General features: G+C 34.8%; 49 protein-coding genes, 1 tRNA gene and 4 pseudogenes (2 of these 54 cut by a window edge). 40 read left to right on the forward strand and 14 right to left on the reverse strand.

Features of this window, described 5'->3' with window-relative positions:
- The 7 genes in view from pcrA to F5ESL0237_RS01945 are tightly spaced (at most 42 nt apart) and all read left to right on the forward strand, a layout consistent with a single transcriptional unit that may run on beyond the window.
- Positions 1 to 1,607: the 3' portion of a DNA helicase PcrA gene (pcrA, locus tag F5ESL0237_RS01915; RefSeq protein ID WP_122024476.1), read on the forward strand. Its footprint begins 634 nt before the window's first position; 1,607 of the gene's 2,241 nt are visible here — the last part of the coding sequence; the start codon falls outside the window, past its left edge; its stop codon occupies positions 1,605 to 1,607.
- A 42-nt stretch (positions 1,608 to 1,649) separates the two neighbouring features.
- Positions 1,650 to 3,656, forward strand: a complete 2,007-nt coding sequence (gene ligA, locus F5ESL0237_RS01920) for an NAD-dependent DNA ligase LigA (RefSeq protein WP_122024477.1) — start codon at positions 1,650 to 1,652, stop codon at positions 3,654 to 3,656.
- Between the two features lie 13 nt (positions 3,657 to 3,669).
- Complete coding sequence (locus F5ESL0237_RS01925) at positions 3,670 to 4,809, forward strand: CamS family sex pheromone protein (protein ID WP_122024595.1); 1,140 nt, start codon at positions 3,670 to 3,672, stop codon at positions 4,807 to 4,809.
- An 11-nt stretch (positions 4,810 to 4,820) separates the two neighbouring features.
- Complete coding sequence (gene gatC, locus F5ESL0237_RS01930; protein WP_122021383.1) at positions 4,821 to 5,123, forward strand: Asp-tRNA(Asn)/Glu-tRNA(Gln) amidotransferase subunit GatC; 303 nt, start codon at positions 4,821 to 4,823, stop codon at positions 5,121 to 5,123.
- A complete protein-coding gene (gene gatA / locus F5ESL0237_RS01935; RefSeq protein WP_122024478.1) occupies positions 5,123 to 6,562 on the forward strand; it encodes an Asp-tRNA(Asn)/Glu-tRNA(Gln) amidotransferase subunit GatA in 1,440 nt (479 codons plus the stop codon). The genes gatC and gatA overlap by 1 nt, the downstream gene beginning before the upstream one ends.
- 3 nt (positions 6,563 to 6,565) lie before the next feature.
- Positions 6,566 to 7,996 carry an Asp-tRNA(Asn)/Glu-tRNA(Gln) amidotransferase subunit GatB gene (gene gatB / locus F5ESL0237_RS01940; RefSeq protein ID WP_122024479.1) on the forward strand — a complete coding sequence of 477 codons (1,431 nt, stop codon included), beginning with the start codon at positions 6,566 to 6,568 and terminating at the stop codon, positions 7,994 to 7,996.
- A gap of 41 nt (positions 7,997 to 8,037) precedes the next feature.
- Positions 8,038 to 8,958, forward strand: coding sequence for a diacylglycerol kinase family lipid kinase (locus F5ESL0237_RS01945; RefSeq protein ID WP_090093470.1), 921 nt, complete (start codon positions 8,038 to 8,040; stop codon positions 8,956 to 8,958).
- Between the two features lie 588 nt (positions 8,959 to 9,546).
- Here F5ESL0237_RS01945 and F5ESL0237_RS01950 read toward each other — a convergent pair.
- Together F5ESL0237_RS01950 and F5ESL0237_RS01955 are read right to left on the reverse strand one after the other, a co-directional pair.
- Complete coding sequence (locus tag F5ESL0237_RS01950; protein ID WP_122021385.1) at positions 9,547 to 10,557, reverse strand: choloylglycine hydrolase family protein; 1,011 nt, start codon at positions 10,555 to 10,557, stop codon at positions 9,547 to 9,549.
- A 175-nt stretch (positions 10,558 to 10,732) separates the two neighbouring features.
- On the reverse strand, positions 10,733 to 11,443 hold the full coding sequence (locus tag F5ESL0237_RS01955) for a Bax inhibitor-1/YccA family protein (RefSeq protein WP_122024480.1): 711 nt from the start codon (positions 11,441 to 11,443) through the stop codon (positions 10,733 to 10,735).
- A gap of 176 nt (positions 11,444 to 11,619) precedes the next feature.
- Between F5ESL0237_RS01955 and rlmD the strand changes: the two genes are divergently transcribed.
- Positions 11,620 to 12,972 (forward strand): 23S rRNA (uracil(1939)-C(5))-methyltransferase RlmD, encoded by a 1,353-nt coding sequence (gene rlmD, locus F5ESL0237_RS01960; protein WP_122024481.1) that lies wholly within the window; start codon positions 11,620 to 11,622, stop codon positions 12,970 to 12,972.
- A gap of 147 nt (positions 12,973 to 13,119) precedes the next feature.
- On the opposite strand, the gene F5ESL0237_RS01965 is transcribed toward rlmD, so the two are convergent.
- Positions 13,120 to 13,479, reverse strand: a complete 360-nt coding sequence (locus F5ESL0237_RS01965) for a type II toxin-antitoxin system RelE/ParE family toxin (RefSeq protein ID WP_122024482.1) — start codon at positions 13,477 to 13,479, stop codon at positions 13,120 to 13,122.
- A 354-nt stretch (positions 13,480 to 13,833) separates the two neighbouring features.
- On the opposite strand from F5ESL0237_RS01965, the gene F5ESL0237_RS01970 reads away from it, so the two are divergent.
- From F5ESL0237_RS01970 to F5ESL0237_RS02050, 17 genes and pseudogenes are all read left to right on the forward strand, one after another.
- Complete coding sequence (locus F5ESL0237_RS01970) at positions 13,834 to 15,054, forward strand: ABC-three component system protein (RefSeq protein WP_122024483.1); 1,221 nt, start codon at positions 13,834 to 13,836, stop codon at positions 15,052 to 15,054.
- Positions 15,044 to 15,271, forward strand: coding sequence for an ABC-three component system middle component 7 (locus F5ESL0237_RS01975; protein WP_122024597.1), 228 nt, complete (start codon positions 15,044 to 15,046; stop codon positions 15,269 to 15,271). The genes F5ESL0237_RS01970 and F5ESL0237_RS01975 overlap by 11 nt, the downstream gene beginning before the upstream one ends.
- On the forward strand, positions 15,255 to 16,286 hold the full coding sequence (locus F5ESL0237_RS01980; protein WP_122024484.1) for an ATPase: 1,032 nt from the start codon (positions 15,255 to 15,257) through the stop codon (positions 16,284 to 16,286). The genes F5ESL0237_RS01975 and F5ESL0237_RS01980 overlap by 17 nt, the downstream gene beginning before the upstream one ends.
- Before the next feature lie 95 nt (positions 16,287 to 16,381).
- Positions 16,382 to 16,909 carry a DUF2326 domain-containing protein gene (locus F5ESL0237_RS08445; RefSeq protein ID WP_233551844.1) on the forward strand — a complete coding sequence of 176 codons (528 nt, stop codon included), beginning with the start codon at positions 16,382 to 16,384 and terminating at the stop codon, positions 16,907 to 16,909.
- Entirely contained in the window at positions 16,890 to 17,138 is a 249-nt protein-coding gene (locus tag F5ESL0237_RS01990) for a helix-turn-helix transcriptional regulator (protein WP_122024485.1), read from the forward strand. Before F5ESL0237_RS08445 ends, F5ESL0237_RS01990 begins: the two co-directional genes overlap by 20 nt.
- A 3-nt stretch (positions 17,139 to 17,141) precedes the next feature.
- Entirely contained in the window at positions 17,142 to 19,121 is a 1,980-nt protein-coding gene (locus F5ESL0237_RS01995) for a site-specific DNA-methyltransferase (RefSeq protein ID WP_122024486.1), read from the forward strand.
- A 4-nt stretch (positions 19,122 to 19,125) separates the two neighbouring features.
- Positions 19,126 to 22,101: pseudogene (locus F5ESL0237_RS02000) on the forward strand (type III restriction-modification system endonuclease).
- Position 22,102: 1 nt separating this feature from the next.
- Positions 22,103 to 23,395 (forward strand): hypothetical protein, encoded by a 1,293-nt coding sequence (locus tag F5ESL0237_RS02005; RefSeq protein ID WP_122024487.1) that lies wholly within the window; start codon positions 22,103 to 22,105, stop codon positions 23,393 to 23,395.
- Positions 23,376 to 25,268: a DEAD/DEAH box helicase gene (locus tag F5ESL0237_RS02010; RefSeq protein WP_122024488.1), complete on the forward strand. Its 1,893-nt coding sequence runs from the start codon at positions 23,376 to 23,378 to the stop codon at positions 25,266 to 25,268. The genes F5ESL0237_RS02005 and F5ESL0237_RS02010 overlap by 20 nt, the downstream gene beginning before the upstream one ends.
- Before the next feature lie 601 nt (positions 25,269 to 25,869).
- Positions 25,870 to 26,757: a restriction endonuclease gene (locus F5ESL0237_RS02015; RefSeq protein WP_122024489.1), complete on the forward strand. Its 888-nt coding sequence runs from the start codon at positions 25,870 to 25,872 to the stop codon at positions 26,755 to 26,757.
- A gap of 414 nt (positions 26,758 to 27,171) precedes the next feature.
- A complete protein-coding gene (locus tag F5ESL0237_RS02020; protein ID WP_122024490.1) occupies positions 27,172 to 28,704 on the forward strand; it encodes a class I SAM-dependent DNA methyltransferase in 1,533 nt (510 codons plus the stop codon).
- Positions 28,694 to 29,830 (forward strand): restriction endonuclease subunit S, encoded by a 1,137-nt coding sequence (locus F5ESL0237_RS08385; RefSeq protein WP_158592376.1) that lies wholly within the window; start codon positions 28,694 to 28,696, stop codon positions 29,828 to 29,830. The genes F5ESL0237_RS02020 and F5ESL0237_RS08385 overlap by 11 nt, the downstream gene beginning before the upstream one ends.
- A 795-nt stretch (positions 29,831 to 30,625) precedes the next feature.
- Positions 30,626 to 31,810: an amidohydrolase family protein gene (locus F5ESL0237_RS02030; protein WP_122021402.1), complete on the forward strand. Its 1,185-nt coding sequence runs from the start codon at positions 30,626 to 30,628 to the stop codon at positions 31,808 to 31,810.
- A 48-nt stretch (positions 31,811 to 31,858) separates the two neighbouring features.
- Positions 31,859 to 32,860 (forward strand): NAD(P)-dependent oxidoreductase, encoded by a 1,002-nt coding sequence (locus tag F5ESL0237_RS02035; protein WP_122024491.1) that lies wholly within the window; start codon positions 31,859 to 31,861, stop codon positions 32,858 to 32,860.
- 177 nt (positions 32,861 to 33,037) lie between these two features.
- Entirely contained in the window at positions 33,038 to 34,267 is a 1,230-nt protein-coding gene (locus F5ESL0237_RS02040) for a DEAD/DEAH box helicase (RefSeq protein WP_122024492.1), read from the forward strand.
- Positions 34,264 to 35,592, forward strand: a complete 1,329-nt coding sequence (locus F5ESL0237_RS02045) for a PTS sugar transporter subunit IIC (protein ID WP_122021405.1) — start codon at positions 34,264 to 34,266, stop codon at positions 35,590 to 35,592. Before F5ESL0237_RS02040 ends, F5ESL0237_RS02045 begins: the two co-directional genes overlap by 4 nt.
- A 52-nt stretch (positions 35,593 to 35,644) precedes the next feature.
- Positions 35,645 to 35,717, forward strand: a tRNA-Arg gene (locus F5ESL0237_RS02050).
- A 181-nt stretch (positions 35,718 to 35,898) separates the two neighbouring features.
- On the opposite strand, the gene F5ESL0237_RS02055 is transcribed toward F5ESL0237_RS02050, so the two are convergent.
- On the reverse strand, positions 35,899 to 36,135 hold the full coding sequence (locus F5ESL0237_RS02055) for a DUF2188 domain-containing protein (protein WP_090092965.1): 237 nt from the start codon (positions 36,133 to 36,135) through the stop codon (positions 35,899 to 35,901).
- A 367-nt stretch (positions 36,136 to 36,502) separates the two neighbouring features.
- On the opposite strand from F5ESL0237_RS02055, the gene wecB reads away from it, so the two are divergent.
- Complete coding sequence (wecB, locus tag F5ESL0237_RS02065; protein WP_122021406.1) at positions 36,503 to 37,645, forward strand: non-hydrolyzing UDP-N-acetylglucosamine 2-epimerase; 1,143 nt, start codon at positions 36,503 to 36,505, stop codon at positions 37,643 to 37,645.
- 34 nt (positions 37,646 to 37,679) lie between these two features.
- On the opposite strand, the gene F5ESL0237_RS02070 is transcribed toward wecB, so the two are convergent.
- Both F5ESL0237_RS02070 and F5ESL0237_RS02075 read right to left on the reverse strand, forming a co-directional pair.
- On the reverse strand, positions 37,680 to 38,207 hold the full coding sequence (locus F5ESL0237_RS02070; RefSeq protein ID WP_090092970.1) for a GtrA family protein: 528 nt from the start codon (positions 38,205 to 38,207) through the stop codon (positions 37,680 to 37,682).
- The gene (locus F5ESL0237_RS02075) at positions 38,200 to 38,646 is read right to left on the reverse strand and encodes a flavodoxin (protein ID WP_122021407.1); all 447 of its coding nucleotides are present in this window, start codon (positions 38,644 to 38,646) and stop codon (positions 38,200 to 38,202) included. The genes F5ESL0237_RS02070 and F5ESL0237_RS02075 overlap by 8 nt, the downstream gene beginning before the upstream one ends.
- 136 nt (positions 38,647 to 38,782) lie before the next feature.
- Here F5ESL0237_RS02075 and map point away from each other — a divergent pair, with 136 nt between their 5' ends.
- From map to F5ESL0237_RS02105, 6 genes are all read left to right on the forward strand, one after another.
- Positions 38,783 to 39,610, forward strand: a complete 828-nt coding sequence (gene map, locus F5ESL0237_RS02080) for a type I methionyl aminopeptidase (RefSeq protein WP_122024494.1) — start codon at positions 38,783 to 38,785, stop codon at positions 39,608 to 39,610.
- A 5-nt stretch (positions 39,611 to 39,615) separates the two neighbouring features.
- On the forward strand, positions 39,616 to 40,533 hold the full coding sequence (locus tag F5ESL0237_RS02085; RefSeq protein WP_122024495.1) for a YihY/virulence factor BrkB family protein: 918 nt from the start codon (positions 39,616 to 39,618) through the stop codon (positions 40,531 to 40,533).
- Positions 40,534 to 40,602: 69 nt separating this feature from the next.
- On the forward strand, positions 40,603 to 41,502 hold the full coding sequence (gene galU / locus F5ESL0237_RS02090) for a UTP--glucose-1-phosphate uridylyltransferase GalU (protein WP_122024496.1): 900 nt from the start codon (positions 40,603 to 40,605) through the stop codon (positions 41,500 to 41,502).
- Between the two features lie 140 nt (positions 41,503 to 41,642).
- Positions 41,643 to 42,794: a thiolase family protein gene (locus F5ESL0237_RS02095; RefSeq protein WP_122024497.1), complete on the forward strand. Its 1,152-nt coding sequence runs from the start codon at positions 41,643 to 41,645 to the stop codon at positions 42,792 to 42,794.
- Positions 42,795 to 44,006 carry a hydroxymethylglutaryl-CoA reductase gene (locus F5ESL0237_RS02100; protein ID WP_122024498.1) on the forward strand — a complete coding sequence of 404 codons (1,212 nt, stop codon included), beginning with the start codon at positions 42,795 to 42,797 and terminating at the stop codon, positions 44,004 to 44,006.
- Positions 44,006 to 45,169: a hydroxymethylglutaryl-CoA synthase gene (locus tag F5ESL0237_RS02105; protein WP_122021413.1), complete on the forward strand. Its 1,164-nt coding sequence runs from the start codon at positions 44,006 to 44,008 to the stop codon at positions 45,167 to 45,169. The genes F5ESL0237_RS02100 and F5ESL0237_RS02105 overlap by 1 nt, the downstream gene beginning before the upstream one ends.
- Before the next feature lie 94 nt (positions 45,170 to 45,263).
- On the opposite strand, the gene F5ESL0237_RS02110 is transcribed toward F5ESL0237_RS02105, so the two are convergent.
- Positions 45,264 to 45,548: a hypothetical protein gene (locus F5ESL0237_RS02110; RefSeq protein ID WP_122021414.1), complete on the reverse strand. Its 285-nt coding sequence runs from the start codon at positions 45,546 to 45,548 to the stop codon at positions 45,264 to 45,266.
- A 69-nt stretch (positions 45,549 to 45,617) separates the two neighbouring features.
- Here F5ESL0237_RS02110 and F5ESL0237_RS02115 point away from each other — a divergent pair, with 69 nt between their 5' ends.
- Entirely contained in the window at positions 45,618 to 46,574 is a 957-nt protein-coding gene (locus F5ESL0237_RS02115; protein ID WP_233551635.1) for an alpha/beta hydrolase, read from the forward strand.
- A gap of 1,065 nt (positions 46,575 to 47,639) precedes the next feature.
- Here the strand turns inward: F5ESL0237_RS02115 and F5ESL0237_RS02125 are convergent.
- Both F5ESL0237_RS02125 and F5ESL0237_RS02130 read right to left on the reverse strand, forming a co-directional pair.
- Positions 47,640 to 48,119: a hypothetical protein gene (locus F5ESL0237_RS02125; protein ID WP_122024500.1), complete on the reverse strand. Its 480-nt coding sequence runs from the start codon at positions 48,117 to 48,119 to the stop codon at positions 47,640 to 47,642.
- Positions 48,120 to 48,472: 353 nt separating this feature from the next.
- On the reverse strand, positions 48,473 to 49,099 hold the full coding sequence (locus tag F5ESL0237_RS02130) for a hypothetical protein (RefSeq protein WP_147440972.1): 627 nt from the start codon (positions 49,097 to 49,099) through the stop codon (positions 48,473 to 48,475).
- A gap of 81 nt (positions 49,100 to 49,180) precedes the next feature.
- Here F5ESL0237_RS02130 and F5ESL0237_RS02135 point away from each other — a divergent pair, with 81 nt between their 5' ends.
- The gene (locus F5ESL0237_RS02135; RefSeq protein ID WP_122024502.1) at positions 49,181 to 49,645 is read left to right on the forward strand and encodes a thioredoxin family protein; all 465 of its coding nucleotides are present in this window, start codon (positions 49,181 to 49,183) and stop codon (positions 49,643 to 49,645) included.
- On the opposite strand, the gene F5ESL0237_RS02140 is transcribed toward F5ESL0237_RS02135, so the two are convergent.
- Positions 49,642 to 49,827 carry a hypothetical protein gene (locus F5ESL0237_RS02140; protein ID WP_122024503.1) on the reverse strand — a complete coding sequence of 62 codons (186 nt, stop codon included), beginning with the start codon at positions 49,825 to 49,827 and terminating at the stop codon, positions 49,642 to 49,644. The genes F5ESL0237_RS02135 and F5ESL0237_RS02140 overlap by 4 nt on opposite strands.
- A gap of 297 nt (positions 49,828 to 50,124) precedes the next feature.
- On the opposite strand from F5ESL0237_RS02140, the pseudogene F5ESL0237_RS02145 reads away from it, so the two are divergent.
- The 6 genes and pseudogenes from F5ESL0237_RS02145 to F5ESL0237_RS08605 form a co-directional block, all read left to right on the forward strand.
- Positions 50,125 to 50,301 (forward strand): annotated as a pseudogene (locus tag F5ESL0237_RS02145) (type II toxin-antitoxin system RelE/ParE family toxin); the annotation flags it as partial.
- Positions 50,294 to 50,575, forward strand: a pseudogene (locus tag F5ESL0237_RS02150) (helix-turn-helix domain-containing protein). The pseudogenes F5ESL0237_RS02145 and F5ESL0237_RS02150, both read left to right, overlap by 8 nt.
- A 317-nt stretch (positions 50,576 to 50,892) precedes the next feature.
- A complete protein-coding gene (locus tag F5ESL0237_RS02155) occupies positions 50,893 to 51,156 on the forward strand; it encodes a lactococcin 972 family bacteriocin (RefSeq protein ID WP_122024505.1) in 264 nt (87 codons plus the stop codon).
- Positions 51,157 to 51,160: 4 nt separating this feature from the next.
- A complete protein-coding gene (locus tag F5ESL0237_RS02160) occupies positions 51,161 to 53,311 on the forward strand; it encodes a hypothetical protein (RefSeq protein ID WP_122024506.1) in 2,151 nt (716 codons plus the stop codon).
- Positions 53,312 to 53,941, forward strand: a complete 630-nt coding sequence (locus F5ESL0237_RS02165; RefSeq protein ID WP_122024507.1) for an ABC transporter ATP-binding protein — start codon at positions 53,312 to 53,314, stop codon at positions 53,939 to 53,941.
- Between the two features lie 88 nt (positions 53,942 to 54,029).
- A pseudogene (locus F5ESL0237_RS08605) lies at positions 54,030 to 54,095 on the forward strand (hypothetical protein); the annotation flags it as partial.
- A gap of 173 nt (positions 54,096 to 54,268) precedes the next feature.
- Here the strand turns inward: F5ESL0237_RS08605 and F5ESL0237_RS02170 are convergent.
- From F5ESL0237_RS02170 to F5ESL0237_RS02185, 4 genes are all read right to left on the reverse strand, one after another.
- On the reverse strand, positions 54,269 to 54,583 hold the full coding sequence (locus tag F5ESL0237_RS02170; protein WP_122024508.1) for a YxeA family protein: 315 nt from the start codon (positions 54,581 to 54,583) through the stop codon (positions 54,269 to 54,271).
- Positions 54,580 to 55,245 (reverse strand): ATP-binding cassette domain-containing protein, encoded by a 666-nt coding sequence (locus F5ESL0237_RS02175; protein ID WP_122024509.1) that lies wholly within the window; start codon positions 55,243 to 55,245, stop codon positions 54,580 to 54,582. The genes F5ESL0237_RS02170 and F5ESL0237_RS02175 overlap by 4 nt, the downstream gene beginning before the upstream one ends.
- Before the next feature lie 10 nt (positions 55,246 to 55,255).
- Positions 55,256 to 57,286 (reverse strand): hypothetical protein, encoded by a 2,031-nt coding sequence (locus tag F5ESL0237_RS02180; protein WP_122024510.1) that lies wholly within the window; start codon positions 57,284 to 57,286, stop codon positions 55,256 to 55,258.
- A 72-nt stretch (positions 57,287 to 57,358) separates the two neighbouring features.
- On the reverse strand, positions 57,359 to 57,671 hold the 3' portion of the coding sequence (locus F5ESL0237_RS02185; protein WP_233551847.1) for a lactococcin 972 family bacteriocin. 47 nt of this gene lie beyond the right edge of the window; 313 of the gene's 360 nt are visible here — the last part of the coding sequence; its start codon lies beyond the right edge, outside the window — the gene reads right to left on this strand; it ends in the stop codon at positions 57,359 to 57,361.

Genomic DNA, 57,671 nt, shown 5'->3' on the forward strand with positions numbered 1-57,671 from the left:
AAGCTAAGTTTCATTATTTATTAGTTGATGAATATCAAGATACCAACCAAGCGCAATACGAATTGTGCCATCAACTAGCAGCTCAGCATAAGAATATTTGTGTAGTTGGAGACGCAGATCAATCTATTTATGGTTGGCGTGGTGCAAATTTGGAAAATATCATGAACTTTGAACATGATTACCAAAATGATGGCGTACAAACTATTAAATTAGAACAAAATTATCGCTCGACTGGTCATATATTGGCAGCAGCTAACGCAGTTATCAAAAATAATCGTAACCGTAAAGCTAAAAAGTTATGGACGGATCAAGGAGAGGGTGAAAAAATTACATATTATCGAGCTCAAAGTGGCGAAGATGAAGCACATTTTATTATCAGCAAAATTCAAGAAGAAGTTGAAAATAAAAATCGTTCTTATCGTGACTTTGCCATTTTGTATCGAACTAATGCCCAGTCGCGAACCGTTGAAGAGGCTTTTGTTAAATCAAACATTCCCTATCAAATAGTTGGTGGTCATAAATTTTATGATCGAAAAGAAATTATGGATGTCATGGCTTACTTAAAGCTGGTATCTAACCCAAGTGACACTATGAGTTTTAATCGAATTGTTAATACGCCAAAGCGGGGCATTGGTAATGTAAGTATTGAAAAATTTACTAATTTTGCTCAAACTAGTAATTTGTCCTTACTTGAATCCTTTAATCATGTAGGTATGTCAGGTCTTTCTGTTAGAATAGCTGCTAAATTGAGTGATTTTGGTGCAAAACTTAAAGATGCTATTGAGTATTCTCGCAATCATAGCGTTACCGGTCTTACTGAAAAAATTTTGCAAGATTTCGGGTACATTGAAGCTCTTAAAGCAGAACATACAATTGAAGCTGAAACCAGATTAGAAAACTTAGACGAATTTTTATCAGTAACTAAACGGTTTGATGATCAATATGACCAAGATAATCAATCTGAAATCTTAAGTGACTTTTTAGCAGAAGTTTCATTATTGAGTGATCAAGATGACTTAGCAAATAATGATCAGCAAGTTGCTTTAATGACACTACATGCTGCTAAAGGTTTGGAATTTCCAGTTGTTTTTTTAGTTGGAATGGAAGATGGGCTATTCCCATTATCAAGAGCATTGTTAGAAGATGATCAGTTAGAAGAAGAGCGCCGGTTAGCCTATGTTGGCATTACTAGAGCAAGACAGCAACTGTATTTAACTAATGCATACTCACGAACGATGTTTGGCAGAACCCAAAATAATCAACCATCTAGATTTTTAGATGAAATTGATGAAGCTGATCTTAAAATTGAAGGGGCAAGTTTTCCTACTTTGGGCTCAGATTCTTTTCAAACCCAGGCTGCTCCGTTTGCGAATGTGGCTGAACGTGCTCGGGCTCAAGTTTATACACCTAAGATTAAACCAGCTGGAGCTGTGGGAGCTGAGAAAAAGGGCTGGAATGTTGGTGATCAAGTAAAACATAAGGCTTGGGGCCTAGGAGTAGTTGTTAAAGTCAATGGCTCTGGTGAGGATATGGAACTAGATATTGCTTTTAAAGAGAAGGGGATTAAACGACTTTTGGCAGCCTTTGCACCTATTAAAAAGGTATAATGAATTAAGTTAAAGTTATTATTTTGATCAGGGGGGTAGGAAATGGCTGATCTAACTCTAAATGAAGCCAAAAAAGAAGCAGCTTCTTTAAGAAAACAATTAAAGGAGTGGGCGCAAGCATATTATGCAAAAGATGCTCCACAAGTTGAAGATTATGTATATGACCAAAATTATAATCGGTTATTGGAATTAGAGCAGCAGTTCCCACAAATTGTTACGCCAGATTCGATTACTCAACAAGTTGGTGGAGAAATTGATAGTGAATTTACAAAAGTTGTTCATGAAGTTCCCATGCTTTCAATGGGGGATGTTTTTTCTAAAGAAGAGTTGACCGAATTTGATGCTCGTATTCAGCGCCAAGTTGGCCATGCAGTAGCCTATAATGTTGAATTAAAAATTGATGGTCTATCACTTAATCTTGAATATGTTGATGGGGAGCTTAAGCGTGCTTCTACACGAGGAAATGGATTGGTTGGTGAAGATGTGACCGCTAATGCTCGTTATATTGCCGATATTCCACAAAAGCTACCAGAAAAATTAACCATTGAAGTTCGTGGCGAGTGCTATATGGATAAAGGAGCTTTTGCGCAATTAAATCAAGAGCGAGATGAAAAAGGTGAAACAACGTTTGCTAATCCACGAAATGCGGCCGCCGGATCATTACGTCAGTTAGATGCTAAAGTTACCAAACAGCGAAATTTAAGTACATTTATTTATACTTGGGTGAACCCGCCAGCTAATATTACTAGTCAGCATCAAGCAATTACTAAATTAGATGAGCTGGGCTTTCATACAAATCAAACTGGACGCAAGCTGGATAATTTGGACCAGGTTTTTGCCTTTATTGATGAATATACGTCAAAAAGGGATAATTTGCTATATGGCATTGACGGCCTTGTTATTAAAGTCGATGATTTGAACTTACAAAATGAACTGGGAGCTACAGTTAAAATACCGCGTTGGGAGATTGCCTATAAATTTCCACCGGAAGAGCAGGAAACAGTTGTTCATGAAATTAAGTGGACAGTTGGTCGAACAGGGGTAGTAACCCCGACAGCAATTATGGATCCGGTACAGATAGCCGGGACAACAGTTTCTCATGCTGTATTACATAATGTTGATTTGCTTAAACAAAAAGATGTACGAATTGGTGATACCGTCATGTTGCATAAGGCAGGCGATATTATTCCTGAAATATCACAAGTTGTATTAGCTAAAAGACCCAAAGATGCTGTCCTATACGAAATTCCAACTAAATGTCCATCATGTAAAGAAGATTTAATTCATTTACCAGATGAGGTTGCCCTTAGGTGCGTCAACCCTTCCTGCCCAGCGCAAATTGAAGAAGGAATAACTCACTTTGCTTCACGACCAGCTATGAATATTGATGGGTTAGGCCCCAAAATTGTTGCACAATTAATTACTAATGGTTTAGTTCATAACGTAGCTGATTTGTATCATTTGCAAGCAGCTGATTTGGCTAAGCTAGACCATTTTAAAGACAAGGCGATTAGTAATTTGCTAGCAGCAATTAATAATTCTAAACATAATTCTGTAGAATTACTATTAACTGGACTAGGAATAGACCATGTTGGAGCTAAAGCTGCACGGCTAATAGCGCAAAAGTTTAAAAATATGGCAAAGATTATGCAAGCAGACGTGCAAGAGGTAGCTACAATCGATACAATAGGCATGACAATTGCTGAATCCTTAACAACATATTTTGCTCAAGAAGAAGTTAAAGAATTAGTTACTGAGCTTGAGCAAAGTGGGGTCAATATGAATTACTTAGGTCAGACAGGACCAAGTAATATTCCTGACAACTTTTTTAAGAATAGAACTGTTGTTTTGACTGGTACTTTAGTGCAATATACCCGTAGCAAATTTACTCAAAAGTTACAAGCACTTGGAGCTAAGGTAACTAGTTCAGTATCAGGTAAAACAGACTATGTTATCTATGGTAAAGATGCTGGATCAAAATACGATAAAGCACAGAAACTGGGCGTCAAATTATTGACTGAAGAAGAAGCAATTGCTCAAGTTAAATAAAGGAATAATTAAATTGAAAAAATATTTACATGCTTTAACAATTCTTGGGCTATCCCTGACTCTAACTGCTTGTGGGAATTTAAAAAACTCCAATCTAGCTAATAATGCTAAAACTGCATCCAATTCCAGTACCAAAACCTATCAGACAACAGATACAGGAAATAATGGTTATACAGTTTTATTAAAAAATGGTCGTTATGTGACAAGCCCAATCTCTGGATTAACGGCAACAGATAATGATAATTCAGTTGACACTAGAGAACTCGAACGGGGACTCGTTCAGATTTCTAAAAAAGTTTATTCAACTAATTCTTATGTTTTTCAAGAAGGGCAATATATTACTACTACAGATGCAAATGAATGGCTATCGCGTAAATCCAAAGATAATAAATTAGGACTTAATCCTGCTGAAGGTAGTAAAAAGAATTATAATCCTTATTATTTAGAAGAAATTATTGAGCAGAACTATTTAACTGGCTCGGGCTCAAACTATCATATTGGCGGTATAAGCATTGGTCTGGCCATTAATTCAATTGATTATTATCAGAAGGTTAAAGATGGACCACAATATCAAGCTACAATTTCACGGGCTAAGCAAAAAGAATTTGGTCAACATGCTGCCGAACAAATAGTGCAACGTTTACGTAAACGAAAAAATTTAAAAACTATTCCAATAACGGTTGGTCTTTTTGCTAAAGAAAGTATGGATTCACTCGTTCCAGGAAGTTACTTTTTGAGCGGGACAGTCGCTGCTAATAGTAGTAAAATAGTTAAATGGGAAAACATTACTACTCAGTCTGAGGTATTACCAACGATTGGTAATAAAAAGGCAATTAACAGTAGTGATGCATCAAGCTTTAATAGTTTTAAAGAATCAATTCAAAACTATTTTCCTAATATTAGTGGGGTAACCGCAACTTTGCGTTATGAAGATGGCAAGTTGGTACAAGAAAACATATCAATTACGACCCAGTTTTATGGTTACGAGCAGATTCAAAGTTTCACCCGCTTAGTTTTATCAACCGCAAAAAAATATTTGGCAAATGATGTTCCAATTGAAATAAAAATTGGTTCGGTAAATGATATTCAGGCACTGGTTGCTAAAGAAACGGGAGATAATAGTTATCAAGTTCATATTTATGGTGGCGAATAGGAGGTATTAGTATGAAAATTACAGAAGAGACAATTAAGCATGTCGCAGTTTTATCGCGGCTGGAAATTAATAAAAATGATATTAGTCAGGTTACTGAACAAATGAGTTCAATTATCAATATGGCTGATCAATTATCAGAAGTTAACACTGAGGGTGTTGAAGAAACTGTCCAAGTAGTTGATCGTGATACAGTATTTAGAGAAGACAAGCCTGAACACTGGCAAAGTCGCGAAGAATTAATGAGGAATGTTCCTGAACAAGCTAATGGCTTTATCAAGGTTCCAGTGATTATTAATAAGGATGAGGACGAGTAATGAATTACTTAAATGAAGATATTGACTCATTAAATGAAAAATTGGCTCAGGGGACTTTATCAGCTGATCAATTAGCACAAGATACAGTCGCCAATATTAAGCAGACCGATGATAAGTTAAATGCTTGGATTACGGTTCAGGAGGATGCTAAACCTGCTGCTGATTTAGATTTTAGCAAGAATAAGTTAGCTGGAATTCCAATTGCAATTAAAGATAATATTCTTACTAAAGATGTTAAAACGACAGCTGCTAGTCATATTTTGGATAACTACATTCCAGTCTATGATGCAACAGTTATTGAACGTTTAAAAGCTGCCCAGGCTACTTTTGTAGGGAAAACAAATATGGACGAATTTGCGATGGGTTCATCGACTGAACATTCATACTTTGGTATAACACATAACCCTTGGAATTTAGACAAAGTTCCAGGTGGTTCTTCTGGTGGTTCCGCGGTTGCTGTTGCTTCAGGACAAGTTGTTGCTGCCCTTGGATCTGATACGGGTGGTTCAATCCGGCAACCAGCTGCATTTAACGGTGTTTTTGGTATTAAACCAACTTATGGGCGTGTTTCACGTTGGGGCTTAATTGCTTTCGCATCTTCACTTGATGAAATTGGAGTAATGAGCAAGCGGGCCAAAACATCAGCCCAAGTACTTAATGTTATTGCAGGAGCTGATGAACATGACTCTACCCTTTCAACTAGAGCAGTTCCTGACTTCACTAAGTACATCGGTAAAGACATCAAAGGCATGCGGGTAGCGGTTGTTAAAGAGTACATGGATGCTGTTGATGGTGAGATGCGTGAAGTAATTCAAGAGCAGATTACTGTTTTAGAAAATGCCGGAGCAGTCGTTAATGAGGTTTCCTTACCATTAACTAAATATGTAGTTCCTGATTATTATATTATTGCTTCTAGTGAAGCTTCATCAAATCTACAAAGATTTGATGGTATTCGTTATGGCTATCGGGCAGAGGATACAAAAGATCTACTGGATGTTTATGTAAAATCACGTTCAGAAGGTTTTGGTGAAGAAGTTAAGCGCCGAATTATGCTGGGCTCATTTGCTTTATCAGCAGGTTCATATGACCGTTTCTTTAGACAGGCAGCAAAGGTTAGGACCATGATTTGTCAAGATTTTGACCGTATCTTTGCGGAAAATGATGTAATTGTTGGTCCAACAACTACTACACCGGCCTTCACTATTGGTAGTGAAATTTCTGATCCAATTAAGATGTATAACAATGACATTTTGACCATTTCGGCTAACTTAGCAGGTATTCCATCTGCTAGTGTACCAGCTGGTATGGTAGATGGAATGCCTGTTGGGTTACAAGTAATGGCTAAGCGATTTGATGAGGGAAGTATTTTCCAAGTAGCTGACTTTATTGAACAAACTAACAAGTTTTATGAAAAGACACCAACTGGAATGGGGGATTAACAGATGAATTTTAAATCAACAATTGGGTTCGAAGTACACTTCGAATTAAAAACTAATAGTAAGATTTTCTCACCTTCACCGGTTAGTTATGGTGCTAAGCCTAATACTGAAACAAATGTAATTGATTGGGCAATGCCTGGAGTTTTACCCTACGTAAATAAGGATGTTTATCGCTTAGGGATTATGGTTGCTTTAGCAACGCGCTCACATATTTTGCCAAATACTCATTTTGATCGAAAGAATTATTATTACCCTGACAGTCCCAAAGCTTACCAGATTACTCAATTTTACCAACCTTTAGCTCGTGACGGCTATGTTGAAATTGAGGTACACGGTAAAAAGAAACGGATTGGGATTCATGAAATGCATATTGAAGAAGATGCTGGTAAAAATACGCATGGGACTAATGGCTTTTCTTATGTTGATTTAAATCGGCAAGGTGTTCCGCTACTGGAAGTTGTTTCTGAACCAGAAATTGCAGATCCTGATGAAGGCTATGCTTACCTTGAAAAATTACGTAAGATTGTCCAGTTTACAGGTGCTTCTGATGTTAAGATGGAAGAAGGTTCAATGCGAGTTGATACCAATATTTCTATTCGTCCCGCTGGACAAAAAGAACTTGGAACCAAGGTTGAAATGAAGAACCTGAACTCTTTTGAACATGTACGTAAATCTTTGGCATATGAAGAAAAACGGCAAGCACAGGTCTTATTGGCAGGAGGTCGAGTACAATTATCGACACGCCGGTTTGATGAAGCAACAGGTAAGACTGTTCTGGAACGGGTTAAAGAAGGCGATGCCGATTATCGCTATTTCCCAGAACCAGATTTAGCCCCTGATCATATTAGTCAAGAGTGGATTGATGAAATTGCAGCGACATTACCACGCTCGGCCGAAGAACGTTACAGCCAATATGTCAATGAATTTGGCTTAAAGGATTACGACGCCCAAGTTCTTTTGCAAACTAAAGAAAGTTCTGATTTTTATGATAAGACAGTTGCAGCTGGGGCAGATCCACAGTTAGCTGCTAACTGGATGAATACCCAAGTAAATGGTTATTTAAATGATAATCGTGTATCTTTAGCTGATATTAAGTTAACACCTGAGAACTTGGCAGCAATGATTGAACTAATTAAGAACGGTACAATCTCTTCAAAAATTGCTAAAAAAGTTTTTGCCGAGACAATTGCTAATGGAACTGATCCTAAGAAGTACGTTGAAGACCAGGGCATGGTTCAATTATCTGATACTAGTGTGCTTGAACCAATGGTTAAAGCAGTAGTGGACAGTAATCCGCAATCAGTTGAAGACTTTAAAAATGGTAAAGATCGGGCAATTGGATACTTGGTTGGTCAAATCATGAAAAAGACACGTGGTAAGGCTAATCCTAAGGTTATCAATCAGCTTTTGAATCAAGAATTACAAAAGCGTTAAAGAGAATTTTAAAGTAATTTGAGTAATTAAGGTAGTAATTTATGACTAAAAAAGCAAGATTGATTTATAATCCTGTATCAGGTCACGAGCAGATGCCTAAAAATGTTGCTGACATTTTAAATGTATTGGAACAAGCAGGTTATGAAGCAAGCGCATTTCGAACAACACGCCAAAAGCAAAGTGCGCAAAAAGAAGCTACTCGAGCTGCAAATGCAGGCTTTGACTTAATTGTAGCGGCTGGTGGGGATGGAACAATCAATGAAGTTGTCAATGGGATTGCCTTTCTGGAAAAAAGACCACAAATGGCCATTATCCCTGCTGGCACGACTAATGACTATGCTAGAGCCTTACATATTCCGCGTGAAAGTATTAAAGATGCGGTTAAAGTAATCCTTAAACAAAAAACACGTAAAATGGATATTGGTCAGGCAACATTTGCAAATCATACTCAATATTTTGTTAATATTGCAGCCTGTGGATCATTAACTGAATTAACCTATGGTGTACCATCAGAAGTTAAGTCGGCATTAGGTTATACAGCATATTTGATAAAGGGAGCCGAGATGTTACCTCATTTGACTACAAATGAATTGCGCTTAACATATGACGATGGCGTATATGAAGGTAAACTTTCGATGCTGTTATTAGGGATGACTAATACAATCGGCGGTTTTGAGCAAATAATGCCAGATGCAGAATTAGGTGATGGATTTTTCCAATTAATTGTGGTAAAACCATCTGATCCAGTTAAATTATTAAGACTAATGGCCCTTGCCTTAAACGGTAAGCATGTAGATGATCCTGATATCATTTATACAAAAACACGAAGTTTAAAAATTGAGTTGTTTGGTCAAAGTATAGGTAAAGAACTTCCTGTTAATCTGGATGGAGAAATTGGTGCCTATTGTCCAGTTACTTTTAAAAATTTACAGAGGCGAATTGAATTTTTCGTTGGTGAATAATAATAGTTTAGTTGTTAATTATACTGATAGTTGAAAATTAAAATACACATAGCAAATTAGATATTTTAGTCTAATTGTTATGTGTATTTTTATTTTAATCGTAAAAGTTAAGCTTAGAAATTTAGTAGTTTACTAATATGTGGCGAAGAAAAATTATTTTTGTCTAGTAGAATACAGAGCAAAAAGCCTGAAATTGAAAGGTTTTAGTTGATGCAATTCCCAAATTAACTATATATATTATTTTTATTCGTATAATCAGCAGCTATTGTTTTAGAAGATGCCGCAAATGAAGCTAGGATTAAAGAAGCTAGTCTAAAGTGAATAGTCGCTTGTTACACAAGTTATTAAAAAAGTAGTCATTGTCATTGCATAACAGTTAAAGCAAGCTGCCACTACTGATATAGATGATGAAATCAAGCAAATGTAGGAGCAATACAAAAAAGAACTTAAAAATATTGTAGGTGAATAAAATTATATTTTTGTTGATAATTATCAGTAAGTTTTATATTTAAGTAATTAAGAATATAATTTTTGTAATTAAAAAACTATCGCTTCTTATAATTGAAACGATAGTTTTTTTGTCAATTTTTAATTTGCATAATCAATATCTTCTATTGGATTAACTTTGAATTCATGGTATTCAGTTTCTTTTTCCAGCTCTGGTGTCAATTTGACACATCTAATACGTTGGTTGCCGTAAGTTGAGTAATAGTAACTTTTAGATTCAGCACACATGTAAGCTGAATAACAAGTATAGTCAAAAGTATTCTCAGGGGTAACAACGATTCCGCGTGGAATACTGACAGCTTCTAATATATGGTGAGCTAAACTTACAGCAGTTAATTCATCCTTGGGTTGTTCAACATTATTTTTCATAAAGGCTGTTCTAATAAAACGTGATGGTGGTGTATAGTCACCAGGTAAGCCAAAGGTACCTGAGCCTTGACTAAACGGCTTTAATGTTTTACCCAAAAATTCAATATCTTTATGTTGTTTTGGTCTAACAGAAAGGTAATTACGTAAATTAGTTTCGTGCCAGTGATAATCGGGACTATTGGTCATCACGCCAACTGAATCTCGGATAATATGTGTACCATCTTCTTGTGTTTCAACGATAACACTTTCCCCAGTAGTATCAGAAAAGATATAGTGTAAAGGTGGGATAACCTTTAAAGCGGGGCTAGCTTCATTAACAATTGAAATTTTATTGGTAAATAATTCGGCCACGTCAGCTAATGAACTAGCTTGAGATAAAATTACAGAAATTACTTTATCGGGTGATACACCCCAAGTATTAGGCTCAGCCTGTTGTTTGTAGCTAGCATATCCTGGGAAATATAAAACAGCTCCGGTTAATCCGGCATCATTAATACCATCGCAAGTAACTGGAGAATTATCAATATCATATTGAATACTACCCATGCCAATAAATGAATGCTTACTAGTAACTTGATCTGTCGTATTATATGAAACGGCGAAAGTTTTGTCTTTAGGAACAAAAATAACTTGTTCAGCCATTTCCATCATAAAGTCCATTGTTCTAGATAAAAAATGTTTTTTATCCTTAGTTTCTAATGTAAAACTGCTACAACCTATCATGCTGTAACCTCCATTTGATTTTAAAAATATTATAAATTAACTATAATGAAAAGTATAAGAGGATGGATGACTATATTCAAGTGTTTTAAATTTAAATCGTAATGATGTAAGCTATTACTTACTATAATCTAATTATAAAAAAAGGTGCCGATCATTGCGACCAGCACCTTTTTTATTAATTGCGCCTATTACCATTACCACCAAAGATTTCTAATAAAAACATAAAAATATTAATAAAGTCAAGGTAAAGTTGCAAAGCTCCCAATATTGCTAGACCATTACTTGACAATTGGTCGCCATAATTATTGTAAATAGCTTTCATTTTATTGGCATCACTAGCAACTAAACCAGTAAAAATTATTACACCGATAAAGGAAAATAGGTAAGTGACAGCTGGATTACGTAAGAAAAGATTGACTAGCCAAGCTACCATAAAACCAAATAAAGCAGCGCTTAAATAGGAATTCCAATTAGATAAATCACGCTTAGTAAAAGTTCCAAATATAGCCATGGCAATAAAAACTGCTGCGGCAGAGATAAAGGCTGAAGTGATTTGGGTGCCGGTATAAAAGCCAGCAATTAAGGCAAATTCAAAGCCATAAATTGCAGCTAAAAAGATAAGCATAACTAAAGCTGCTGCTGGATTGCGATTAGCTTTAAAACTAATTCCTAGAGATAGACCTAAGGGAACTAATAAAATTAACCAGATGATAGTAGCAGGCAGATTCATTAGTGCAGTACTAAAAACATTCATAGTCAAATAGGCTACTAAGGCGGAAATCATAACTGCGCCGCCCATCAGGGCATACATTTTAGTCAAAAAACGATTAGTTTCTGCGATAGTATGAATTTGTCGGCGATCTGAATTAGTATCAAAAATATTCATAAAAATGTCCTTTCTGTGGCTCAAATTAGTACTAAAACTAACACATTTTAAATTTGGTGTGAAGATAATTAAGCGAAGTTAAAGCAAAGTTAAAGAATAAGTTAGCATGTTACTTTTATTCAAATTTTTAGTAAAATAGAATAGTTAACCAATTGTTTGTAAAAAAGGACAAGAACATGGAAAAAAATCAAATTATTGACTTAGAAATCACTGACTTATCGTATGAAGCGATGGGGGTAGCGCATTATGAAGGAATGACGGTCTTTGTGACCAATGCAATTCCTGGTGAAATAGTCAGAGCTAAAATATTAAAAGTTAAGAAGACCTTTGCTTTTGCCAAAATTGAAGAGCTTATTAAAGAGAGCCCTGATCGAGTAAAGATTGAACTTAATCAATGGGTGCAAACTGGGCTTGCCTCACTGGCACATATTAAATATGACAAGCAGCTCGAATTCAAGCGTAACCAAGTGGTCAATTTATTGAAAAAAGCCCATCTTGATGATGTGCAAGTTGGTTCTACTTTACCTAGTCCGGAGGAGACGGGTTACCGCAACAAAGCTCAGGTACCTGTCCGAGAAGTTGCTGGTCAACTCGAAATCGGTTTCTTTAGACGGCACTCACATGATTTGGTGCCGTTAACCAACTTTTTGACAACTGATCCTGAAATTGACCGTGTCTTAGTGGCAGTGCGTGATATTCTTCGCCAATATCGCGTTCCGGCTTATGATGAAATTCATAATCAAGGTGAAGTTAGATATCTAGATGTCCGTCGTAGTAAGGCAACAGGTGAAATGATGGTAATTCTAGTATGTTTGCATAAAGACTTTGCTCAATTACCCAAAGTTGCGACTGATATCAAAAAAATTCCTGGTGTGACTAGTTTAGTTTTAAACTATAACCCAAAGAAAACTAATGTTATTTTAGGTAAGGTGGACTACCTGATTTTTGGCAAACCTCAACTTACTGATCAAATTGGTGACGTCAAGTTTAGAATTTCACCGGAAAGTTTCTTCCAAATCAATTCATTGCAAACACCGCGGCTTTATGATTTAGCAATTAAAAAGGCTAACTTACAATCAGAAGATGCGGTTGTTGATGCTTATTCAGGGATTGGCACTATTGGCTTGACCGTAGCGAAACATGTGCGTTCGGTGCGTGGTATTGAGAGCGTCAGAGATGCAGTCAAGGATGCCAATAATAATGCAAAACTTAATGATATCCGAAATGCCAAGTATGTTACTGGTAAGGCTGAAGAAATTATGCCTAAATGGGCAGAAAAAGGAATGCAAGTTGACATTATTTTCGTTGACCCACCAAGAAAAGGCTTAACCCCAGAGTTTATTGAAGCTGCCGCTAAGACTAACCCCAAAAAAATTGTTTATATTTCGTGCAATCCAGCAACGCTAGTACGTGATCTGCAAGAATTTCAGCAGTTAGGCTATACTTTTGACCAGATTGATCCGGTGGATATGTTCCCACAAACGCCCCATGTCGAAGCAGTAACGGTGCTGGAACGAAATAAAGCCTAAAATATAAAATTACGGAATCTATCAATCAAAATTAAAAGCATACCGTTAAATCGGCTTATTTAAGTCAAGGTATGCTTTTTTGATGTTAAATAAATTAACATTATTAAAGAAAAGATAGTATATCATAGAATTTATAGTAATTAATTCTTATTTTCTTTTGTAAATATCATTTCTTTTGCGAATCTTTAGAATGCTAATCTTAGCAATGTCATCCTTAATATCAGCAATTAACCGATATTTACCAACTCGATAACGCCATAAATTATTTAACTCACCTTTTAAAGCTTTTCCCAAAAGTCTAGGATTACCAATTCCATCGATGTGTGAATCTAACCAGTTAATGATTCTATTTTGTGTTGGCTTATCAAGTTTCTTTTTAAAATCTTTGTCTGCTTTTTGATCAAAAGACCAAGTGTATTTGACTATTCTTGACTTATTTTCATAAGAATGATTAAAGGAAATGTTTTTATCGATCTTCTTATTTTTTTCTTTATTAACTTTTTTCATTAATAAAACCTTCTTTTCAGAGTTACCGAAACGAAGGTTATGGATAGCAAGAGTCATGTGTGAAACAGTCCAAAACTCAATCGTTTCGGAACTGCAGCAAACTTCCAGTAGCTGGTTGCAGTAAAAATTATTCAATTATCAAGCACGCTGGAACATCGTTAGCTTGACGATACATGCTGAATTAGAGAGATAAAATTCACAGTCGCTTAATTAATATTGATAACCGATATACTTAAATTGTGAATTGAATTACTATCTTTAATTCACGATTAGTATATTAGAAACAAAAATTTGATCTCGGACAGTTTGAGACAAAATCAGGCATTTTTTGTCCGAAAGTAGAGTGTGATTGATATGGAATTTTATGATTTTTTTGACATCATGTGGAGTTATATAGCTAATCCAGAAAATGAAGAGAGTAATAAGCAATGTCGCCCTGAATTTCTTATAAGTTTGTTTGATTTAATGATTCGTACTCCGCAAACGGAAGTTGAAGATCAAATGTCGGAGGACGGAAAACTTAATCCATTAAGTAATAAGGAATTGGATACAATTAATAAGTACTGTTCTGGAACTAGGAAAATCCCTAAAAAAGATGCAAAGAATATTTTGAAAAGAATTAATAGCGGCAAATCTTTTATTGATAGAATTGAATTTACTGCACCTGGAGCAAAGAAAAGTATTAGAAATGAACTTAGAAACAAGGGGTTTAATGTAACTTCTGCTTCTTTAGGTGAAGTATGTTTTGAAATCTTGAAAACCTTTTTGAATAAATTTAAGGATGGGGAGAACTCGGTTGCCCCCTCGGATTTATGGGACAATCAAAATACTATTACTCGGCTACAATTAGTTCAGGATGTTAACCTTAAATGCCCATTGTGCGGTCAAGAGTTGACAAAAGCTGGGGAGTATAAAGCAATTTCCAACTATGATATTGTTCATATTTTTCCTGATAACTTAGCAATAAAGGACAAATCGAAATTTTTCAAAATAAAAAGCGCACCCAAAGATTCAGATGCGTTGGATAATAAAATTCCATTGTGCTTAAATTGTGCCAATCTTTATCTAGAAAATCCGACAGTAGAGGACTATCAAAGTTTAGTTAATACAAAAAGGCGTATTAGCATTGAGAGCCATCTAGCAAAAGGCCTTAATCAGTTAACTTTAGAAGAAAATCTAACCAAAGTGATTAAGGGATTAAAGAATATCAAGCCTGATATGAATGTCATGCCCATTTCTTATGATGCACACAAAGTAGAAGAAAAAATCAGTAGTGATTATTCATTACAAGGAACTGTCAACTTCTATGTTATGGGGTATTACAACAAAATAAGAGATGAATTTTCTAATATGGCAGGAGATTCATTTTATTTTGATGATTTGGCAACAACAATGAAATTAGCGTATGTAAAATTCAAGCGTGAGAAATTAGATCAAGAAGAAATTTTTGAGCAGTTGGCTAACTGGATTCTCAAGAAAGCGAATTTAGAAAAAGAATATTCGATAGCAGTACGAATAATAGTCGCTTTCTTTGTTCAAAATTGTGAGGTGTTTGAAGTTGAAAATGCCAAGTAAAGTGACAGATTATAGGGAAAGTACGTTAGCAAATCTACCTAAGTTATTAAAGAGATTAAACAAGCGGGCTATGAATCCACAGCAACTTTTCAATGCAACAAGAAGAAACTTTGATGATGTGGGTGAGTTCGTTGAATCTTTAGATTGTTTGTTTATTTTGGGTAAGATTTATTTGGATAAAGAAACAGGTGTGATACACGGTGCTAAAACAGATTAGTTGTGACCAATTTATTGTTAATGGACGAGTTCGTGAGCCTATAAATTTTCATAATGGGTTAAATGTCGTATTAGGTGGTAAGAATGGAACTAATTCTATAGGTAAATCCACCTTCTTGATGATTTTAGATTTTGTCTTTGGCGGCGAAGACTACGTAAAAAAGGATAAGGACGTTCAAAAGAATGTTGGCCAGCATACGATAAATTTCGTTTTTGAGTTTAACGAAAAAAATTATTACTTTTCCAGATCTACTAAAGATTTCCAAAATGTTAATGTCTGTAATGAAAGTTTTGAACCATTAGCTGATAAAAAAATGACAATTAAGGAGTATCAAAAATTTTTGGCTAAGAATTATAGCTTAGATTTACCAGGTTTAACTTTTAGAAGTGCCGTTAGTCGTTTTATTCGAGTTTATAATCGGAAGACTGTCAATGAAAAAAGGCCGCTGCAAATGTTTGAGCAAGAACAAGGAAAGCAGCAAGTTTACGGTTTATTGAAATTATTTGATAAGTATTCTCCAATTAATAAAAGAGAAGAAGCAGCGGAAAAAGCTGAAGAAGCTTATACAGTATTTAAAAATGCCGGGACATATAAATATGTGCCAATAGTGGATACCAAAAAGCAATATAAAGAAAATATTAAAAGAATCGATGACCTAAAGTTACAGCTCACAAATCTAGAATCAAAAAATAAAGAAGGTACTTTGAATTTAGATGAAATGCAAGCTGAGCGTCTTAGAGATATTCGGAATAGCTTGTCTCAACTAAGAGATTTAAAAAATAGATATACGAGCAGGCTAAATGTTGTTAAAGCTAATGAACAAGCAGGTCCTAATAAGTTTAGAAGTAACTATCGAGAATTGAAGCAATTTTTCCCAGAGGTTGACCTTGATAAGATTGAGAAAATAGATAATTTCCATCATCAGGTCACCAAGTTTTTAAAGGAAGAGTTTGAAAAAAAAAGGATGCTCTTGAAGACAATATTTCAGACGTTAGTCATCGCATTAGTGAATTAGTTGCTGAAGCTAGAGAGATTAAGAATGAGCAGGCGCCTAATGTTAAAACTGCCATTCTTAACGATTATGCGGATAAAAAGGCTGACCTTAAACGATTGGAAGAGGAGAATAAGAACTACGAGACGAGAAATGAGTTAAATCAAGCTAAAAAAGATCAGAAAGAAGCATTACAAGCGACTGTAAATACACAAGTAGCTGAGGTTCAACACACGTTGAATAAAAAAATGGCTGAACTTAATGAGGAGATTTGTGGAACAGATGCATTTCAGCCACCGCATATTGAATTAAAGGCTAACAATTATTCCTTTGAAACGATTAATGATCAAGGGACTGGTACATCATTCAAGGGTCTCATTCTTTTTGACCAAGCGTGTTTAGATTTAACGAGATTACCGTTTTTTATTCATGATTCTTTGATGTTTTCAAATATTGAAGTAGATCGTAAAAATAAAATCATTGAAATGTATGGGAAAGAAACTAAGCAAGTTTTCATTTCTATTGATACCATCGATCTTCTTTCAGTAGAAGCAAGAAAGGTGATTACAGATAATACAGTTCTAAAATTAGAACGTGGTGGTAAAGAACTATTCGGGAGATCTTGGAATGAACAACAATCAAACTAAATTAAAAATTATCTATAAGATGAGTTACAAAAAATTATGGAAATTACTCATTGACAGAGGTATGCAGAAAAAGGATTTGCAAAAGCAATGCGATATTAGCGCTGCATCCATTGCTAAGCTTGGTAAGAATGCCAATGTTACTACAGATCTTTTAATGAAGATATGTTCAGGGTTAAATTGTAACCTTGCTGATATTTGTGAGACGGAACGTATCAATATAGGAGAATAAGAAATGCAAACAGATAATGAAAAATATAATGACACTGTTCAGCCCAACACTGCTTTTCTTAATGAATTAAAGGAAAAGCTGCCTGAATTCTTTACAAAAGATGGTTCTTTCGACTTAGATAAGTTTAGGAACCAACTAAAGGATAAGAACGTTAATGAGCTGAGTGAGGGTTATCAGCTAGATTTTATTGGTAAGGACTATGCGCGCCGGCAAGCTGGCGAGATGCCTCACACGGTAATTGTGCCTAATGAGAAGCAGAATCAAGGTGAAGGTAAGAACAGTAAGAACTTGTTCTTTACGGGAGATAATTTGGAAGTACTGCGACATTTGCAAACATCTTATCAAAACAAGATTGATGTGATTTACATTGATCCGCCATATAACACTGGAAGTGACGGTTTTGTTTATCCTGATTCTTTTGAATATTCCGATGATAAGTTGAAAGAGATGTTTGGCCTAGATGATGATCAAGTAGAACGTTTGAAGAGTATTCAGGGTAATTCAAGTCATTCGGCATGGTTGACATTTATGTATCCAAGATTAGTATTGGCGAAAAGATTACTTTCAGATAAAGGCATAATATTTGTATCCATAGACGATAATGAAAGTGCTGATGTAACTATGCTAATGAATTCTATTTTTGGTGAGCAGCAATTTAAGGTTCAATTTATCTGGACAAAAACGGAAACTCCTCCAGCATTATCTAATTATTCTAGAAGAACAACAGAGTATGTTTTATCATTTGAAAAAAATAGCTATGGCGAAAAGTATTACGGATCAAAATTAGAAAACTCTGATGTTCCACTTATTAATGGAAGAAATGCAGAACGTAAAGTTATTTTTCCAACTGATAGCTGTATCTTTTATAAGTATAATGATGCAACTATAACTTCTCAGCAATTTAGCAAAATAGAACTTTTAGATACTATTCAAATAGAAAAAGGAAGAAATATAGCACCTTTTACTGTCAAAGGGAGTATCAGATGGACTCAAGAGACTGTTAATGATGAGGCTAATAAGGGTACTGTATTTTTATTTAAGTCAACTGATTTAAATCCCCGCTTTTTACGAAAAGATGCAAATGGTAAGTATAGAACGCCAAACACGAATTTGAATAAAGAGCTGGGAATATTGACCAATGAGGATGGTGTTAAACGTCTAAATGAATTAAATCTCAAAAATATGTTTACTAATCCTAAACCTACAAGTTTAGTTAAATATTTAATTAATATAGTGGGGCATGAGCATCCTTATATTACTGTAATGGATTTTTTTGCTGGTTCTTCTACTACTGCTGATGCCGTGATGCAACTAAATGCCGAAGATGGTGGTCACCGAAAGTTTATTATGGTTCAACTGCCCGAAAAACCCTATCACACTAACAAAGATGGTAATGAGATACCAACCAAGGGAGGAAAAGAAGCATATGATGCTGGTTTTAAATCCATTGACCAAATTTCCCGGGAACGCATTCGTCGTGCGGCTAAAAAGATTCGCGAAGACAATGAATTAACCCTACCTGAAGATTTCGATGGCAGTTTCAAACATTATCGAGTTGTTAAACCTGTTAAGCAAACCCTTGAAGAAATTGAAGATTTTGATCCAGACAATACTAACCTCTTTACTAATATGGTGGATGGTTTCTCTAGCCAAGTATTAAATATAGATGGAGATGCTACTGGAGAAGAGACAATCTTAACTACTTGGTTAGCCAAAGATGGTTATTCTTTTGATACCAATGTTGAAGAAATTAAGTTTGGTAATTACTCAGCTCATCAAGTTGGGGATAATCGTCTCTACCTAATTAATGAAGGCTGGGGAGCAGATCAAACTAGAGAACTATTGAATCAACTGGGTACTCATCAACTGGAAGTTCAGAGTGTGGTTATCTTTGGTTATTCCTTTAACGTCGCTGAATTACGCGAACTAGAAAATGGTCTGAAGCAGTTAAACAGTAAAGTCACTTTAATCAAGAGGTACTAATGCCATGAAGATTAAACTTGAAACTTTACAACACCAAACAGACGCGCTTGCAGCAATAGATAAGGCTTTTCCTGGTATGGATACGATGAGTGCTAATCCAGATGCTAATTATATTTATGCTAATCCTTTAATTAGATATCGTTACAACGACAAAGCTAATATTGATATCAAAATGGAAACGGGTACTGGTAAGACATACGTTTATACCCGAATGATGTATGAATTACATCAAAAGTACGGTTTATTTAAGTTTGTTATCGCTGTGCCAAGTCCGAGTATTAAAGAGGGAACTCGTAACTTTATCGAAAGTGACTATACCAAGCAGCATTTTAGCGAATTTTATGAAAATACTCGCATTCAATTAAACGTCATTAATGCAGGGGATTTTAGTGCGCGTTCAGGACGACGGAACTTCCCGGCTCAGCTATCAGAGTTTGTCGAAGCAACTAGGCAGAATGCTAACCAAATTGAAGTTTTGCTGGTTAACCAGGGGATGCTGCACTCTAAGTCCATGCACCGTGATGACTATGATCAGACTTTGCTTGGGGGAGAAACTTCGCCAATTAAAGCCATTGCAGCAACGAGACCAGTTGTAATTATTGACGAGCCACAACGTTTCCCACGGGGCAAGAAGTTTTACGAAGATATTGAAGCTATGAGCCCCCAGCTGATTGTTCGTTTTGGGGCCACTTTCCCAGAAACGACCAGTGGTCGTAGTAAAAATAAAGTTACTAAGATTGATTACTATCGTGGTGAGCCCCAGTTTAACCTTGACGCAGTTGACAGCTTTAACCAAGGATTAGTCAAGGGAATTGATATTGACTATCCTGATATACCAGAAGAACAGGCTAACAATTTATATAAGGTGAAGCAAGCTAAGGCAAAGGAACTAATTATTACTAAAGGCAAGAAGGAATACTCACTTAATGTCGGAGAAAATTTAGTGGATGTTGATTCGGGGTTTGAAGGTAACATTACTTATGTTGGTGGAACAGATTGTGAATTATCTAATGGCTTAGCTCTTTCAAAGGATATGAAGTTAATTCCTGGTACTTTTGCCCAAAACTATCAGGACGAAATTATCTCACAAGCCTTGGATTGTCACTTTAAAGCCGAAGAGGAAAACTTCTTGCGCCCAAATTCAGGAGACAATGCTCCTAAAATTAAAACATTATCTTTATTCTTCATTGATAGTATTTCAAGCTTTCGTGGGGAAGCTAATGGTAAAGGCTGGTTGGTTCGTGATTTTGAAACAATTTTGATCAAGAAACTGAAAAAGTTAATTGCCCGTTATGAACTAGCGATGGATGATCGTGAAAAAGAATATCATTCATTCTTACAAGCTACCTTAAGGAGCATTCAGTCCAAGCATCAGGACGTATATGCTGGATACTTTAGTGAAGATCGTGGTAGTTCGGATGCTGACATTCAAGCCGAGGTCGAAGATATTTTGAGTAATAAGGAAAAGTTACTTAGTTTTAAGGATGAGGATGGAAACTGGTTGACTCGTCGTTTTCTGTTTTCCAAATGGACGCTCCGTGAAGGATGGGATAATCCGAATGTTTTTACGATTGCTAAGCTAAGGACTTCTGGTTCAGAGATTAGTAAGATTCAAGAAGTTGGTCGTGGATTACGCTTACCGGTTGATGAAACTGGACACCGCTTAAACCAAGATGAATGGCAAAGTCGGCTTTCATTCTTGATTGGTTATGATGAACGCGATTTCGCTCAGAAATTAGTTGGTGAAATTAACGATGATTCGCCGATTAAACTAAACCAAGAGGAACTTACGGATGACATGATTAAGCTGATTGTGCAAGTCAGACAAAAGACTGCTCCTCAATTTAATGAAGACCAGTTACTTGATGATTTAGATGAGCATAACGTAATTACCCGCTCTAATAAATTTAAAGATGATGTGAAACTCGATGGGCAAACTATGTCTGGCTACGATGCTTTGTGTCAACTTTATCCTGAACTTGAACAACAAACTAAGGTTGCTAAGGGCAAGGTTCGTGATAAGAATTCTAAGGACAATACTGTAGTTAGGCTGCGTAAGCAAAATTGGCAACAGTTGAAGAATTTATGGCTGCAGCTAGGTAAGCGGCAGATGATTAAGTTTGACCCATCAGTTAATTAGGATGCCGAAATCGTTGCTCGCAATGTTTTTAATGACAGTGACAATAAGATTTTTGTTTTACAACGCCCACAAATGGTTCATCAGGAAGTTATCACTGATAAAAATGCAGCATTTATAAGAGAAACACAGGCTGATTATAATACAGATTACCTGACCATGAACTACGGTAAGTTTCTCAAAATATTAGCTCAACAAACAGATCTCTCAGTCAATTTGCTAAATAATTTGATGATTAAGGCCATCAAGCGTCTGAGGAACAATACGAATTACATTAATGAAAAGACACTAGAGAATCTAATTCGGACTTTTAATAATCAGTTCAATAAACGTATCAAGACTTCATACAGCTATGAACCATTAAACTTTTCCGCATCAACTTCGATTTACAATGCGAAGGAACAAGAATTTGTAGATTCAGTACCAGCTAGTTTGTTAGGTGTATACCAGTCAAATTCGACTTCTGATGAGAAGTACTTGTATGATCGACCACCACTTTACTATGATAGTGCCGATCCAGAATTAAAAATTTTGAAGCGATCATATGGTCCTAGGATTAGTGTTTTTGGCAAGTTACCAAAGAAAGCTATCAAGATTCCACGATTTGATAACGGAACAACTACACCTGACTTTATTTTTAAAATTGAACATGGTTATAAGCCAATCTATTTGGTTATTGAAACCAAAGCTGAAAACATGCGTCTAGGTGATGAAGAAATTCATATTATTCAACAGAAGTACTTTGACCAGTTGAAAGAATCAGGAGTTTATTACCGAATGGCTACTAGTGAACAAGAAGTACACGATTTGATTAATAAATTAGAAAATGGGGAGCTGAGTTAGGATGATATCGCTAATTCATTTAGCTAAAGAAGGTAAATTAGAAAAAACGGGTGCCAAACCTAAACTGCCAATTAAAGTTGATGGTGTAAGCTCAGAGACTCTTGATGTCTATAAAATTCCTTTGGAGTACCTTTACTATAATGATAAAAATGGCCGAATTGCGACTGGTATTTCACAATATCAGGACGAATTGCATCCGGCAAATGATCAAGAGGATCCACAATACAACAATTTTGTTGCTAAGTTGATTGAACAAGACAATTCATCAGCACTGAAACGGACAGAAAAATCGATTCAAGAGTCAGGCCAACAGGTATATGGCTATGTCCTTGATGATGGGCGGATTATTGATGGGAATCGTCGTTTTACGGCTCTACGTGATATTCATCAATCAACCGGAAGAACAGTATATTTTGAGGCAGTTGTTTTACCATTTTCATATGACAATACTACTGAGCGGGCTAAGATTAAAAAACTAGAATTGGCCATTCAAATGGGAGTTGAGGAACGGCAAAATTATGATCCGGTTGATCTAGCGGTGGACATCTATCAAACTACTAGTGGCAATGATCCAATTATGACTCGAGCCGACTATGCAGCCGACTCTCATATGCGACTTACTGAAGTTAAGAAATACTATGATGGAGCAGTATATATGAAGAGGTTCCTGGAGTTTATTGGTGCACCTGAAAATAATTTCAATATCATCAAAGAAAGTAAAGTTTGGTCACTTTTTTATGAAATGGGTAAATCCCTTTCCAAAAACTTTGGTGATGAACCAGAATCACAGGTTCGTAAGAATGAAACCATGAATTCATATTTTGGCGTGATTCTTTATCAAATTCATGTCGGAGTTAGTGGTAATACTGCCCGTACTCATATTCGTGAATATAGTAAGAACATTGTGAATAGTGTAGATAATGAAGATTTCAACGATGATGTTGCCGATATGGTAGATGATTTATCAGATTCACTTCAAGATGAAGAGATTTGTTCGACATCGGATTTAATGCAAAGTTTAACTGACGAAAACGAAACAGTTGAGGCCCTGGGTGATACTTTTGATACTTATATGCGGAATGCCCGTAACAGTGAATCTGTCGATAAGTTTATCCGTAATATCAAGCAAAATGTTAAATACTATCATGATTTAAATGAGGATGGTGGCTTAATTGGAAGTTTGCGTTATAACGAAGTGAGTGAAGATCAGTTAAAAGAATTACAAAAGTATATGCGTGATTTAAATCAATTAAGTAAGGAGCTTTTTAGTAAGTATGGTGATGAAATCAGATAGTCCAATTATCATCAAAAATGATGAAGACCTGTTTCAATTAATAGATGATACTCACCGTACTCTAGAAACCAAGACGGCTCAGCGTGGGTTAGCAATTTTTGCTCCTTATTTTAAAGATCCTAATCAACGAACCTTTAAAAAAGATTTGACTTACGTCCAGCTGCTGGAGTTAGTAAAGAAACTTAATCGACGTTTGCAACGTAAAGGATTGCCAGAGGTTAAAACTAGTAATAAGTTCGATCAATTTGTACAACAGCGCCAGTACTATATTAAAGAACAAGGTCAGGCAGGCTTAACTATTAAAGATGATGATCCTCGTTGGCTGCATGAGTTCGAAAACTTCAAAAAAGTAGTTAACCAGGAAATTACGCGGCCACTAAAGCTAGAGCAAGAAAAAGCTAGTTTCTTCATGACCATCATGAAACGAGCGGCTAATTTTTCAGTACCTGGTGCTGGTAAAACCGCTATGATGTATGGAACTTTTGCTTATTTGTCTAGTCCTCAAGTAAATGAAGTCGATAAGCTCCTAGTAGTATCTCCTTTAAATGCCTTCGCGGCTTGGCGGACAGAATTTCAAGAAGTTTTTGGGCCTAAGCGAGAACTTCACTATTTTAATATGCGGGATAAAAAGTATAATAATAATCTCGGCGCAATTAAGCATGATTGGATTCAGGCTGATGTGATTGCCATCAATTATGAATCATTGCAAAGTAAGTTAAACATTATTAATGACTTATTGGATGCCAAAACAATGTTAGTCTTTGATGAGGTTCACCGGGTAAAAGGTGTCGGTGGTCAACGTGCAAAAGCTGCATTGAGTTTAAGTCAAGCTCCGCACTATCGCTATGTTTTGACGGGGACACCAATTCCGAATGGATTTAGGGATATCTACAATTTTTTGCATTTAATGTACCCTGATGAATATTCTTCGTTCTTTGCTTGGGACTTAACGACCCTGAACACTATTGACCCAGAGGACGTGAATAAGAAGCTAGCGCCATTTTTTTGGCGGACCACCAAGGAAGATTTACATGTTCCCAAGTCTGATCCAGATATTATCAAAGAAGTGGCTCCATCTAAAAATCAGGAGTTATTGGCACAAGAAATTTACGAAAATGAAAATGGAACACTGGCAACCTTCATCAGACTACTACAGGCTTCAACTAATCCAGAATTGCTTAGTACTAATATCAACTATAAAGAATTAGGACTTGTTGATGCTGACTCAGGCGTTTGGGATAAGCAGGCTATCACAATTGAAAAAGAAAATATTAGTAGCGGTGAAGCATACAAGAAGTATGATCTAACCAAGATAGAAGCGCCTAAGTTTGAAATGGGTATTGACTTGATTGATAAATTAGTCAGTCAAGGAAAGAAAGTACTGGTCTGGGGAATGTTTGTCGGCACTATGCAAAAGATTACTGATACTCTTAATAGTATGGGCATCAAAACCACTTTAATTTATGGTGCAACTCCTAAGCAGGACCGTGAAGGACTGATTAACAATTTTCGGACGGGAGATGCACAGGTACTAGTTTCAAATCCTAATACTTTAGGTGAATCAATTTCTCTTCACCAGACGGTACATGATGCGATTTACTTTGAATACAACTTCAATCTAACTTTTATGTTGCAGTCGCGAGATCGAATTAATCGGCTAGGATTACCAGCGGACCAATACACTCGATATTATTATTTGATGACTAAAGGTGATGTTGCTCATATGAGCTTCATTGATAATACGGTTTATAAAAAATTGAAAGATAAAGAAAAAATTATGCTTGATGCCATTGATGGCCAATTACTTGTGCCAGAATATACCGATGATTATCTGCAAGAAGTTAAAGACATAGTTATGGGTAGGTATAAGTAGGAAGATAAGTAATTATGAAACTATTGTTCCATCTACTTAATACAACTAAAAACAAATTACAAGAACTATTAAATATATGGTAAACAAAGATATAAGGCTTGAAAACTTGCAGAAGCAGATAATTGATATGTGATGAAGCGGTTTATTGTGTTAAAACATTTTACGAATGGAAAAATAGCTCTAAAGTTACTTTAATGGAATTTTGATGAATTTCATCAAGTAAGTTTAGGATTTAAGCTATAATACTTTCGACAAGTGTCTTAGTTGGATTTTGATTTTAATATTTTCACATAAATACTTTCAAATTTTGTAATTTTATAGATACCAGTCATATCAAATTAATGCTTTTGGCTAATGTGCAATGGGTAAAATTAGCTAGTAGCATGTTTAAATAGTAACGGTACTGAAACTGACAAAAATAATTTAAGTATAGAAAGTTATCTGGCAAAAGAGCTTAGTTTTTAATTTGTAACAAAATTCTATGGTAAAATTCAGCTGTTGCAGTGTTATTTGATTTTTTTAACCTCATTAAATGTATGGGTGAGAATAAAAAAATTAATGTTTTTAATAATGTATAAGCAATAGAGGAAAGGATATATAGATGGCTAACAAACAAATTGACATTGAAAATGTAACAATGAGAGAAGTCTTAATTGCCATTAAACGTTTGGGAGGTCAAGCTACCAGAAAAGAAATTAGAGCAGATATTCGTGATAACTCTACTGTGATTTCTGAAAATGAAGTAGATAAAACAAGAGTTTCTCAAAAGACTGGTGTCCGTTATAGTCCATTTGCTTATACACTTAATTATGCAGTTAAATATTTGCTTACTACAGGTTACTTGCTTGATGCTGATAATCATCAAGTTGAGTTATCAGCAAAAGGACGTAGTGTCAATTTGGCAACTTTTACTGCCGAAAAAGACGTTCGACCATTTTTGGAAGATAATAGTTCAAAAGATTTAAAGACCAAAAACTTAGCTGAGATTGTGTCAACTAAGTTTTCAACTGATAGGGAGGTAGTCGAGGACCAGTGGCGGCAAGACTTGCTTTTGGCTTTGATACAAATGAATCCATCAAAATTTGAACTCTTTTGTCGAGGTCTCTTGACTAAAATGGGTATTGATGTCGATGATACAATTGGCGTTAGTTATGTTGCTGATGGCGGTTTAGATGGCTTTGGTTATGTACGTTCAGATGATTACCGAACTACTCGAGTTGCCCTGCAAGCTAAACGCTGGCAAGGAAATGTTCCAGCACCAGAGATTGATAAATTTCGCGGAGCAATGGATAAGTATAACGCGGAATTTGGTATTTTTATTACAACAGCAGATTTTACCCGGGGTGCAGTGAAAGCCGCAAGGCAGGGTACGAGAATGATTACTTTGATTAATGGGGACGAAATTTGTAATTTGGTTGCCCAATATCATTATTATGTTGAACCAGTAACGACTTATCGTTTAAAAAGTTTTTATACTGATCAGAACTAGTACGTTTGCACAGTTAAACGGTTAATAAGAAGATAAGTGATTTAATTTGGTTATGATAATCTTTATTAACTTTTTAAAAAAACTTGTTGTTCCATTACTGGAGACAGCAAGTTTTTTGGTATGGTTAATAAATTTAATAAGTAAAAAGATCGAGCCACTTCTATGATAAAATATAGAAATTAAAAGATATAAATCCATAGGAGATGAGGTAGCTAGCTAGCGATTTAACTGAAAATATGATAATTAAGAGCATTTTGTTTCAATGGCAAGATTAGGTAGACAAGTGACTAAAATAAAATTAACCAGTTGAATATTTATTTCTTATGGCTAAGTAACGATTAGAAATACTTTTTTATTTAAGCATTATTTTAAAGAGGCTTCAAATTAACTACAAGAACTAAAGGAAACAGATTAATGGTAAAAAAGATAAGCGAATTAGGTATTGAAAACAAATTATGGCAAACTGCAGATGCTTTGCGTGGCAGCATGGATTCATCTGAATATCGCAATGTAGTTTTAGGATTGATTTTTCTAAAATATATCTCAGATTCATTTGAAACTAAACATCAAGAACTTTTGAAGTCTGATTATCCAGAAAAGGCTGAGGATCCAACAGAATATAAAGTTGCAAATGTTTTTTGGGTACCAAAGCAAGCACGTTGGGATGTAATTCAAAAAGCAGCTAATACACCGCAACTTGGTAAAGTAATTGATCGAGCGATGCGCGAAATCGAAAAAAATAATACCTCACTTCGGGGGATTTTGAGTAAGGAGTATGCTTCACCGGATTTAGATAAAAGTCGCTTAGGTGAGGTTGTCGAATTGATTTCTGACATTAGTTTAGGCTGTGCCAGAGCGATGCGCTCTGATGTGTTGGGGCGTGTCTATGAATATTTTTTAATTAAATTTGCCGCTCAAGAAGGAAAAAAGGGCGGAGAATTTTATACTCCTCGTTCAATTGTACGCACCTTAGTGGAACTGATTGAGCCATTCAAAGGCAAGATTTATGATCCTTGTTGTGGATCAGGAGGAATGTTTGTGCAATCTGATAAATTTGTTGTAGAGCATCAAGGAGATGTTTCTGATTTATCAGTTTATGGCGAAGAATCCAATCCTACTACTTGGAAATTAGCTAAGATGAATCTAGCCATTCGAGGAATTGATAATAATCTTGGTCCACACCAAGGGGATACCTTTACCAATGACTTTCATAAAAATGAAAAGTTTGACTTTGTTTTAGCTAATCCGCCGTTTAATGTGAAAAATTGGAATGGTGAAAAGCTGATAGATGATCCACGGTGGAAATATGGAATGCCCCCAATTGGTAATGCCAATTATGCTTGGATTGAGCACATAATTAGTAAACTTGCTCCGGACGGGAAAGCGGGCTTTGTCTTAGCTAATGGAGCATTGTCAACTTCAACTAAAGAAGAGTATGAAATTCGTAAAGCTTTACTTGAGGACGATAAAATTGATGCAATTGTAGCTTTGCCTGATAAGATGTTTTATTCAACTAGCATTGCTGTATCGCTTTGGTTTGTAGATATGGATAAGCAATCGAGCGATGAGCGCAATCGTAAGAATGAAACTTTATTTATTGATGCACGTAATCTAGGCGAAATGGTTGACCGTAAGCATCGTCGCTTCTCTAAGGAAGATATCAATAAGCTAGCGATGACCTATCATGCTTATCGTGGAACTATCAACGAGCAATATAAAGATATTGCTGGTTTTTGTAAGGCAGTCAAATTATCTGAAATTGCGCAGAATGATTATGTTTTAATTCCAAGTCGTTATGTAGGAATAGCCAAGCAAGCCAAAGTCGGTGAGTCATATGAAGCACGAATGGCTAAACTTACTAGTGACCTTAAAGAACAATTTGCTAAAAGTGATAAGTTGCAAAATGATGTTCGACAAGTGCTGAAAGGTCTGGGTTATGAAATATAGATCTATTGGTGAAATATGCACAAAAATAACTGATTATGTGGCAAATGGTAGTTTTAAATCTTTAAAAGAAAATGTTATTTATACAGATGAATCGCAGGGCTATGCAGTTTTGATCAGGCTCACTGATTATAGAAATAATTTTAAAGGACCATTTCAGTATATAAATAAAGCTGGTTATCAATTTTTAAAGAAAACGAAACTTTATGGCGGAGAAATTATTATTTCTAATGTTGGTACTCATTTAGGTACCACCTTTAAAGCTCCGCAACTTGATAAGCCGATGTCTTTGGGACCGAATGCAATTGTAATCGATACCAAGTATAATAATGATTACTATTATTACTTCCTATCTAGTCCCAGCGGCCAGGAATTAATGAAAACAATTGTTTCTGGTAGTGCACAGCCCAAGTTTAATAAAACTGCTTTTAAGCGTTTATTAGTTCCAGTTCCTCCATTAGAAGAACAGGAACGGATTGCTAATATATTTTTGCAAATTGATAAAAAAATCGCACTTAATGTACAAATAAATGAAAACTTACTTGCTCTAGCAGAAACTATTTTTAAAAAGTATTTCCCCAATGTGAACTCTGGTAACGAAAAGATTGGCTCATATATAGCTAATTTTGATAAATTCAGGCGACCAATTGCTAATCGGAAGCGTCTAGCAATACAAGGTAAATATCGCTATATTGGTGCAGCAGCTGTCAATGATTATATTGATAAATATAATTTTGATGGCATTTATTTATTATTAGGTGAAGATGGGTCAGTAGAAGACAAGGATGGTTATCCAGTCTTACAATATGTTTTTGGGAAATTTTGGCCTAATAATCATGTTCATGTTCTTCAAGGTAAACATGTTTCGACGGAATGGTTATATTTATTCTTTAGGCAAAAAAAGGTATCAACGATTATCACTGGTGCAGTGCAACAAAAAATATCGCAAAAAAATCTCAATTCATTAACCGTTAAGATACCAGCCAAAGATGAATTGGTAAAATTTGATCAAATTATTCAACCTTTATTTACAAAAATTAGAGCAAATGAAACTGAAAATATGGAACTGGCTGAAATAAAGCAAGTCTTATTCAGTCAGTTTTTCGATAATCATAGAGAAGTACGGTAGAAGAGGTATTTAAATAAATTTATTAAGTTTTTTTTATGAAATCCGGTTTAGTATTTTTTTCTTAATTTATAGTTTAATATAGTTTTTGTATCCGCTAGCTAGCGCTAAAATTAATAATTATATTCTTACTTGGATAAACATTACTAATATTTGTAAATGTTTGTCTCAAGCTGAACTAAGACGATTGTCAACAATGATGATTTATTAAACTATTGAGCATGAGTCATTTTTATAAGCTATTCTTATATTTGATAAAAATTGACTAGAAAAGGGATAGATTTTAGGCCAATTTCATTACAATTGTTTATTAAATTTGCTACTGCGGATAGTACCACTAATCTAAGTTCATCGATCGTATGAACGGATAATTAAGTTTCATATTAGTAGTTGCATTTGGAGGTGCAATTACTTTGCCAGCGGAATTTTCTGTTAAATACCTGGATGTAGTTGGGATTCTATTATAAGTAAATTTAAAGCTTGCCCCAATTTTTATTGACAAGATATGTATAGGATGCTAAATTAAAAGTTAATTAAATATGATTTAAAAAGGCAATTACCTGATAAATTAGTAATGAAAGTGTTAGTAGAAGTTTTAAATACTATGGGCGCTACTTGTATTAGTGTTAACTAATTATCTTAGTTGGTATTTACTAATTTATAGTGGTGCAGTGCAATCAATTGTTAGATAATTAACCGGGCTTTATTACGGAAGTAATAGATAAATTTAAAAGTGGTAACATGAAGCACTTGTCCTTGTATTGGGATAAGTGCTTTTTTATAAAGGGAGTTTTTAAGATGACGCAAACAGTTTTTTTTAATTTTAATTTGTTTAATGGTGAAGATGAAGAAGTAAAACCCAATAGTTATTTATTAGTTGATGATGATACAGGTAAAATTATTAAAGTAGGGTCTAATACACCACCCAAAGCTGATCAGATGGTTGATTTGACTGGTCAATATGTAATTCCAGGTTTGATTAACTGCCATACTCATATCATTATGGATCCCCGGACACCAGATGGTGATAGTTCAGCAAATGTTGTTGAAGCAACTGTTAGAGCAGTTAAGCATTTGCATGAGCTATTAAAGTCAGGTGTAACCTATATTCGTGAATGTGGCAGTACGTATGATATCGATATTGCCCTTAATAACTTAATAAAGAGGGGAGAATTGATTAATGTACCAGAAATTTTACCTTCAGGTCGTCCATATTCAATGACTGGTGGCCACGGCGACATGCCTAATTTTGGTCACTTGGTTGATTCTCCTGATGAAATGCGTAAGGCTGTTCGTCAAGGCATTAAAAAAGGTGCTAGAACAATTAAAGTAATGGCAACTGGTGGGGTAATGACTGAAAATGACTTTATGGATGACCCCCAGCTTAGTGAAAGTGAAATTCATGCTGCTGTTGAAGAAGCACATCACAAAGGGTTTACCGTTGCTGCTCACGCTGAGGGTAATCCTGGAATTATGAATGCTATAAGAGCAGGTGTTGATAGTATTGAGCATGGTTTTTATGTTAACGATGAAGAAATAGAACTGATGCTTAAAAAGGGTACATATTTAACACCAACAATTGTTGGTGCTTGGGCATTTATTGCATATGCTCCCGGTAAAATTCCAGAATGGGAAATGGCGAAAATTGCCTCTGCTTGGAAAGATTTACGGCAAAATATTACCCACGCTAAAAATGCTGGTGTACCAATAACATTGGGAACGGATGCTGGAACGCCATTTAATGATTTTAAGATGACGCCGCAAGAGCTACCTTTGTTAGTTGAACAAGGCTTTACCAATTTTGAAGCTTTACAAACTAGTCGAAATTCTGCTAAGTTAATGAAAATTGATGATGAATATGGTTCATTAGTAGCCGGTAAATTTGCCGATTTCTTGGTTTTAAAGAAAAATCCTCTTGCTGAAATTACAGCTGTTACCCAAGTTGATAAAGCTGTTTATAAGAAAGGTAAAAAAGCTTATTAATATTAAAAAGGTAAAAAGAAGCTTCTATGACTATAAGGAGAACGAATAATGAAGGCTTTATTATACAATATGACGCCTGAACAGCAGGTATATGTAGATAAATGGAATCAAAACCATATTGAGGATGAATTGCAAACTACAGTTAAAAAACTTGATGCTGAAACTGTTGAACTTGCAAAAGGGTTTGACGTGGTTAGTGTCTTACAAATTTTTGATATTAATGAAGAAGCGGTTTATCGTAAACTTGCTTCTTATGGTATTAAGCAAATTGCCTTGCGGTCAGTTGGCTATAATATTATTAATTGGGAATTTGCACATAAGTATAATCTAATTATTACTAATACGCCAGCTTATTCTCCTCGAGCAGTAGCTGAAAATACCCTTACTTCTGCTATGTATCTGTTGAGAAAATGGGGTCCAATTTTTAAAAATGAATACAAAGATTTAAATTTTGTGCGTAGTGAAGATTTGATTAGTGATGAAATTTATAATCAAACTATTGGCATTATTGGTGTTGGTCGAATTGGTGGGGCAGTTGCTGAATTGTTTCATGCCTTAGGCGCTAAAGTAATCGCCTATGATATTGTGGAAAATCCTGCTAATGAAGCTTTTCTTGATTACACTGACTTTGAAACCGTCATTAAAGAAGCTGATATTTTAACCTTGCACACACCATTTGAACCCGGGATGGATAATATGATTGGGGCTGCTGAATTTAAGCAAATGAAAAGTACAGCCTATATTATAAATGCAGCTAGAGGGCCTCTAATTGATACTCAAGCTTTAATTACAGCATTAAAAAATAGAGAAATTGCAGGTGCTTCTCTTGATGTGATGACTGGTGAAGAAAATATCGTAATGAAAAAATTTACTAATATTGCCGAATTACCTGCGGACTACCAAGAACTAGCAAAAATGCCTAATGTTGTTTTTACTCCTCATTCCGCATATTATACTAAAACTTCGGTTAAAAATATGATTGAACAAAGTATGACTGACGTCAAGCGGGTATTGAACGGACAAAAACCGATTTATTTGGTAGAAGAATAAACTTAATTAATGACTGTTTTAAAACAGTCATTTTTAGTTATTAGCGAATTTATTTCTGGAAATTATACAAAAAATATTGATATGATAGACTAGTAGGATGAGAACAAGACATTTATAACCTGTAAACAATAACTTTTTTGTTAAGTAGACATAGAATATGGACAAGTTAAAATAATAATGAAAACAGAAATTCAATCAACCTTGGCTAGATTAGGCTTTAATCAACCAACGTTAATTCAAACAAAAACAAGAGAGGCAATTTTAAGTGGTGAAAGTTGTATTGCATTAGCTAAGACCGGAACGGGCAAAACTTTAGCTTATGCAATACCTAGTTTAGAAAAAGTTAAAGTAGGTGAAGCAAATAGTCTAGTAATTTTTGCTCCGACAACTGAATTAGCTGTACAAATTCGGCATGCAATTAATCCATTTCTTGATGAGTTGAACTTAAAGGGAATTAGTTTGGTCGGCGCTGGAAATCGTAAACGCCAGGAAGATAATTTAAAGAAAAAGCACCCAGAAGTAATTGTGGCTACTCCTGGGCGATTTTTTGATTTTTTTTCAAGTGGTCGTATTAAAGTCAATCAGATTAGCACCTTGGTAATAGATGAAGCTGATGATATTTTGGAATTTAGTAAAATGGAATTACTTAGTTCTCTAGGACAAAACTTACGTTCTGATGCCCAGATTTTATTATTTGGCGCAACAGAATCAGAAATTACGCGTCAAGCTGACGAGCTGTTTGCACGCAACTTTGTTTTAATTGATGTTCGTCCAGACCAGAAAACAACGGTAAAAAACTATTTTTTGCAAGTTGATAATACGCACAAACTAGATTTTATTCAGCGTTTAGTAAGGCTTAATAATTTTAAGGGAATTTTGTTTTTTGACTCTAATCAAACAATGATGCGATTTGCGGGGATTTTAGCCCATACTAAAACTAAATTTGATCTTTTGGCAAATGAATTCAGTAAACAAAAAAGAGCAGAAGCCCTACACAATTTTAAAGTAGGCCACCTAAAATTATTATTGGCAACTGATTTAGCAGCACGTGGCTTGGACTTAACGGGAGTTACTTATGTTATTAATTTTGATATTCCTAGTGAAGCTAATACATATTTGCACCGGGCTGGACGTACAGGCAGGATGGGGGCTAATGGATATGTTGTCACTTTAGGGGATGATCATGATTTTCGTGACTTAAAAAATTTACTAGTTAATTTTGTTGAACTTGAGCGTGTTTATTTTGGCAAAAATCGTTTATCTCAAAAATTACCTATTAAAAAAGCAATCGCTGAAGAGAAAGAAGTTACTGAGACTGCTAATAAAAAGCGAAAAAGCAATAAAAAGCGACATCGTAAAAATAAGGGTTATCATCCACATTATTTAAAAAAGAAGGACCAAAAATGAGTCGATTAGTAGCTTGGTTAGAAGATTATATTTTGCCCTTGGCTAACAAGTTAGGACAAGCCCATTGGTTAGTTGCCTTAAGGGATGCATTTATCTCAATAATGCCGATCACGATAGCCGGATCGCTTGCTGTGTTAATCAGAAGTTTAATTATGGTAGCAAGAGATGACTTAGGTTGGACAACTTTTGCCTGGGTAATGCAGCCGCTTACCTTAATCAGTAATGTGGTATGGCGTGGTACTTTTGCCTTATTTGCGATGTTTTTGGCAATGTCTTTAGGTTTTCATTTGGCTAAAAGCATCGAGGTTGATCCCATTGCTGGTGCTATTGTTTCTTTATCGTCTTTGGCCATGAGTATTGCTAATTTAACCAAACTTAGTGTTAATGGTAAGGTTGTCTCAATCCACCAAGCATTTAACATTTCACAATTTTCAACGACGGGTATCTTTACTGCAATTTTGTTTGGCACAATTGGGGTTTCAATTTTTGCGCTTTGTTGTAAGGCACGGCTAACTTTACATTTATCAACTACTTTGCCCTATGCTGAACAAAAAGCATTTGACTCTTTAATTCCTGCTATTATTGCAATTTTTAGTGTCGGGTTGATTAACTTTGTCTTTCAAACAATTACTGGTACCTATTTTGGCAACTGGCTATTAGCCACTTTACAAGTACCCTTAGTTAAGATGGGACAAGGATTTGGTATGGTAATGCTAGTTACTTTATTAGTGCAAATCTTTGGCTTTTTCGGTATTAATGGACTAAGCGTTTGGGCACCAATTTTAGACTCAATCTGGTTAACGGCTCAGAATGTTAATGTAACAGCGGTTAGAACAGGACATGATGTACCCTTTCTTTGGGTGCGTGGTTCTTTTGATGCTTTTGCTTGGTTTGGCGGAACTGGTGGCACCCTTATGTTAATTGTATCTATTTTGCTCTTTTCTAAACGGAGTGACTATCGCACTATTGCCAAAGTGGCTTTAGCACCAGGCATTTTTAATATTAATGAACCCATTGTTCTCGGCTTACCGGTTGTACTTAATCCCATTTACTTTATTCCATTTATAGTTGCGCCATTGGTGAATGTGGCATTTTCATATTGGGTGAGTGCCTTAGGTCTAGTTAATCCTGTTCAAGTGGCAGTACCAAGTATTATGCCACCAATTATTGGACCATTCTTGGCGTGTAATTATGATTGGCGTGCAATTATCCTATGTCTTATTAATATGGTAATTGCTCTGGCCATCTGGACACCATTTGTAATTGCGGCTGATAAAATTGCTGAAGCTAGTACGTCGCGTTCATATTATATTAGACAATATTAATGTAAAAAAAGTTGGCTTTTATCATTCAAATTTGGTAAAGTTAACTATGCATGACCCTGTAGTTCATCTGGATAGAACAATGGTCTCCTAAACCGTAGAGGTGAGTTCGAATCTCACCGGGGTCATTAATTTAGGACTATAAAGCTTGGTATATCAGTGCTTTTAGCTGATGATGTTAGCCAGTATTTTAATTAATTAAGCTGTTTAATGATTTTATTTTTATGACAAAGCTTATATATTAGTTCAAAAAAAGGCTTCAACTTTTAGTTGAAGCCTTTTTTGTAGCTAATTTATAAAAGATAAATTTTAGCCTTTGTCTTTGGGGCTATCATTGCCATATGAATTTTTAAGATTAATTTGACCATTTTTCTTTTGACTAATTAACTCGCCCTTATTTTTTTGCGCTAATTGTTTGCCAAAGGCTAACGCATCTTCTTTGCGATCAAAGACTTTACGAGCTCGTTCAGCGCCTTCAACTTTAACGGCCCATTGCTCGCCATGGGTAGTAACCCAAACATTTTTACCATTTTTTTCTTCACTCATTGTGTTTACCTCTTTTCTATTTATTTAGACACTATTAATTATACAGCATATTTTAGAAAGCGTTATCATTTTTGCGTTGGATAAATTGTAGCCAGAGGTGACTCTAAAATAATTACCATTAAAATAGCGGCTATTATAAATCCTATTGTAGCAATTAAAAATAGCTTTTTTCGTTGGTAGCTATTTTTTTGCCGGTCAAAGCTAAAAACAAGACTAAAGCTAGAGACAATGATTAAAATACTGGTGAAAAGTAGTAAAGTAAAGCTATAGTTCATCGGTTTCCTCATAATTAAAACGATTATAGTAATTAAAACATAAAAACTTGTTTTTTGGCAGTTAAGTTATTACTATTAAAACGGAGGTTTTTATGACTAAAATAAAAGTAATGATGGTTTTCGGCACAAGACCGGAAGCAATTAAAATGGCACCGCTAGTACTGAAATTACAAGCCGATGATCGCTTTGATGAAATCACTGTAGTTAGTGCACAACATCGAGAAATGCTTGATCAGGTACTTACCATTTTTAATATTCAGCCGGACTATGATTTTAATATCATGAAAAAGAATCAATCATTAGAAGAAATCACTGCAAAAGTAATGCTTGATCTTGCTAATGTGATTAAAAAAGAAGAACCAGACCTTGTTTTAGTACATGGCGATACTACAACTAGTTTTGCGGCTAGTCTTGCTAGCTTTTATGAGCAGTGTCCAATTGGTCATGTAGAAGCTGGTCTTAGAACTTGGAATAAGTATTCGCCATTTCCTGAAGAAATGAACCGCCAAATGACAGATGATTTAGCTGACTTATATTTTGCGCCAACTAAAACAAGTAAGGCCAACTTACTACAAGAAAATCACCAACTAGAGCGAATTTTTGTTACCGGTAATACAGCAATCGATGCACTTGAACAGACAGTTCAATCAAACTACCATCATGATGTGCTGGACTTAATTCAACCAGGTAATCGGATTATTTTGGTAACAATGCATCGGCGTGAAAATCAAGGCCAACCAATGAGACGAGTCTTCAAAGCAATGAAACAGATTGTTGCTGAACATGATGATGTAGAAATTATTTATCCAGTTCATCTTTCACCTAAAGTTCAAGAAGTTGCTTATGAAATTCTGGGTAATGATTCTCGGATACACTTAATTGCTCCTTTGGATGTCGTCGATTTTCATAATTTAGCTAAAAGAAGTTATTTTATTATGACGGATTCAGGCGGTGTACAAGAAGAAGCGCCAGCACTGAATAAGCCCGTATTAGTTTTAAGAGACACCACTGAGCGTCCTGAGGGAGTTAAAGCTGGTACATTGAAATTAGTTGGTACGCAACAAGCTGATGTTCGTTCAGCAATGCGTGAACTACTTGATAATAAAGATATTTATTTGCAAATGGCTAATGCCCAAAATCCTTATGGTGATGGTCATGCTTCTGAGCGAATTATGGAAGATATTGCTTATTATTTTGCTGATGGTCAAAAGCAACGACCAGCCGATTTTGAATAAAAAAATAAGTCACAATTGTGACTTATTTTTTTTACTATTTTTTTGCTTGATGTGACTTGATTTTTCTTTTAGCTCGTTCAATCATTGTTGATTCTTGGGCTTGAAATACGGAACGAGTGGTTAAATAATTAAAAATACCAACTAATACCTGATCAATAATTTTAACCCAAAGCGCGTTTAGTCCGAGCCAAGAAAGCCCAACTAGCATAATTAAGCTATCAGGAATAAGACTAATAATGCGGTAGGTAAAAAAGACAATTAACTTTTGCCAAGTGGAGTGTTTTTGATCAACATTATTAATAAAAACTGCTTTTTGATTAAACACAAACGAAGCTAAGTTGGAAATAATAAACGCAATTGTATTAGAAATTAAAACGGCACTGTGCCACCATTTATGCAGGATCATAAAAACCACGGTATTGATTAATGCTGCAATAAATCCAAAAATCATGTAAACCACAAGATTGCGATGCTTTGTAACTACTTTTTGTGCTAAATGATGAATTTTAGGATCAGTAATTGAATTAAATCTGTCAGTATTTATTTTTTTATCCTTAATCATTTAATTGGTCAGCCATTTCTTTTGCCGCATTTTCAATTTTAGAAATTGCTTCATCATCAGGTGCGTTTTCAATGGTAACTGGTTTAGTAATTTCCTTAGCTCCTACTTGTTTAAACATTTTTTCAAAATCAAAAACATTTTCGCAAAAATGGTCAGCATAAACCAGATCACCGCTACCCATTACAGCAAAATATTTTCCAGTTAAGTTTAATTCTTTTAACTGCTCGTAAAAATCTGATATTTCATCGGTCATTGTACCTTCACCATAGGTATAAGTGACAAATATGCATAAATCACTGCTTAAATAATCGCTGGCATCAGTGAATTCAGCTTCGCTGGTTTCCACATCAAAACCATAATCTTGTAACTCTTCTTCTAAGATATCGGCTATATCTGCATCATTGCCAGTCATACTGGCATAAACAATTCTTGCCTTCATATTTTTTCATGCCTTTCACATATTTTCTATCATAGTATTATACATAATTTTGAACACTTAACGAAACTCTTTAGTAAACTTTTAAAAAACGCTATAATGTAAATAAATATCATTTTTTATAGAGGAGAAGTTAACTTTGATTACTATTAAATCCATTCGAGAATTAAAGGGGATGCAGGCGTCAGGACGTTTATTAGCGTCAATGTTTGAGTCTTTACGGGATGTAATTCAACCAGGAATAACAACCTGGGCAATTGAAGAATTTTGCCAAGAATTTGTAAACAGTCGTGGCGGTCGCCTATCTGAACAAGGCTTTGAAGGTTATAAGTATGGCACCTGTATTTCAGTAAATGATCAAATCGCCCATGCAACTCCGCGTCGAGATACGGTTTTACAAAATGGTGACTTAGTTAAAGTTGATGTAACGTGCAATTTAAATGGTTTTGAAACGGATTCATGTACAACCTATGCTGTTGGTGAAGTTTCAGAAGCTGACCGTGACTTGATGGAAGTTACAAAAAAGTCAATGTATTTAGGAATTGATCAAGCTGTTTTAGGTAACCGCATTGGGGATATTGGTGCAGCCATTCAGCATTATGTAGAAGATGAGCACAATTATGGTGATGTGAAAGAATTAGTTGGTCATGGTATTCAGCCTAGTATTCATGAAGATCCTGAAGTTCCTCATTGGGGTAAAGCAGGCCATGGTTTGCGCCTTCGCGAGGGTATGACCATTACCTGTGAACCAATGGTAGAAGCTGGTGGAGATTGGCGGATTATTCAAAAGACAGTTGATGATCCAAATGATGATTGGGTATTTTATGCTACACCAGACGGTTCTAAATCGGCTCAATTTGAGCATACTTTTGTAATTACGGCAGATGGTCCTAAAATTTTAACACTGCAAAAGCCATATGACGGGTTGGAAAAATATTTACCTCACTTTGATGAAATGGATGACTAAGGTGAATGGGTAAAAAAGTTGTAACAATTAGCCAACGGTTAGCTTTGTATTATAAAATAATCTCACTTAAGTTTACGCAAGGTGAGGTATTAACTAGCGCAATTTCTATGGCCTATTATGTTTTATTTTCAATATTTCCTTTAATTATTATTATTGGAAACATCTTGCCATTACTTCACATTGACACTGCACCAATCGCTAGCTATTTGAAACTGATTTTTCCTGATCGAATTGCTGGGTTTATTATGCCAATTATTAATTCGCTTTTAAAAAGTAACTCAACTGGTTACATTTCTTTTGGTATTATATTAGCATTGTGGTCAGTTTCTTCCTTGGTTAATGCGATTCGAATTGGAATGAATCGTATTTATGGTGTACGAAAAGTTGAGTTACAACAAAATTGGCCGATTGCAGTGTGGACAAGATCAATTACAATAATTTTAACTAATTTGATGATTATTAGCTTTAGCTTGCTTAGTTTAACTTTTATTTTTGGTCAACAAATATTAGAGTTTTTACGACCAATCTTTGCAATTTCAGTAGGCGAGTTGGAGAAGATATTTAATTTCCGCTATCCAGTCGTAATTATTACGATGGTTAGTAGTTTGTATTATTTAAATTATTTTTTACCCAATATTAAACTTAAAAAAAGAGTTATTTGGCCAGGAGTTTTTACAACTTTGCTAGGTTGGTTGAGTTTATCCTGGCTTTTTAGTTATTATTTACATCATTTTCATATTAGCTGGGAAAATTATGGTATTATCGGTACTTTTATTATTTTCATGTTATGGTTAAATCTCTGTTCAATTCTTTTTCTAATTGGTACTTGCGTGAATGCAGCAGTAGTATCGCTTAATTATGGCGAAGTGCAATATTCTGTGGGACATTTAGCCGAATATATTCAAAAAAAACGGCACCATTAATTACTGGAATCGAATAGTTGAATCTGATATATTAAGCACTGAAAGAATGTAAAAGAAAGTGTATAAGGTATGAAAGTAAGGAAAGCCATTATTCCGGCAGCTGGTCTTGGTACGCGGTTTATGCCTGTTACCAAAGCAATGCCCAAAGAAATGTTACCAATTGTCGATAAACCTACAATTCAGTTTATTGTTGAGGAAGCAAAAAATTCTGGAATTGAAGATATTTTAATTGTCACTGGAAAAAATAAGCGAACAATTGAAGATCATTTTGATTCTAATCCTGAATTAGAGCAAAATTTACAAGAAAAGGGCAAAACCGGGCTATTGAAGATGTCACAAGAGATAACTCACTTGGGTATCAATATTTATTATACGCGGCAACCGTATCCTGCTGGCTTAGGTGATGCAATAGCTCGAGGGCGCAGCTTTGTGGGCGATGAACCCTTCGTTGTAATGCTTGGTGATGACTTGATGATGGACGAGGTTCCACTAACAAAGCAATTGATTAACTGTTACAATGAGACGCATGCATCGACCATCGCGGTGATGCCGGTACCACATGAAGAAGTCTCTAAATATGGGGTAATTGAACCAGCCAATGAGATTATGCCGGGGTTAATTAACGTTAAGTCTTTCGTAGAAAAACCGGCTATCGATAAGGCGCCAAGCGATTATGCAATTATTGGACGCTATTTATTAACACCTGAAATTTTTTCAATTTTAGCTAAGCAAAAGCCAGATAAAGGCGGAGAAATCCAATTGACTGATGCCATTGATACCATGAATAAGACGCAACGCGTGTTTGCCCATGTCTTTAAGGGGACGCGCCACGATGTTGGTAATAAAGAAAGTTATCTTGAAACTTCGGTTGAGTATGGATTGAATCATGCGGAAACTAAAGATGCCTTGCGGAAATATATTATTAATTTAGGTCAAAAACTTCAAGCTGAAGAGCAAAAGAGTAAGTAATAATGCGTATTAAATTGAAGCCACTGTTAAGTGACTTCTTTTTTGTGTAAATTTTTCTAAATGTCAGTTTAATTACTATTAATCGTTTCTAAAATTAAGTAATATCGAATTGAATAATTTTATACTGGGGGACAGACTTGATGAAAGATATTTTCATTGTTGCGGCTAAGAGAACACCTTTTGGTCGTTACCGCGGATTATTTGCGCAAGAAAGCGCAGTAGACTTGGGTACTATTGCTTTACGTGAAACACTAAAAAGTATCGGGTTAAAAGCTACTGAGCTGGATGCTCTTTTTATGGGTAACGTGTTAAGTGCAGGTTTAGGACAAAATATGGCCCGTCAAGTATCTTTAAAGGCTGGAATGAGCCAAAAAAGTACAAGCGTTACAATAAATGATGTTTGTGGTTCAAGTTTAAAAGCTCTGCGCCTTGCCCAAGGGCAAATGGAGTTAGGTGACTTTGATTTAGTGGCCGTTGGCGGCTCTGAAAGTATGACTAATGCGGTATATTATGCTAAAGATAAGCATGATTCAAACTTGCAAAGTGAAATGCTTAATAATGGACTAACTGATGCTTTTTCGGGCCTGCATATGGGCCTTACAGCGGAAAAGGTAGCAGATAAGTACAACGTTTTGCGTTCAGAAATGGATGAATATAGTCTTAATTCACATCAAAAGGCAACTAGGGCAGTAAAAAATGGTTATTTTGAGAACGAAATAATCAAAATTACTCATGGCAAAGAGGTAATTGATTGGGATGAAAATATTCGTGCAGATACTAGTATGGATGCTTTAAATAAATTAAAACCAGTATTTAAAGAACATGGGCAAATAACAGCTGGTAATGCTTCACCATTAAGTGATGGTGCTAGTATAGTAATTTTAGCCACTCAAGAAAAAGTTAAAGAATTAAATTTGCAACCACTAGCACGTCTAGGAGCATATACCGAAGCTGGTATGGACCCGGCTTATATGGGCTTTGCACCTTATTTTGCAGTTAAAAAATTATTAGATATATCTAAGCGTCAAATTGCTGATTATGATGTAATTGAAGTTAATGAGGCGTTTGCTGCTCCAAGTATAGCATTGGCTAGAGCCCTATCAATTCCAATGGATAAACTAAATATATTTGGTGGTGCTATTGCCATAGGGCATCCTTTGGCAGCAACAGGAACTAGGCTAGTTGCTACTGCAATTAATGAATTGCAACACGTTACTGGTAAAACAGCCTTGGTCACACTTTGTATTGGTGGTGGTCAAGCAATTGCTTATGAAATAAATAGAGATTTTTAAATGAAGTTTTATGAATTAACTCCGGAAAAAAGGCGCTTATGGCTTAAACAACAAGGGATTGAACTAGATGAGATTGATCAGCAAACTTTACATGCACTTAATCAGTTGAGTGAGAATGTTGTAGGACAATTAAGTTTGCCAGTTGGTTTGGTCAAAAATTTACGGGTTAATGATCATAGCTACTTGGTTCCATTGGTAACTGAAGAGCCTTCAGTAGTTGCGGCTGCTAATCATGGCGCTAGTCTATTTGCTCAAAGTGGTGGTGTCACAGCAAGAAGTTTTCGAAATGGTATTTATGGTCAGATTGTTTTAGAAATTTCTGAAGCTTTTATCATTGATAATTTAAAAAACGATCTACCTAACTTAATTGCTAAGACTAATAAGCAGTTTGCTAGTCTAGTTAAGCATGGTGGTGGAGTTAAGGAGGTTAAAATTAAGCGGCAAAATACTCTGCTTTACCTAAGAGTATTAATTAATCCAGCAGAAGCTATGGGTGCTAATCGGGCAAACTCAATTTTGGAGTATATGGCTAGCGAGTTAGCTAATTACAGTGGTATTAAGAAAAAATTGTTTGCAATTTTATCAAATTACCCCAGTCAATTAACTTCTTGCAAGGCAAAATTGCATGTCAGTCTAGTTGGCGGGGCAGAAGTCGCAAGTCGAATAGCTTTGTTAAGCCAAATTGGACAAACGGACCCGTATCGAGCCGTGACTAATAATAAAGGAATTATGAATGGAATTGATGGTGTCCTTTTAGCAAGTGGTAATGATACTAGAGCTGTTGAAGCAGCTTGTGGTGTATGGGCTAGCCGTCAGGGAACTTATCGCAGCTTAAGTAGTTGGCAAGTTGAAGGTGAAAACTTATTAGGTCAATTAACCGTTCCTTTAGCGCTTGGAACCGTGGGCGGATCAATTAATTCCCGAAAAGATGTCCAGCAAAATTATCGTATTTTGGGGCAAGGAATAACTAGTCAAGTTTTAGCTAATATAATTGCTGCAGTTGGCTTAGCCAATAATTTAGCTGCTTTACTGGCAATTGCTACAACAGGTATTCAAGCAGGACATATGAAGTTGCAGGCTAGAAATGTTATTGCTAATCTTGTTGCTAGCCCGCAGGAAAAAAGGGATGTTCTAGCCTTAATGACTAAGCAACATTTATATTCGCAAACAGACGCACAAAAATTTTTGAAACAATTAAGAGAGGAAAAATAATGCAGGTCGGAATTGATCAAATTGGTTTTTATACACCAAACAAATATGTAGATATGTTAGATTTGGCACATGCTCGAGGAGTAGAGCCCAATAAATATTTAATTGGCATTGGTCAGAGTAAGATGAGTGTAGCCGATCAATCGCAAGATGCTGTTTCAATGGGGATTAACGCAACTTTAAGTTATATTAATAAAGTGGATCTCGAACAAGTTGGTTTACTTATTATGGGTACGGAAAGTGGCGTTGACCAATCTAAATCAGCTTCACTCTTTGTTAAAAGTGCTTTAAAGTTGCCTCCCGAGGTGCGAACTTTTGAAATTAAGGAGGCATGTTTTGGGATGACTGCTGGCATTATGGTTGCGCGTGACTATGTTCGTTTACATCCTGAACATAGCGCAATTGTGATTGGTAGTGATATTGCGCGGTATGGTTTAAAAACGGGTGGTGAAGTGACTCAAGGTGCTGGTAGTGTTAGTGTATTGATTAAGGCCAATCCGCGTATACTTGCGTTAACTAGTGGTCATAGTGCTTATAGTGCTGATATTAATGATTTTTGGCGCCCAAATAATTCAGCAGTTGCCTTAGTTGATGGTAAATATTCTACTGAGGTTTATTTAGATTTCTTTCAGCGGACTTTTCAAGCATATAAGTCTAAGCAGAAAATGACAACGGCTGATTTTACAGCAATTTTATATCATTTACCTTTTGTTAAAATGGGCTTGAAGGCGAATCAACTAGCAGTGGCAGAGCAAGATGCAAAAACGAAAAAGCGTTTGGAAGAAAACTTTACCGCCTCTACTTTATATAGTAAGCAGGTTGGTAATATTTATACTGCCTCACTTTATTTAGGCTTATTGAGTTTATTAGAAGATGGCAAACTATCAGCTGCAGACACAATTGGACTATTTTCTTATGGCTCTGGGGCAATGGGTGAGTTCTATGCCGGAAAAGTAATGGCTAATTATGAGCAAGCTTTGAATAAGGTGGCCGATGAGAAAATGATTGCGCGTAGACAACAACTAACTATTGCTGATTATGAGCAAATTTTTAAGCAAGCTTTACAATTCCCAGCGGATAATATTGAATTAAGCAGTGATGAAGCTCCTGGATATTGGTATTTTGCCGGTACTAAAAATCATGTTCGTCAATATCAACGTAAATAATTTGAGAGGATCAATTCGATCCTCTTTTTTGGTGAATAACAACTGGAAAAAATTCATAAAAGAATTGCATTAAGTAAAATTTTTAATGACGGTCTTATTGAAGATAAATTGCATTTTTTTCTGGCATAATTTGGACACCATATAAAGTAAATTTTTGCTCATTTAGTAGCACATAAAGCGGAATACTTAAGCCGTGTAAATTTTTAACTAGGTAAATGACTTTGGCCTTTGTCATTGGCAATTTCCCGGGATATAACAGACCTGCGCTACTAGTAATTTTTAACTGCGCAAGTGGGTAAGCTTGGTTATCAATACTAAAAAATAATTTGGTTTGTTGATTTAAATCGGCAGTCAATTGTAATAAATCAGTTAATCTCATAAATTTCATCCTATACAAACTAAAAATGTTATACTATTGAATATTGTATTAAGAAAAGGTGGCTTCACATTGAAACGAATAAAACACAAAAAGTTGTGGCTATCATTGAGCGCAGTTATTTTGCTGGTTTTTGTTATCTTCATTGGAGCAGGATGCTATTTCTTCAAAATGGCATGTGTTCCTGGACCTAAGAGTTTTTTGAGTTCTTCGAGCAATAAACTCAAAAAATCTGATCCCCTATATAAAGAAAAGCTGTGGTTTAAAAAAATTAATAAACAAAAATGGTATATTAATTCTGCTGATAATCGTTATCAGTTAGATGCTAATTATATCCCTAAGTCTGGTTCAAACAAAACCGTAATTGTTTTACCAGGTTATATGGATACTAAAGAAGACATGGGTGAGTACGATGCTCTTTTTCACGAGTTAGGCTACAATACTTTAACACCTGATCCTCGTTCACAGGGTAAGAGTGAAGGAAAGTATATTGGCTATGGTTGGCCCGAAAAAGATGATATTAAAAAATGGATTGACTTAGTTCTGGAAAAAAACGGTGCTAAGCAACAAATTGTGGTTTATGGTTTGAGTATGGGAGCAGCCACTGCAATGATGGTTAGTGGATTAAAATTACCGCACCAAGTCAGAGCCTTTATTGAAGATTGCGGCTATACCAGTGTTAAGGATGAAATTGAGCATGAGGCACAAGTTCTTTATAATATGCCAGCATTTCCGCGCTTTCCATTAGTTGAAATCTTGAGTGGTATTAATAGAATTAAGGTTGGGTATTTTATGAATGATGGCTCAAGTGTTAACCAATTACATAAAAATCAACGTCCAATGTTATTTATTCATGGTGATCGTGATACATTTGTTCCTACTAAAATGGTTTATACTAATTACTCTGCAACTAGAGGTCCTAAAAAGTTGTGGGTAACTCCTAATTCTAAGCATGCAAAGTCTTTTGCTGATCATCCTAAGCTTTATCGGCAAAAGATTGGTGATTTTTTGTCGCGGTATGTGAAGTAATTATTGACGGATAAAAAGAGTTGACACAGTTTGAATGATTGGACCATAAATTTTAATAATTACTAGTCTAAGGCTTGATGTTGATTTTTAATCGATATTAAGCCTTTTAGTCGGCTCAAGTGAAACAGCCAACCGGCCGCAAAACAATTTGCTATCAATTTAAGTTTAATTATAGCAAATATTGCATAACCTAATTTTTTCATTTGCAGTCCGCTTTGCTGGTAAAAGTTTTGAAAAACAAAATCGCTCAGGATACAGTTTTCGCTAATTTTTAGCATTAACAAGCAAATTGACAATAAATACTTTACCTGCTGGCGGCTTCTCTAGACCCAGTTAAAACATTAAGCAAAGTTGTTTTGCCGGCACCACTATTGGTCTGCTTCGAGGTTGCAGTTAATGCTTTCGAATATATTTTTTTCTTGATTATGCAAAGGTCCGCGTAAAAATAGACAAAAAACTTATGGTTTTAAAAGCAATTTACGTGTAAAAATTATAGCCTGCCCCAGTAAAATGGCTGACAAGAGTTTAAATTAGCTTTTAAATGTATATTTGAACAAAAAAGCACACAAAAATACGACCTCCGAAATTATTTTAATTCCGAGGGTCGTATCAAAACATTGCAATCACCTTTTTTGTTTTGAATGTGAATAAAACGGGAACTAGTCTTATTTGCAACTACACGCTAAATCACTTAATAAATTTATCCACCGAAAAGTGACATTATTCCTACCCCAAAAACATGTCTATAATCATTACCACTCAATTATTCCTAATGCTATAAACCAAATGAGTGCAATTATGATGCCATTTGTTTGTTGTCTTTTTATTCTCACGTTTTCAGTCTCTGCCTTATTAGCATTAATGTCTCCAATTAAACTTGCAAACAACATACTTATTTCCCAGATTATAAGACTTATAAAAGATCTCATGCTATGCTCGAGAAGTAATGCCTGTAAGGGAAAAAGAAAGAAAATACAATTTACACAAGTGGTTTGATAATTACCATATAATTTTTTAAGTAGTTTCATATAATTATCATAAAGCCTTATAAATGTTTAACTAACATTAGCAAACCGCATTGCCCACAGTATGCATAAGTGTCTTATAACCATATCGGAAAACCGCACCTGCCAATGGAGAACCCAGTGCCGAATCGGTACCCATAAAAACAGTTCCTAGGGCATCACCAGTATATTTAAAAGTATTACTGCACAACTTTCTATCCTTCTTTTTTCTTAAGAGCGGATTTTCATAGGAAAAGTCTTCTGGATCGTTTTGTGCAACTTCATTGACTTTATTTAATTCAGCTTGTACTTCCTCAACCGTAAGCTTAAGATTAGAACGGTTTAAGGAATTAGCTAAATATGACTTGTCTACAATTTTTACCTGATAGATGTCCGAAGAATTTACATAAACACTTAGTGATCCATTTAATGCAACTTTAAGATTTCCTGGCTCACCTTTTGACAATTGGTTATTTGTCTGAGTAACTTGAGCAGGATTTGTTGTTGCTGTTAATGCAATCATAGTTACTAATTTTTTCATACTATAGCCTCCTGATAATATACATTAAATTTTTGCAAATTATTGTGCAATTTAATGTAAATAATATATTTACCATAATTTTATTATAAACTTTTTTAAAAAATATAATTTTGTAACCAGCATATTTGCTATAAGTTAGCAAATATGCTAGTTTGAATTAATAACTACTTATTAGTCTAGGAATTTTTTTAGCTCTTGACTAAGCTCAGTCATATCCGTCAGAGCAAAACTTTTTATAACAACATAGCAGTACTTTAAATAGCGTTCATCAGATTTTTCATAATAATACACTAGTCCAGTAAAAAAAGATAATAGTGATTTATATAAATAAACCTCGGGCAGCGGCTCTATTTCTATATTTTTAGTACTGTTAAGAAAAAAATTGCCTTTTCATATTTTTTCTCATTAATACAAGCAAATAAAATATTAATCTTTATGCCTAAAATAATTTTTTTAATAGCAATTGAATTATTGTTAGCAAACAATGCTATTGCATACTTACCAATATCAATATTATCATCTAAGTTGTAGATAAACATAAAATTATAGTATAATCCAAGAGTTTCAAATTCAAGACTATTCATACTCAAAATACGTCCTTTTATTTTTTGAATGTCTTTATTTCCTATACTGAGTGCGTCCCCTTTAATATTGCTTAAATATATTTTTATTAATAGTAAATAATCATCTTTATTTGGAAGATAACTTTTAGAAATGATTTCATATAGCTTAGCTAATTTATCTTTTTCCCTTTCGTAAAATAATTCTTTGATTATAAAATAAAGTTTTTGTTCCCAATTTTTAATTAATTGATCGTTTGAATTCAATTTATTAAAAAAGTCTACTACTGATACTTTATTAAAATGAAGTAAGTCTATTAAGTCTTCTGCTGAAATTCTATTTAGTCCCTTCTCCACTCGAGCATAAAAAGAAGAACTAATTACGTTTCCTGCCCATGCTTTCTTTGTTTTTTCTGCCATTTCCATAACTACCTAATCTTTTTGATGTAAGCTTAATTATAATATAATATTACTATACATGTATAAATATGATTATATACAATGAAGTTAAAAAAAGTAACATACTTTTTTGTTTATTTGTTAAGTTTAAGCTTTCTACGACCAACACTTGTAAATGCAGAAATGGATACCGCATCAGTATCTTCAAATAATATAAAAGCCATTATTGATTATCAAAATAAAACTTATTCTAAATCAGTTGCTGGTTTCAAAAAAATATCTCCCCAAAAAATAAAGGCCAAAAAATATGCTTATCTTTTTTGGGGAAAGAAATCTTGCCCATTCTGTCGTGCATTTGTTCCTAAACTTGCTGAAATTAGTCAAAAACGTCACATAGAAATTTATTATATTGACACAACAAATACCGATACAGCCCCCATACTTAAAAAAATGCGTAAACATTTTAAAGTAACAGGTGTACCTTGTCTTACAAAGATCAAAACTTACAAATCTTTTAAAACACTGAATCATGCTAAGACAAGTCTTTCTAAATTTTTAACAATTTAACCCAAGATTACCTTTTCGATAAAATCACCCAAATTACCATTAAAATTTTTCCTTGGTATTTCATGCGGAGTATCGAGATAATCACCGGTAAAATACCAACCATGGATCACATTTTTTCCATCATCGATATACATTATTGCGCCATACCGACTTTTAGCTCCCTTACTCTTGTCGTAAAACATTCTATAACGTCCAGTTAGGTTGTTTTCATGCCAGTCAAACCAATTCCCATTAGAGCTCTGCTATATAGTTTTAATGTCGTATAAGCTCTCCTTTATTATTTAATTGATTTTACAAAAGTGATTTGTCAATCATCAAACTTCTGGATGATTTTATAAACACCATCATTGTATCTGCCTATGGCCCCATCTATAAAGTTTAGATCAGTTGTTTTACAATGATAATCACCATTGTTTAAAAAGTTCCAATGTATGGCTTTACCAACGGCCAAAAAACAAAAATGAGTTAAAAACCTATTCGAAATTCGTTCTCAATATTCATCAAATATACAAAGAGCAATATATTTCACGTTTGCTAGCAACCATTACGTCATCACTCATGGTTTTACCAAAAAGATGAAAAAAGCACCAGTAAGGGAAATTAATAAAGCCAAGGCACGTTGTGATAATTACAAAGGAGAAAATGACAATGAGTAAAATTGACAACTACATTAGCAAAAGAAGCCAGGACAGTTCTGAATTTGCCCAGGCTGTAACACAGTCCAATATCAACCTTGAGGTTGCAGTTTAAGTTAAGAAACTACATGATAGTCTAGGCTTAACGCAAAGGGAATTTGCTAATCTGGTAAACAAGCCGCAATCAACAATTGCAAAAATTGAAAATGGCTCATTTAACGCCTCCACTATGTTGCTGAGCGAAATTGCTCAAGCGGCCAATAGAAAAGTAAAAATTGAATTCACGCATGCTTAATTTTATATTGAATCTAAAGGAAAAAGTAAATTTATAGCTTTTTCTACTATCTCTTAAAGCAGTTAGTTCAATAGAGCCCACCCTATTATTCATATTAAAATTCGTGTTATACCTATTTTGGTTACAGTTCATTAGCAAAATGTAAAGTAGACCAATTGTTCTGTGACAAAATGTCGGGGGCAAATAATAAACGTCTAATATCAAACAAATAAAATTATAAAAACATGTGTAAAAAATAAAATGAATGTTATAATTTCAATAGTAAAGCGCTATCATTATGAAAAAACATAAATCATAACAGAAAGAAGGCCTATTTAATGTCAAAAAAATTAACCACTGCTCTTGCAACTAGTGATACATCAGCTCCATATGAATGGCATCACATAGATAGTGGAGATTGGCTGTTTGGCGTTTATGGAACAAAAGTGCAATCAACATATAAACATAGTAGTCGGAATCATACTGCAGCGGCTAAAAATGCCAATGGCGATGGTAGACGTAGACGCGATTATGCCCGTGCAGGATCAACCGCCTTTTCAAAGGTTAATGTAGCTATCAAAGGAAATAAATTTAGAGGATAATTTTATGAAAAAAATATTATCATTTAGCATGATACTCTTTTTAACTTTTTCTGGAATATTGATCATAAGTTCTTCGATTAACAGCTATTTCAACCAAGTACTGTATTATCAGCAAAAAGAGGTAGCATTACAATTACGAGACAATGCAGATTATTCAAGCTTAGTTAATCAGCTTCAAAAAGTAGCAACAGGAACTACCAGTGTATCCCAGTATTTTTTTACTGGGCAAAATGACTTGATTATTTATAGTGCTAATACAAACTTACCCATCAAAAGAGGAACCGCTTCTAGCAGTGACGTTACAAATTATAAAAAAACAGGGTCTGCGTTACTGCTTCCTAACTCGCAATACAAAGTTAAATTATATCCATTTAACAAGATAAAAAATTTGGGGTTAAATAATGTCTTTTATGTAAGTGGAAATGTTGCTAAAATTACCAGAATAATGCGTCACTTTGGTATAGTTAAAATAAAATCGGAAGTTAACGAAACTGCTCCTGAAAATAATAATAGAATAAATTTTATTACACTAGCGCTTCTCACAGGAATAGTATCATTAATTTCGTTAATGTTTGTTATTATAAAAGAACGACAAGCTGTTATATTACGAAAATTTTTTGGTTACCGACTTATTAATAATGTATATCAATCTTTTCGAAGTATAGCAGTTGCAATAGTAATTGCAATAATTATTAGTGTAATATTACTAATTGTTTATGCAGCCTATAACAATATGTTGATTTACTATAAAACATTTGTGTCATCATTATCAGTATTTTATGCCAGTTACTTATTTTTAATAATTTTGATTTATGGTGCTGCAAAAAGTATACAAGCAAAGTCTCAAATAACTTCATTTAATTGGGCCAGAGGTTCATTAATGGTTACAGCTGCTAGTGCGATAGGATTTATAGTCTGCATTTTACTTGTTAGTATTAAGATTCCAGAAATTCATCAAGATTTTTTATATTATCAAAAACAAATAAAGAGTCTTAACTCCTGGATATCGACCAAAAATATATATCAAACGAATGTAACTAATCAGTTGGATCGAACTGAAGATCGAACTGAAGTGACTTACGACATTAGTGCGAAAGATTTGTGGCAACGACTTAAAAAACAACATAAAACTTTTGTTGTTTTTTCTGATAACCTATTAGGTACTTATGGTGTAACTAGACGTGGTTCAACTAAGCGGCTAGTTCCGTGGTACAAAATTAATTCTGATAATAAGTCGGTACAAGATTACATAATTCTTCCTTCTGGCCGAGCTATTACTGCAGACATAAATTATTTAAAACTGTCTAAAACAAAGTTAGTAAGTGGAGCCAAGATAGCTGAGTTACAACCAACACTATTTACAAAGATTTTAATAGTACCAGAAAAATATAAAAAGTTTGAATCCCGGATTCGTTCTAATTATTTATCTGAATTTCTGTTTCAATTGAATACTGATTTTAAAGATTGGCGTCATAGAGAACATACTCCAAAATTCACCCGTAAAAATTTAAAAATAAAGATAGTTTATGCTAAAAACGGACAAAATTATTTTACTTATAATCCTAACTCTGGCGATAATTTATCATCTAATATGGTTAGAGATCCAATCATAAGACTATTTGATAACTATCAGAATAGCCTTAGTTATGGCAACCTATTTACTTTGAATGGAGGTTTCTTCTTTTTTAATAAGCATGTTGGCCAAGCCTATGATCAAATAAAACCGCAACTTATTGAAAGTAGAATGGGAAGTACTATAAATTATGTAACCTCTATCTATACGCAAAAGGCACAACTTGTTCAACAAACTCAAAAAGATGTAAGTATGACATTAACTCAATTGATCCTGTTTAGTGTTATTTCTTTTGTTTTGCTTTCTGTGTTAATAAGTCAATATTATATGTTACGTGAAAGAGAAATTATAGTTAAGCGTTTAATGGGCTATCCAATTTATAAGATTATTTTTAACTTTATAATTTTTATTGTTAGTATTTTTGTAATCTCTAGTATAATTTCTGTTTATCTAGCACATGCAATAGATTGGTTAAGCCTGGTAATATCAGGGTTACTTTGTGTTGCAGCTATAGCATTATCATTTATTATAATTATATATGATATACATAATAGAAATAGAACAATGGGGAGTGATTCGTGAATGATAATTGTAAAAGAAGTATCAAAATATTATAACAGCACACCAGTATTGCAAAACATCAATTTAGAAATACCACAGGGTTCTTTTTGTAGTATTTCGGGGGAAAGTGGGGCTGGAAAAACAACATTTTTAAAAATTGTTGCTGGAATAGAAAAGCCCACTTCTGGACAGATTATTTTAGATAATATCGAATTAAGAAAAATTAGTTATCCAGATTTATGGGGAAAGCGCTTCTCGTTTGTATTTCAAAATTATTTTTTGCTAGACGATAAAACTGTTAAGGATAACTTAAAGTTAGCAAAAAGAAAAATCAGTGAAAACGAAATGCTAAAAGTGTTATCTCGTGTTGGTTTGCAATCAGAATTATTAAATCAATCAGTATTTAAATTGAGTGGCGGTGAAAAGCAAAGAGTGGGTATTGCGAGAGCAATTATTAAGCCGTTTGATGTACTTATTGCTGATGAACCGACAGGCAATCTTGATTACCAAAATGCTCAAGCCGTGACTAAAATTTTTAAAGATATACAATCATATAATAAAACAATTATAGTGGTTTCACATGACGATAATTTTCAAAAAGTTGCAGATCAAAAACTCTATCTTAAAGATTATAAATTAATATCTGAATGAAACACTTATTGTTTTGCCCAATGTATTGTAGAATATAAAAATAAGTATTAGGTATTTACGTGGCTAAAAGAGTCTATGCCATGCGTTAGAATTAGCGCTGGCTTTTACCTCATTTATTATTGTCTTGTTGACTTATATCGACAATCATAAGTAAATAAAAAGACCGTTCCAACATAATTTTGACAGATTATATTGGGATGGCCTTTTTGATTAAAGCATAATTTGCCAACCGCTCTCAAAACAATTGGCTATGAATTTAAGCTAACAATGTGCAGTATTCTAAATGATAGCGGTCCTTTAGTTTTGGGGTTAATCTTACTTAAAAAATCAATCTTGCAATCTTGGCATCTCATTCTTAGTGATATAGTCAATAACCTTGACATACTGACCCTTGTGGCGGATTACTATGTATTGCCGACTTGGATCATTTCCACTAACATATTTTATCTTATACGGCAATTTTTTGCCTGACTTGTCAATCGCCTGTACATTGTAATATTTTTGTGTATGCTTAGGCACCTTGGCATAATCAGTTTCCATCCTAATCATTGGATTAAGATAGTCAGTGTATTGGTTATGAATTAGTAACAGGGCAGCACATAAAATAGTAACAACAATAATTGTAAGACCTAATTTTTTCATTTGTATACCTCTTTGTTGGTAATCGTTATTTTCTTATTGGCAATTTTAATTACATAGTCACATTGCTGCCAAACTGCTGGGTCATGCGTTGCAATTACCACTGTTGCAGTTGGATCAAATCCAGTCAGCAGGGTCTTTAAGACTATCTGACCATTATCTGCATCAAGTGAACCAGTTGGTTCATCAGCGAAAAGCTCTTTCGGCTCTTTTAAAATTACTCGTGCTAATGCTACCCGTTGCTGTTCTCCACCACTTAGCGTGTAAATTTTTTGCTTCAATGGTATACTGGCCAATCCAACCTGACTTAAAGCAGCCTTCATTTTGGCATCGGCCTCTGTTTTAGCCAATTTTTGATTGGCTAATCCAAGGCGCAAATTCTGTCTAACCGTTTCCGTATCAATTAAAGCAAAGTTTTGAAAAACAAACCCGCAATCTTCACGATACAGTTTTCGTTGATTTTTAGCATTAACAAGCAAATCGTCAATAAATACTTTACCCGCTGTCGGCTCCTCTAACCCACTTAAAACATTAAGAAAAGTTGTTTTGCCAGCACCACTATTGCCCACTATGGCATAACTCTTGCCTGCTTCGAGGTTGCAGTTAATGTTTTCGAATATAGTTTTTTCTTTAAATTTTTTGGTAAGATGTTCTACTTTAATCATTTTATGACTCCTAATTCCCGTGATTAAGGGTAATCAATAAATTGTGCTGCGCACGCCAATAAGTTAATAAGATAACGCCGGCCTCTAGTAACAGGTAAACGTAGACAACCGGCATTAAGGATAGGTAGTGCAACCTGGTTAAACTTAGGGCAGTTACCAAGAAGTCTAGTCCTAAGTTAGTTAGCAAGAATCTTCCCATCAAATGAGCATTCGACCTACCAAACACTCGATAAATTGCTATCTTGCGCCGCTGACTCTGCAAAAAGGTCGTACTAACAAACACAATAATAAAGATTAGCTGCAGTAGCGATAACATAGTTGTAATGGTTAAAATGAGCAATTGTCGATTGACATTTCTCTGATATTCAGCTATTCGTGCTCGTTTACTTGTAATACCAATAACATACGGCATTAGACCCAGTTGCTTAACTTTTTTTCTAAGAAGCTTTAAATTAGAAAACTGGATTGTTCCTTGACTAATGGTTGATGAATAAAAAGAATCAGATAAAAACTTGTTGTTCACAACTATAATCAAGGGGTTCATCGAGAGCGATGACGTAATTTCGTAACCAACTGTGTAATTAAAAATATTCTGTCCGTTGGCGATAGGTACAACTTGAATAGCTGGTAGCTTTTTTTTCTGCTTTTGATAGTAATTAGGTAAAGTCTGTTGAAATTTAAGGAAGTTTCTTAGCTGCTTCTTAGCCTGTTTTACTTGGTCTAACCGGTTATATGGGATTAATAGTAAAACTTTGTTAGCAGTAAGCCTAGTAGGATTAAAATTAAGCTCACTATTCTTAATAAAATTACTATTGGCAATAATCACATTGCCATTTTCAGGCTCAGTATCACGCATTGCTGGGTGAAATTGTTGCGAATTCTGGGCAACAATTGTTCCAGGTGACTGCACTACTAACTGGTGAGCCATTTTGTCCATTTTTTTATCTTCATACTTGTCATTAATATTCCAATATCGCTGAAGTGAATAAGTGTTTTTTTGTCTTTGCCATTTTTTAATTATATTAGTATCTCTAATATAAATTTTATTGTGATTAGTTAAAGAAATGGTGTTAATCATAATCAAAGCTAGCAGAAGTATCTTTAAAACATAGCCAATTAGTAAGAAAATATATGTTGTTTCTGCTCCCTTAATTGCCTGATAAGGGTCAATCAACGCTAAAACTACATAAGATATAGTATTCAAAACCAAAAAGCTCAAAAAGACAATTGATAGTAGAACTAAAGCATAGGGCAAAAAGAAACGCCAGCCGCTGATTGTAAAGGTAGTTAGCCCCCAGATAATCATCACTAACATAATTACCCCCAAAGCTCCAATTAACATAGGAGATTCATCTTTCAAATCGTTCTTAATTATCTGCCAGTCGCTTAAGCCATTAATCTTCATAATTGCATAAGCTTTAAAGCGAAAAACTTTCTCTAGTACCATCACAATAAATAAAGTGCCAATAATTCCAATCAAGACAATTAAATCAAATTTTGAAAAATTATCTACAACTATTTGCCCCAAACTTTTTACTGATAAGGAATTATCTATAACCTCCGTCTTTAATCCAAGGGTATGGAATTTTGACAATATTTGGCCTAAAGCTTCATTTTTGGCATTAGTGCAATATAGGCCATTAATTTCTTCTAAATTTAGCTCGGTATTCGTCAATTTTTTAATAGCTTCAGCTTGATATAGTGAATAGTCATTAATTGGAGTCCCAAAATTGTAAACCACCTTGCTTTGTTGCCCGTTAAACTTATTAATGCGTAACTTAACTAAAGAACTATTTTCAGCTTGAGCTACTTGTTTCAACTTAGTAAAAATTGCCTTTTTTTTGACCTTTTTAGTGTACTGTTTGCTAGTTAATTGTTTCTGCCATTTGGCAATTACTTTTGGGTTCCAACTAGCAATGTTTATAATGGTATTATTTTCTGGGATTGAATTATTATCATACTCACGAATAAAGCCTGCAAATAAGACAAGCACGACAACCGTGATTAGAGAATAAAAAACAATTTTTGTTTTCCGCAGCATCTTTAAACCTCATGTTATTAAAAAACTCACGAGTAAAGTCGTGAGTTTAATTATTTTTATTATTAATTAAAATTAGCTTATATCATAATAAGAAGCATTTCCGTGTGGAGCTTTAGGAGCAGACGCTCTTGACTGAACACCCTTTGTTTTCCAATCACTACTTACTACTTGAGCAAAATAGCCAGGTCTTACAGATGATCTATGGAGTCTACTTTTATGTTGGTAGTAGGACCAGACATATACACTACCCACACCATAGTTCCAAGTACCACCATCTCTTTCTTGAGTTTGCCGTAAAAGTGAATTGCTATCTTCTATCATTCCTGAATGTACTTCTTCATCAGTTGAAGCAAGAGCAGGGAGACTAGTCATGCCAAGTGTAGCA

The organism is Lactobacillus sp. ESL0237 (assembly GCF_003692985.1).
GTDB classification, from domain to species: domain Bacteria; phylum Bacillota; class Bacilli; order Lactobacillales; family Lactobacillaceae; genus Lactobacillus; species Lactobacillus bombicola.

Excerpts from the sequence above, each read along its gene's own strand:
- F5ESL0237_RS02155 (WP_122024505.1), top strand. The coding sequence starts at position 50,893 with ATGTCAAAAAAATTAACCACTGCTCTTGCAACTAGTGATACATCAGCT.
- rlmD (WP_122024481.1), top strand. The coding sequence starts at position 11,620 with ATGGAAAAAAATCAAATTATTGACTTAGAAATCACTGACTTATCGTAT.
- F5ESL0237_RS02160 (WP_122024506.1), top strand. The coding sequence starts at position 51,161 with ATGAAAAAAATATTATCATTTAGCATGATACTCTTTTTAACTTTTTCT.
- gatA (WP_122024478.1), top strand. The coding sequence starts at position 5,123 with ATGAATTACTTAAATGAAGATATTGACTCATTAAATGAAAAATTGGCT.
- F5ESL0237_RS02075 (WP_122021407.1), bottom strand. The coding sequence starts at position 38,646 with ATGAAGGCAAGAATTGTTTATGCCAGTATGACTGGCAATGATGCAGAT.
- F5ESL0237_RS01950 (WP_122021385.1), bottom strand. The coding sequence starts at position 10,557 with ATGATAGGTTGTAGCAGTTTTACATTAGAAACTAAGGATAAAAAACAT.
- F5ESL0237_RS02135 (WP_122024502.1), top strand. The coding sequence starts at position 49,181 with ATGAAGTTAAAAAAAGTAACATACTTTTTTGTTTATTTGTTAAGTTTA.
- F5ESL0237_RS01990 (WP_122024485.1), top strand. The coding sequence starts at position 16,890 with ATGAACAACAATCAAACTAAATTAAAAATTATCTATAAGATGAGTTAC.
- F5ESL0237_RS01970 (WP_122024483.1), top strand. The coding sequence starts at position 13,834 with ATGGAATTTTATGATTTTTTTGACATCATGTGGAGTTATATAGCTAAT.
- F5ESL0237_RS02140 (WP_122024503.1), bottom strand. The coding sequence starts at position 49,827 with ATGTTTTACGACAAGAGTAAGGGAGCTAAAAGTCGGTATGGCGCAATA.
- F5ESL0237_RS01975 (WP_122024597.1), top strand. The coding sequence starts at position 15,044 with ATGCCAAGTAAAGTGACAGATTATAGGGAAAGTACGTTAGCAAATCTA.
- gatB (WP_122024479.1), top strand. The coding sequence starts at position 6,566 with ATGAATTTTAAATCAACAATTGGGTTCGAAGTACACTTCGAATTAAAA.
- F5ESL0237_RS02095 (WP_122024497.1), top strand. The coding sequence starts at position 41,643 with ATGAAAGATATTTTCATTGTTGCGGCTAAGAGAACACCTTTTGGTCGT.
- F5ESL0237_RS02070 (WP_090092970.1), bottom strand. The coding sequence starts at position 38,207 with ATGATTAAGGATAAAAAAATAAATACTGACAGATTTAATTCAATTACT.
- F5ESL0237_RS02015 (WP_122024489.1), top strand. The coding sequence starts at position 25,870 with ATGGCTAACAAACAAATTGACATTGAAAATGTAACAATGAGAGAAGTC.
- F5ESL0237_RS02055 (WP_090092965.1), bottom strand. The coding sequence starts at position 36,135 with ATGAGTGAAGAAAAAAATGGTAAAAATGTTTGGGTTACTACCCATGGC.
- F5ESL0237_RS02125 (WP_122024500.1), bottom strand. The coding sequence starts at position 48,119 with ATGAAAAAATTAGTAACTATGATTGCATTAACAGCAACAACAAATCCT.
- F5ESL0237_RS08385 (WP_158592376.1), top strand. The coding sequence starts at position 28,694 with ATGAAATATAGATCTATTGGTGAAATATGCACAAAAATAACTGATTAT.
- F5ESL0237_RS01955 (WP_122024480.1), bottom strand. The coding sequence starts at position 11,443 with ATGAATATTTTTGATACTAATTCAGATCGCCGACAAATTCATACTATC.
- F5ESL0237_RS02040 (WP_122024492.1), top strand. The coding sequence starts at position 33,038 with ATGAAAACAGAAATTCAATCAACCTTGGCTAGATTAGGCTTTAATCAA.
- F5ESL0237_RS01995 (WP_122024486.1), top strand. The coding sequence starts at position 17,142 with ATGCAAACAGATAATGAAAAATATAATGACACTGTTCAGCCCAACACT.
- F5ESL0237_RS02100 (WP_122024498.1), top strand. The coding sequence starts at position 42,795 with ATGAAGTTTTATGAATTAACTCCGGAAAAAAGGCGCTTATGGCTTAAA.
- F5ESL0237_RS02085 (WP_122024495.1), top strand. The coding sequence starts at position 39,616 with ATGGGTAAAAAAGTTGTAACAATTAGCCAACGGTTAGCTTTGTATTAT.
- F5ESL0237_RS02175 (WP_122024509.1), bottom strand. The coding sequence starts at position 55,245 with ATGATTAAAGTAGAACATCTTACCAAAAAATTTAAAGAAAAAACTATA.
- ligA (WP_122024477.1), top strand. The coding sequence starts at position 1,650 with ATGGCTGATCTAACTCTAAATGAAGCCAAAAAAGAAGCAGCTTCTTTA.
- wecB (WP_122021406.1), top strand. The coding sequence starts at position 36,503 with ATGACTAAAATAAAAGTAATGATGGTTTTCGGCACAAGACCGGAAGCA.
- F5ESL0237_RS02110 (WP_122021414.1), bottom strand. The coding sequence starts at position 45,548 with ATGAGATTAACTGATTTATTACAATTGACTGCCGATTTAAATCAACAA.
- F5ESL0237_RS02105 (WP_122021413.1), top strand. The coding sequence starts at position 44,006 with ATGCAGGTCGGAATTGATCAAATTGGTTTTTATACACCAAACAAATAT.
- F5ESL0237_RS01965 (WP_122024482.1), bottom strand. The coding sequence starts at position 13,479 with ATGAAAAAAGTTAATAAAGAAAAAAATAAGAAGATCGATAAAAACATT.
- F5ESL0237_RS02045 (WP_122021405.1), top strand. The coding sequence starts at position 34,264 with ATGAGTCGATTAGTAGCTTGGTTAGAAGATTATATTTTGCCCTTGGCT.
- F5ESL0237_RS02180 (WP_122024510.1), bottom strand. The coding sequence starts at position 57,286 with ATGCTGCGGAAAACAAAAATTGTTTTTTATTCTCTAATCACGGTTGTC.
- F5ESL0237_RS02010 (WP_122024488.1), top strand. The coding sequence starts at position 23,376 with ATGGTGATGAAATCAGATAGTCCAATTATCATCAAAAATGATGAAGAC.
- gatC (WP_122021383.1), top strand. The coding sequence starts at position 4,821 with ATGAAAATTACAGAAGAGACAATTAAGCATGTCGCAGTTTTATCGCGG.
- F5ESL0237_RS02005 (WP_122024487.1), top strand. The coding sequence starts at position 22,103 with ATGATATCGCTAATTCATTTAGCTAAAGAAGGTAAATTAGAAAAAACG.
- F5ESL0237_RS02030 (WP_122021402.1), top strand. The coding sequence starts at position 30,626 with ATGACGCAAACAGTTTTTTTTAATTTTAATTTGTTTAATGGTGAAGAT.
- F5ESL0237_RS02035 (WP_122024491.1), top strand. The coding sequence starts at position 31,859 with ATGAAGGCTTTATTATACAATATGACGCCTGAACAGCAGGTATATGTA.
- F5ESL0237_RS02130 (WP_147440972.1), bottom strand. The coding sequence starts at position 49,099 with ATGGCAGAAAAAACAAAGAAAGCATGGGCAGGAAACGTAATTAGTTCT.
- F5ESL0237_RS02170 (WP_122024508.1), bottom strand. The coding sequence starts at position 54,583 with ATGAAAAAATTAGGTCTTACAATTATTGTTGTTACTATTTTATGTGCT.
- F5ESL0237_RS02165 (WP_122024507.1), top strand. The coding sequence starts at position 53,312 with ATGATAATTGTAAAAGAAGTATCAAAATATTATAACAGCACACCAGTA.
- F5ESL0237_RS02020 (WP_122024490.1), top strand. The coding sequence starts at position 27,172 with ATGGTAAAAAAGATAAGCGAATTAGGTATTGAAAACAAATTATGGCAA.
- galU (WP_122024496.1), top strand. The coding sequence starts at position 40,603 with ATGAAAGTAAGGAAAGCCATTATTCCGGCAGCTGGTCTTGGTACGCGG.
- F5ESL0237_RS01945 (WP_090093470.1), top strand. The coding sequence starts at position 8,038 with ATGACTAAAAAAGCAAGATTGATTTATAATCCTGTATCAGGTCACGAG.